This is a genomic window from Amycolatopsis sp. NPDC026612 (assembly GCF_040638285.1).
Taxonomy (GTDB): domain Bacteria; phylum Actinomycetota; class Actinomycetes; order Mycobacteriales; family Pseudonocardiaceae; genus Amycolatopsis.
In genome coordinates this window covers 111,887-165,534 of sequence record NZ_JBEZYB010000002.1, presented here as the reverse complement: position 1 = coordinate 165,534, position 53,648 = coordinate 111,887, and the positions used below count along the sequence as shown (strand labels likewise).

Genomic DNA, 53,648 nt, shown 5'->3' with positions numbered 1-53,648 from the left:
CGGTGACGCTGATGGGTGTCGGCGAGCCCAAACGCGTCCGCGACCTGCTGACCAAGGCCATCGACGAGGCCAAGGGCCGCCAGGCGCCACCGGAACCGGACAGTTCGGCCGCCTGAGCCGGTACCGGGGCAACCCGCGCGGCCCTTCGGAGCGTCAGCCCGGCAAGAACGCCGAGAAGAACGCCGAGGAGGTCGCTGTGGCTGAGCCGATCATCGTCTTGGAGCCGGGTGAACGGCTGCTGTGGTCGGGACTGCCGCAGCGGATCGCCCTGACGGGCCTCGAGTGGTTCCGCCTCGTCTTCGGCTCGGTCATGGTGGCGGGGTTCGCCGCCGCCGCCGGGCTGCCGGTCCCGGACGGCGAGTTCCCGGTCGTGACCGTGGTCCTGGCGGTCATCGGGCTCGCCGTCGTCGGCGGGCCGGTGCTCTGGCGGCTCCGGACGACGCGCCGCGCGGTGTACGCCGTGACCGACCAGCGGGTCGTGGTCGCCGACCGCGTTTCGGGGCGCACCCGCAGGTCCGAGTACCTGAGTGACCTGGAGCCCCCGTTCGTCGGGCTCGGCCAGGACGGAGCCGGCACGCTCACCCTCACCAGGCGGGACGCGTCCACGAACCTGCTGGGCGTCTCCGTGCCGGTGCGGGGCGCGCCGGCCCCGATCGAGCTGTTCGTGCCGGAGGCCGACGGGTTGTGTGCCTTGATCGTGCAGGCGCAGACCGCGGACTGAGGTCACCCGGACGTGTCCGATTCCACTGCCACCATAAGTTACCGGTCGGTACACTCTGCTTGTTCGCCGGGGGCCAAGCCCCCCAAGCCCCCCGCCGGGGGCAAGCCCCCGGATCCCCCGGTCCGGGAACATCCACCGCCGGAGGTGTCCAGTGCCGTATCCAACGGACCGCGAGCGAGACCGACCGTGGGTGATGCGGACCTACGCGGGACACTCCTCGGCCGCCGCGTCGAACGACCTCTACCGGCGCAACCTCGCGAAGGGGCAGACCGGCCTCTCGGTGGCGTTCGACCTGCCCACCCAGACCGGCTACGACCCGGACCACCAGCTCGCCCGCGGTGAGGTCGGCAAGGTCGGCGTGCCGGTGTCGCACCTGGGCGACATGCGGCGGCTCTTCGACGGCATCCCGCTCGCCGAGGCGAACACGTCCATGACCATCAACGCGCCGGCCATGTGGCTGCTCGCGCTGTACGTTTCCGTGGCGCGTGAGCAGGCCGAGGCCGAGGGCCGGGACGTCGACGAGGTGCTCGCGAAGCTCGCCGGCACCACGCAGAACGACATCATCAAGGAGTACCTGTCCCGCGGGACCTACATCTTCCCGCCGGGGCCGAGCCTGCGGCTGATCACCGACGTCATCGCGTGGACCGTGCACCACGTGCCGAAGTGGAACCCGATCAACATCTGCAGCTACCACCTGCAGGAAGCCGGCGCGACGCCGACGCAGGAAGTCGCGTACGCGCTGTGTACCGCGATCGCCGTGCTCGACGCGGTCCGCGACTCGGGGCAGGTCGAACCGGCCGACATGGCGAAGGTCGTCGCGCGGATCTCCTTCTTCGTCAACGCCGGCGTCCGGTTCGTCGAGGAGATGTCCAAGATGCGCGCGTTCACCGCGCTCTGGGACGAACTCACGCGGGACCGGTACGGCGTCACGGATCCCAAGGCGCGGCGGCTGCGCTACGGCGTGCAGGTCAACTCGCTCGGGCTGACCGAAGCCCAGCCGGAGAACAACGTCCAGCGGATCGTGCTGGAGATGCTCGCGGTGTCGCTTTCCCGCGGCGCCCGCGCCCGCGCGATCCAGCTGCCCGCGTGGAACGAAGCCCTCGGCCTGCCTCGCCCGTGGGACCAGCAGTGGGCGCTGCGGATGCAGCAGGTGCTCGCGTTCGAGACCGATCTGCTGGAGTACGAGGACATCTTCGACGGCTCGCACGTCATCCAGGCCAAGGTCGACGAGATCATGGCCGGCGCCCGTGAGGAGATCGCCCGCGTGCAGGACCTCGGTGGCGCGGTCGCCGCGGTCGAGAGCGGCTACATGAAGTCGCAGCTGGTCGCGTCACTGGCCGAGTACCGCCGCGAGATGGAAAACGGCGAACGGGTCCTGGTCGGGGTCAACAAGTTCGGGACGACCGAGCCGTCGCCGCTGCAGGCGGAGGGCGCGAAGGCGATCGAAACGATCGACCCCGCCGTGGAGAAGGCCGCCGTCACCGCCATCGAGGAGTGGCGCACCCAGCGCGACAACGCCGCCGTCGAGCGGTCGCTGGCCACGCTGAAGGACCGCGCGCGGACCACGGAAAACCTCTTCGAGGCCACTGTGGACTGTGCGCGGGCCGGCGTGACCACCGGCGAGTGGGCCGGCGCGCTGCGCGACGTGTTCGGCGAATACCGGGCACCCACCGGGGTTTCCGCTTCCGCGGTCGCCGGCACCGGCGATCCCGAGCTGGAGCGCGTGCGCGCCCGGGTCCGGGAAACCGAGGCGGAGCTGGGCGAGCGGCTGCGGATCCTCGTCGGCAAGCCGGGCCTCGACGGGCATTCCAACGGCGCCGAGCAGGTCGCCGTCCGGGCGCGCGACGTCGGCTTCGAGGTCATCTACCAGGGCATCCGGCTGACGCCCGAGCAGATCGTCGCGGCCGCGGTGCAGGAAGGCGTGCACGTCGTCGGGCTTTCGGTGCTGTCCGGCTCGCACCTCGAGGTGGTCCCGCACGTCGTCGACGGCCTGCGTGCCGCGGGTGCGGGCGACGTGCCGGTGATCGTCGGCGGCATCATCCCGCCGGACGATGCCGCGCTGCTCACCGAGCGCGGTATCGCCCGCGTGTTCACACCCAAGGACTACGAGCTCACCGGGATCATGGACGGCATCGTCAGCCTGATCCGGGAGCGGCACGACCTCAGCTGAGCCCGGCGAGAACGTCCTTTGTGGACTGCACGGTGGCGAAGCCGCCGCCGTGCAGGTTCGTCGCCGTCGCGCGGTACAGCTCGTCGGCGGCGAGCACGCTGCCGTCGGGGCCTTCGAGGTCGAACGTGAAGGTCGCGTCGAGGGCGAAGGTCACGTCGTAGCCGAGATTTCCGCCCATCCGCGCGGTGGTCTCGCAGCAGAAGTTCGTCTGGATCCCGGCGAGCACGAAGCTCGTGATGCCGCGCTTGCGCAGCCACGCGTCGAGGTCGACGTCGCCGATGAACGCCGAGTTGACCTTCTTGCCGAAGACGAGGTCCGGCCGCGCGCCGTCGAGTTCGGGCTTGAAGTCGTTGCCCGGCTGTCCCGGCCGCAGCGGCGAGCCGGGCTTCGGTGAGTCGTGGTGCACGAGCACCACCGGGAGCCGCCGTTCCTGCCACGCGTCGAGCAGTGCCTTCATGTTCGCTTCGGCGCCCGGGTTGTTGCGCGGACCCCAGAATTCCGCTTCGTCGAACCCGCGCTGGACGTCGATCAGGATGAGTGCTGTTTCGGTCATGCCGTCGAGTTTCGCCGTTGCTTGCAGCGCACGGGAGTGGCAGAAGACGCGCGATGCGGTACTTTCCTGCCATGCGCACGATCGGCGTCCTCCTGCTGCCCGGCACCCGGCTGTTCGACCTCGCGGTGCTCGGCGAGGTCTGGGGCCAGGACCGGACCGACAGCGGGATCGGCCCGTTCACGCTGCGGCTGTGCAGCCCGGGCCGGGTGCGCACGCCCGTGTCGCCGTTCGGTGACGTCGCGGCCACGCACGGGCTCGCCGGGCTCGACGGCTGCGACCTGGTGCTCGCGCCGGGCCGCGACGACCCGCTGGCGACGGTGCCGCCGGCCGCCCTCACCGCGCTGCGCCGGGCGCACCGGGCCGGGACGACCGTCGCCGGGTTGTGCTCCGGCGCGTTCACCCTGGCCGCCGCGGGCCTGCTCGACGGCCGCCCGGCGACCACGCACTGGCGCGACCTGGACGCGCTCGCCCTCGTCGCGCCGCGGGCGGACCTGCAGCGTGACGTGCTCTACACCGACGACGGCGGTGTGCTGACGTCCGCCGGTGTCGTCGGCGGCCTCGACCTCTGCCTGTACCTGGTCCGGCGCGACCACGGCGCGGACGTCGCCGCCACGCTCGCGCGCCGGCTCGTGATGCCGCCGGCCCGCGAGGGTGGGCAGCGGCAGTACGTCGACACCCCGCTGCCGCCGTCGTCGGCCCAGCCCGGCATGGCGTCCACGATGGACTGGGCGCTGGCGCGCCTCGGCTCCGGGATCGGCGTCGAGGACCTCGTCGGGCACGCGCGGATGAGCGAACGGACGTTCCACCGGGAGTTCGCGGCGGCCACCGGCGTGACGCCGGGCCGCTGGCTGCGCGTGCAGCGCGTCCGGCTCGCGCAACGGCTCCTGGAAACGACGCAGCTGCCGGTCGAGCGGGTCGCCGAGCGGTCCGGGCTGGGCACGGCGGCGAACCTGCGTCGCCGGATGCACGCCGAGGCCGGCGTCGGGCCGGACAGTTACCGGCGCACTTTCCGATCCGGAGGGGCTACGGTCGGGGAATGCACGAGCACCTCCGCCTGAACCGCGACGGCGACACCGTCACGATCACCATGAACCGGCCGGCGCGGCGCAACTCGCTGTCCGCCGACCACCTCGCCGAGCTGCTCGCCGCGTTCCGCGAGGCCGGGAAGTCCGACGCGACCGGCGTCGTGCTGGCCGGCGAGGGACCGGTGTTCTCCGCGGGCCACGACTTCGGCGACGTGGCCGCACGCGACCTGATGGACGTGCGCGAGCTGCTCACGCTGTGCACGGACCTGATGAAGACGATGCAGTCGATCCCGCAGGTGGTCATCGCGCGGGTGCACGGGCTGGCCACCGCGGCGGGCTGTCAGCTCGTGGCCTCGTGCGACCTGGCCGTGGCCGCCGAGTCGGCGGCCTTCGCGCTGCCGGGCGGCAAGGGCGGCTGGTTCTGCCACACCCCGGCGGTCCCGGTGGCGCGCTCCATCGGCCGCAAGCGGCTGATGGAGCTGGCGCTGACGGGCGACGTCGTCGACGCGGCGACGGCGCTCGACTGGGGCCTGGTCAACCGGGTGGTGCCCGACGACCAGCTCGACGACGCCGTCGGGGACCTGCTGTCGCGGGCGACGCGCGGCAGCCGCGCCAGCAAGGCGATGGGCAAGCGGACGCTCTACGCCCAGCTCGACCGGCCCGAGGCCGACGCGTACGCGATCGCACTGGAGGTCATGGCCGCGACGTCCCAGCTGCCCGGCGCCCGCGAAGGCATGGCGGCGTTCCTGGAGAAGCGCAGGCCCTCCTGGCACGACTGACCGCTCGCGTCCCCGGAGATCCGGGGCGGTTCAACCCCGGTACCGCTCGGTCAGCAGGAGCTGCGCCCACGCGGCGATCGACTGCGCGTCGGTCATGTCGCCCGCGAGGATCATCTTCTCGACGTCCGCGCGCGCGAACCACGCACTGCGCATGTCCTGCTCCTCGTGCTCGCGCTCCGGCTCGCCTTCGGTGATGTCCGTGGCGAGGAACACCCAACCGCGCTGGCTGCTCATGCCGGCCGCGACGTCGAGCCGGCCGAGGGGGACCATCGAGCCGGCCCGCAACCCGGTCTCCTCGCGCAGTTCCCGCACGGCGAGCTCCGCGGGTGGCACGTCGGCCAGATCGGGTGCGGTGCCCTGCGGGAACTCCCAGCGTCGCTCGCCGAGCGGGTAGCGGAACTGCTCGACCAGCCGGAACCGGTCGCCGTCCTGGGCGATGACCAGCGCGTACGCCGGTTTGTCGATCACGCCGTAGATGCCGGCCGAGCCGTCGGAACGGCGGATCTCGTCCTCCCGCACCGTCATCCAGTTGTTCCGGTACACCTCGCGGGACGCGACACGCTGAATGGGGTCCACGCACCCAGTATCACCGACCCTGTCCTACCCTCCTCGGGTGCGTCTCGTGATCGCGCGGTGCCAGGTCGACTACGCCGGCCGGCTGACCGCCCACCTGCCGATGGCCACCCGCCTGTTGCTCGTCAAGTCCGACGGCTCGGTGTCGGTGCACTCCGACGACCGTGCGTACAAGCCGTTGAACTGGATGAGCCCGCCGTGCTGGCTCATCGAAGACGGCAAACTCTGGATCGTAGAAAACAAGCAGGGCGAGAAGCTGGTGATCTCGATCGAGGAGATCTTCCACGACTACTCCCAGGCGCTGGGCGCGGAACCGGGCCTGCAGAAGGACGGTGTCGAAGCGCACCTCCAGGAACTGCTGGCCGAGCACATCAAGACCCTCGGCGACGGCTACACGCTGGTCCGCCGCGAATTCCCGACGGCAATCGGCCCGGTCGACATCATGGCCCGCGACGCGGACGGCCGCTCGGTGGCGGTCGAGATCAAGCGCCGCGGCGAAATCGACGGTGTCGAGCAGCTCACCCGCTACCTGGAGCTGCTCAACCGCGATCCGCTCCTGGCCCCGGTGCAGGGCGTGTTCGCGGCCCAGATCATCAAGCCGCAGGCCCGCACGCTGGCCGAAGACCGCGGCATCCGCTGCCTCACCCTCGACTACGACGAACTCCGCGGCATCGAGTCCGACGAGTTCCGGCTGTTCTGACGTGGAACCGGGCCGGTACGTCCACTACAAGGGCGGCGAATACGAGGTGCTCGGCGTGGCCCGGCACAGCGAAACCGAAGAGGAACTCGTGGTGTACCGCGCTCTCTACGGGGAGCGCGGGCTGTGGGTGCGGCCGAAGGCGATGTTCGCCGGGACGGTCGAGACGCCCGCCGGCCGGGTCCCGCTCTTCCGGCGGGCGGCGGACTGACCGCGGGTCGTTGAAAAATTGACCCCCGGCTGCCCGAAGGGGCGGTCTCGGCGCCGAGACCGAATCGATGCCGAAATCGACGTATCTGATTCGTTGATTGTCGCTCCGCCAGGAAATCGTTAACCCGTTAGCCGTCCGCGCAGTGAGCAGTTACTTTTTCATCGCTATTCCTGCGCTGTTCGGGTGAGTTCGGGATCCTATTCGCCGTTGTCGTGCGACACTCGATTCGAGGGGTTCCGCCGGTGCGTCCGGCGTGGCCGGAGGGTGGTGCGCTCGGCCGTCTTTCTTCGTCGTGCCAACGTTTCAGTCCGCCTTCGAGCTCGGCGTGCGCATGTCATCCGGTCGGCGCGCGCGCATTTTCGCCTGCACGGAGGAGGAAGTCATGCGTTATCGCCCACTCGGTTCCGATCCGGTCGACCCGCGCCTGGGCCGGTTCATTCCGGACGACTGGCGGCACGTGGAAAGGTATCCGCTCGGCGCGCTGGCCGACAAGGACCGGCCCACCCGCTCGCCGGTCGTGATCGGCGTCAACTGGTACTCGGCGTTCGACACGCCGGAACAGGACGAGAAGTCCGGCGAGTTCTTCATCGCGAAGGCCGGCGTCAAGAAACTCGGCCACATCCGCGGCGGCCACTGCGTGTGCCTCGAGCCGGGTGGCACCCCGGACACCGACGCCTGGTACGCGTTCTACGACCAGGGCCACGAAGGCGCCTGTGTCGGCTTCGGCTGGTCGCGGTGCATGTCGATCTTCAACGGCAGCGAGTACACGGCCCGCTGGCTCTGGGACTCGGCCAAGAAGCGCGACGAGTGGCCCGAGACCAACCCCGGTGACGAGAACGGCACGTCGGTCCGGGCCGCGGCCGAGGTGCTCAAGGACACCGGGCACGTCCTGTGGGACGAGTCCTACGAGGGCGACGACTGGCACGCCCGCGAGAAGTACACCGCCGAGACCAAGCAGGGCATCAAGGCGTTCCGCTGGGCGAAGACGGTCGACGACGTGCACTCCGTGCTCGCCAATCCGCGCGCCGACGCGCTCGGCGCCGTGCCGTTGCTCAATTCCTGGGGTCCGGGATTCCCGCACCGGACCTACCTGCCCGACGCGGTGCTCGCCAAGCTGATCGAGGAGGACGGCGAGATCGCGGTGCCGACCGACCGGTGATTCCCAGCCGCTCCCGCGGCGCGTGACGAGGGCGCGTTTCCCCAGGTGATGACCGGGGGAGACGCGCCCTCCGGCCATTGTGGACCGGTCAGCGTGCCGACCCTGAATCCATGCAGTACTGTCGCGATCCGACAGGGCGCTGGTGATTCCTGTCGGATATTGTCCCGCTGGAAAAGGTCACTGCCGGAGGTGGGTCGGGTGCTCGTCCTAGCCGATGCGAACCTGCGACTCGACGCGAGTGCGATCGACTACATCGAGTTGGCGTTCTATTTCGTGCTCGTGCTCGGCATCGGGTACCTGGCGCGACGGCAGGTGTCGAGCAGCCTCGACTTCTTCCTGTCCGGCCGTTCGCTGCCGGCCTGGGTCACCGGGCTCGCGTTCATCTCGGCGAACCTCGGCGCGGTCGAGGTCATGGGCATGTCGGCCAACGGCGCCCAGTACGGCCTGCCGACCGTGCACTACTTCTGGATCGGCGCCATCCCGGCGATGCTGTTCCTCGGCATCGTGATGATGCCCTTCTACTACGGCTCCAAGGTCCGCAGCGTCCCCGAGTTCATGCGGCGGCGCTTCGGCAAGCCGGCCCACCTCGTCAACGGCGTCAGCTTCGCCGCCGCTCAGATCCTGATCGCGGGCGCGAACCTGTTCCTGCTGGCCAGCGTGGTGAACCTGCTGCTGGGCTGGCCGCTGTGGGTGTCGATCATCGTCGCCGCCGCGATCGTGCTCTCCTACACCGCGCTCGGCGGCCTCTCCGCCGCCATCTACAACGAGGTCCTGCAGTTCTTCGTCATCGTCATCGCGCTGGTCCCGCTGACGATCATCGGCCTGGTCAAGGTCGGCGGCTGGCAGGGCCTGGTCGACAAGGTGACCAACAGCCCGGGCGGCACCGCGCAGCTGCACTCGTGGCCCGGTGACAACCTGACCGGCTTCGGCAACAGCGTGCTTTCGGTGCTGGGCATCGTCTTCGGCCTCGGGTTCGTGCTCTCCTTCGGCTATTGGACGACGAACTTCGTCGAGGTCCAGCGCGCGATGGCGTCGAAGAGCATGTCGGCCGCGCGGCGTACCCCGATCATCGGCGCGTTCCCGAAGATGTTCGTCCCGTTCATCGTGATCATCCCCGGCATGATCGCCGCGGTCTCCGTGTCCGAGTACGTCAAGGACAAGCAGGTGCTGCTCGACGGCGGCAAGGCCGAAAGCGGCGTCACCTTCAACAACGCGCTCCTGCTGCTGATGCGCGACCTGCTGCCGAACGGCATGCTCGGCATCGCCATCGCCGGTCTGCTCGCGTCCTTCATGGCCGGCATGGCCGCGAACCTGAGCTCGTTCAACACGGTCTTCACGTACGACATCTGGCAGACGTACGTGAAGAAGGACAAGCCGGACCACTACTACCTCAACCTGGGCCGCATCGTGACGTCGGCGGGCACGATCCTCGCGATCGGCACGGCGTTCATCGCGTCGAACTCCGGCAACATCCTGAACTACCTGCAGGACCTGTTCTCCTTCTTCAACGCGCCACTGTTCGCGACCTTCATCCTGGGCATGTTCTGGAAGCGGATGACCCCGCACGCCGGCTGGAGCGGCCTGGTGCTCGGCACGGCGTCCGCCATCACGATCTGGGGGCTGTCGCAGGCCGGGGTGATCGGCCTGAAGGGCCAGGGCACCAGCTTCGTGGCCGCCGGCGTCGCGTTCGTGGTGGACATCGTGGTGAGCGTCGTCGTCTCGCTGGCGACCAAGCCGAAGCCGGACGAGGAACTGGTGGGCCTCGTCTACTCGCTGACGCCGAAGGAAACCCGCCGGCACGACGACACCGGCGAGAACGCGGGCTGGTACCGCAGGCCGGGCCTACTCGCCGGCATCGTGCTCGTCCTCACCATCGCCCTGAACGCCATCTTCTAGGAGGTCGGAATGGCTACCGAGTCGCAGCCGCGCGCGCACAAGGCAGGCGCGTTCGACATCCGGCTGATCATCGCCCTGCTGATCGGCGTCTACGGCGTCATCCTCACCGTCATGGGCATCGGCTTCACCTCCGACGAGGACATCGCGAAGGCCGCCGGGGTGAACATCAACCTGTGGGCCGGGATCGGCATGCTGGTGGTTTCCGCGTTGTTCGTCACCTGGGCCGTGGTCCGCCCCCTCGTCGTGCCGGCCGAGCCCGAGAGCGACGACACCCCGGCCGTCGCGGGCGAATAGCCGGGTTGTCCGGACAGCGGCGCACGGGTGCAGCTACCGTGCTCCGCGTGTTCTCAGACGTTCGGCACCGCCGGCTCCCGAAGCTGTTCCTGCTGGTCACCGCCCTGGCGCTGCCGCTGACGGCGTGCGGGCCGGACCTCGGCAAGTCCAACTTCGCCCGGACGACGGTGCCCGCGGCGGCCGGCGCCGGCCAGGTCGCCGACGGCCCGATCACCGACCCCGCCGTGGCGGCGGCCGTGCTCCGCACGATCCAGCCCTGCCAGTTCCTGACGAAGGACGCACTGGGCGCGCTGGGCCTCGGCACGGTCGAAGACGACCCGTCGCCGTCGTCGATCGCCTTCGACACCTGCAGGAACAAGGTGAAGGACCCCGGCGGCAAGGAGATCCGGCTCGAGCTCGAGATCGGCAGCACTCTGCTGCCTCGGGCCGACAAGACGACCGGGCAGGCCGGCGGGCTGCCCGTGCGCGTGGAGAAGACCGGCGACACCGACTGCACGGTGGCGGCGATGACGGCGCTCAACCCGGACCTGGCGCTCGCGGTCTCGGTCACCTACGCCGGCGACCCCTGCCGTCCCGGGCAGACGCTGGTCGAGGCCGTCGTCCAGAAGGTGCACGATTCGCCGGAGAAGTACTCGACGCCCTCGGGCACCGTGCTGACCGCCGATCCCTGCGCGATGGCGGACACCGCGGTGGTCACTTCCGTCGTGCCGTCGGCGAAGCCCACGCCCTCGGGCCTGCACTCCTGCGAGTGGAAGGACCGGGCCGGGGGCCCCGGGGTGACGGTCGGGTTCCTGCCGGGCCTGCCCCCGCTCGTCGGCGACGGTTACTCCAAGGTGGACCTCGGCAACGGGGTGACCGGGTTCCGGAAGCAGCAGACCGGGGATTCCGCCCGGTGCAAGGTCCAGTGGCAGCACCGGCCGTGGCAGGGCGACGACGTCGAACTGGCCCAGGTGGACTACCAGGGCGACACCGACGGCGGCGGTGACCCGTGCGGCCAGGCGGTGACCGTGGCGAAGAACGTCGTCACCAAGCTCCCGAAAGCCTGACCTGGCGGTGGGCCGCGCGGAGAGGTAGGAAGGGGGCACCCACCCGCCGATGCCGCCGGAGGCTGCCGTGAAGAAGATCATCAACGATCCGGCGAACGTGGTCGCCGAGTCGCTGCGGGGGCTCGCCGCCGCGCACGCCGACATCCTCCGCGTCCAGTACGACCCGGACGTCGTGGTGCGTGGCGACGCGCCGGTCGCGGGCAAGGTCGCCGTCATCTCCGGCGGCGGGTCCGGGCACGAGCCGCTGCACGGCGGCTTCGTCGGCCAAGGCATGCTCGCCGCCGCCGTGCCCGGTGCGGTGTTCACCTCGCCGACGCCGGACGCGGTGCAGGCCGCGGTCACCGCGACCACCGGCGACGCGGGCGCGCTGCTCATCGTCAAGAACTACACCGGTGACGTGCTGAACTTCGAGACGGCCGCCGAGCTGGCCGCCGCCGAGGGCCTCGAGGTGCGCAGCGTGGTGATCGACGACGACGTCGCGGTCAAGGACTCGACGTACACCGCGGGCCGGCGCGGCGTGGGCGGCACGGTGCTGCTGGAGAAGATCACCGGCGCCGCCGCCGAGCGCGGTGATTCGCTCGACGCCGTGACCGCGCTGGCGCAGAAGGTGATCGGCCAGGTCCGGTCGATCGGCGTCGCGCTCACCGCGCCGACCGTGCCGCACGCCGGCACCCCCAGCTTCGACCTCGAGGAGAACGAGATCGAATTCGGTATCGGCATCCACGGCGAGCCCGGCCGCGAACGGATCCCGGCCGAGCCGGCCGACGCGCTGGTGGAGCGGATGGTCGAGGCGGTCGTTTCGGACCTGCCGTTCGCTTCGGGCGACCGGGTGCTGCTGTTCACCAACTCGATGGGCGGCACCCCGCTCGTCGAGCTCTACCTGGCCCACGGCATCGCCGAGCGGCTGCTGGCCGACCGTGGGATCGTGGTCGAGCGCCGGCTGGTCGGCCCGTACACCACCAGCCTCGAGATGCAGGGGATGAGTCTGACGTTGCTCAAACTGGACGACGAGCTGACCGAGCTGTGGGACGCCCCGGTCAACACCGCCGCGCTGCGGTGGGGGCTCTGATGGCCTGCAAGGCCGAGGGGGTCGCGGCGGCCGTGCGCGCTGCCGCGGCGGTGATCGCCGAGCACCGTGCGGAACTGATCGAGCTCGACCGCGCGATCGGTGACGGCGACCACGGCGAGAACATGAACCGCGGCTTCACGGCCGTCGTGGCGGCGCTCGATTCCGCTGTTCCGGACACCCCCGGCGGGGTACTCAAGCTCGTCGCGACGACGTTGATTTCCAAGGTCGGCGGCGCCGCGGGCCCGCTGTACGGCACGGCTTTCCTGCGTGCGTCGGCCAAGCTCGGCACGGCCGCCGACCTCGACGTCCCGGCGCTGCTGGACGCGCTGCGCGCCGGCCTCGAAGGCGTCCAGGCCCGCGGCAAGGCCGTGGGCGGCGACGCGACCATGGTCGACGCCCTGATCCCCGCGGTGTCGGCCGCGGAGAAGGCGGCCGAGGACGGCGGTGACGTCGCCGCGGTGCTGACCGCGGCGGCCGACGCGGCCGACCGCGGCGCGGAGTCCACAGTGGACCTGGTGCCGCGGAAGGGCCGGGCGTCCTACCTCGGCGAGCGCGCCGTCGGGCACCTGGATCCCGGCGCCTGCTCCTCGGCGCTGCTGCTGCGGGCGTTCGCGGAGGCGGCCCGGTGAGCGTGGGAATCGTGCTCGTGTCGCACAGTGCGAAGCTCGCCGAAGGCCTGGCCGAGCTGGCCGCCCAGATGGCACCGGACGTCACCATCCTGCCTGCCGGCGGCCTCTCCGACGGCTCGATCGGCACGGACTACGACGAGGTCGTCGCGGCCACCCAGCGCGCCGACTCCGGCGACGGCGTCGTGCTGCTCTACGACCTGGGCAGTGCGCAGATGACGGCCGAGCTCGCCGTCGAATCGCTGGCCGACCCCTCGGCCGCGGTCGTCGCGGACGGCCCGCTGGTGGAGGGCGCGATCGCGGCGGCGGTCGCGGCGCAGGCCGGCCGGGACCGCCGGGCGGTGGCGGAGGCCGCCGCGGCGGCCGGGCTCCCCGAGGACCTGGCGCCCGCCGAGGCCACGGCCGACGGCGCCGAAATCGAGCTGGAGCTGCACAACGAGGTCGGGTTGCACGCCCGGCCGGCCGGGTTGCTGGTGCGCACGCTGAGCGGCGTCGATGCCGAGGTCACCGTGCGGCTCGGCGAGCAGGAGGCCGACGGTCACAGCGTGCTGGCCCTGATGTCGCTCGGCGCGCGCCAGGGCGACCGCCTCCGCGTGCGGGCGAGCGGGCCGCAGGCCGAAGCCGCGCTGGCCAAGGTCAAGGAGCTGGTGGACGGCAATTTCGGCGAGTGAAGCCGGGAGCTCGGCCGGGTGACTTGAGCGGTACTGACTCGATTCCGTCTGGGCTTCCGGCGGTCCCGTGTGGGAGAGTCGGGGCAATTACCAGCGAGTAACATCTCTGGAGGCCTCGATGGCGCGGGACATCTCGACGGTCGGTGTGGTCGGCCTGGGCACCATGGGGGCCGGTATCGCCGAAGTGCTCGCGCGCAGCGGGCTCGACGTCGTCACGGTCGAGCTCGACGAGGCGGGGATCGCCCGTGGTCGCGGGCACCTCGAGCACTCCACCGAACGGGCGCTCTCCGGCGGCAAGCTGGACGGGCCCGGGCGCGAGGCACTGCTGGGCCGGATCCGGTACGGCACGTCGCTGTCGGATCTGTCCGAAGTGGACTTGGTGATCGAGGCGATCCCGGAGAGCCTCGAGCTGAAGGCCGAAGTCTTCGCCGAGCTCGACAAGATCACCCGGCCCGAGGTGGTCTTCGCGTCGAACACGTCGTCGCTCTCGATCACCGAGATCAGCGTGCACACGGCGCGTCCCGGCAAGGTCGTCGGCCTGCACTTCTTCAACCCGGCGCCGGTGCAGAAGCTCGTCGAGATCGTCAAGACCGTGGTGACCGAGCCGGACGTGGTCGCCGAAGCGGTCGAGTTCGCCGAGCGGCTCGGCAAGGTGCCGGTGGTGATCGGCGACCGGGCCGGGTTCATCGCCAACGCGCTGCTGTTCGGCTACCTCAACCACGCGGTGCGGATGTACGAGCAGCGGTACGCCACGCGCGAGGACCTCGACGCCGCGATGCGCTTCGGCTGCGGCTACCCGATGGGCCCGCTCGCGCTGCTCGACCTGATCGGGCTGGACACCGCGAACGAAATCCTCGACACGATGTACCACCAGTCCCGCAACCGCCTGCACGCACCGGCGCCGCTGCTCAAGCAGATGATCACGGCGGGCCTGCTGGGCCGCAAGACCGGCCGGGGCTTCTACACCTACGACGCCCCGGACTCGCCCACCGTGGTCTCCGCCGATGTGGTGTCCACGGTGGACGGTGTCCCGCCGCGCCCGGTGGCGCGGGTCGGCGTGGTCGGCACCGGGACGATGGCGACCGGTATCGCGGAGGTGTTCGCCAAACGCGGCCTCGACGTCGTGCTGCGGGCCCGGAGCCTGGAAAAGGCGCAGGCGTCGGTGGCTCGCGTCAAGAAATCACTCGACAAGGCCGTGGTCAAGGGCAAACTGTCCGAAGAGGACGCTGCTTCGGCACTGGCCCGGATCACTCCGGTGACCGACTTCGAGGCACTGGCCGACGTCGACCTGGTCGTCGAGGCGGTGGCCGAGGAGCTCTCGGTGAAGCAGGCGGTGTTCGCGGCGCTGGACGAGGTGGTCCGCCCAGGCGCGGTCCTGGCGACGACGACGTCTTCGTTGCCGGTGATCGAGTGCGCGGCAGCGACGTCCCGGCCGTCCGACGTGATCGGCCTCCACTTCTTCAACCCGGCGCCGGTGATGAAGCTGGTCGAAGTGGTGTCGACGATCTCGACCGCACCGGACGTGGTCGCGACGGCGAGCGCGGTCTGCGCGGCGGTGGGCAAGCACGCGGTGCACTGCGGTGACCGCGCGGGTTTCATCGTCAACGCGTTGCTGTTCCCGTACCTGAACGACGCGGTGAAGATGCTGGAAGCCCACTACGCGGCCGCGGACGACATCGACACGGCCATGAAGGTCGGCTGCGGCCTGCCGATGGGCCCGTTCGAGCTGCTGGACGTCGTCGGCCTCGACGTTTCCCTGGCCATCCAGCGGACGCTGTACAACGAGTTCCGCGAAGAAGGCTTCGCGCCGGCGCCGCTGCTGGAGCACCTCGTGACCGCGGGCCGGCTGGGCCGGAAGACCGGGAAGGGCTTCAAGGACTACTGATCAGCTGCCCAGGCTCAACGCGACTTTCCCGGTTCGCGCGTCCTCGGGCTGCACCATGATCCGGCCCCGGTGGGACACCTCGACGAGGGAGAACTTTTCGCCCGCGGGGACGCCTGCGCCGTCCGCGCTCGGCGAGCCGGAGTGGGCCAGGTCCAGGCCGACCCACAGGGCACCCACCAAAGCCGCACCTGCCACACCCGCGAAGAGCAGATGCCACGGGCTGGTCCTGGTGCGCACCGGTGGTGGGGTCTGCGGTGGCGGCCACGGACCCCGGCTGGATGGGCTCGAACGCGTTGGTCATCGCGGCTCCTCCGTTCGGCGCTCGGCATTGCTCCGATCGCCCGGATGAGGTCGGCTGGGCGACGGCGGCTGTTACCCCGGTGCCCCGATCGTGATCAGCCGGCTCAACGCCCAGCCACCTCGCCGAGGACCGGTTTCACGTCGAGCACCGGGGTGCCGTCGATCGCTTCCAAGCCGGTCACCGTGATCGAGCCGCTCTCCGCGGCCGTCACCGTGACCGTGTGGAGGCCGATCGGGTTCGGGCGGTCCGGGGAGCGGGTCGAGAACACCCCGGTGGCCGGCCGGTCCGGGTCGCCGCGCGGGTGCACGGTTTGGACAGCGCGGTCGGCTGCGTGCAGCCAGGTCAGCAGCACCAGGCGATCTCCCGGCCGGAGATCGGCGGCCGCGGCGTGGAACTCCGGGGCGAACACCACGCGAGCCGGCGGCGCGCCCTCGTCGCCCTGCTTCGGGGCGGTGGCCAGGTCGGTCAGGGCCGACTCCACCCGGGCCACCGGCCGCACGGGGAAGCTCGTCACCGGTAATAGCCCTCGACCGGGACGCGGGCCTCGTCGAACAGGGCCGGGCCGTCCAGCTGGTACCCGCCCCACGTGACCGGCGGGCGGAGGGTGAGGAACTGCTCGGTCGACAGTGCGTACACGACCCGTCCCAAGCCGGACCGCTCGATCGCGCCGGTGCACATCCCGCACGGCTGCGTGCTGGTGAACATCGTCGTGGCCGCCGCGGTTTCCGGGGCCAGGTGCTGGGCTGCCCAGCGGGCCAGCTTCAGCTCCGGGTGCGCCGTGATGTCGTTGTCGGTCAGCGAGGTGTTGCGGTCTTCGGCCAGGATCTTCCCGTCGGCGTCGGCCAGCAGGGAGCCGAACGGCGGGTTGCCGTGGTCCTCGCGCGCCTCGCGGGCGAGCTCGATCGCCCGCCGCAGCAGGGTTTCTTCGGTTTCCTTCACCGGTTCTCCTTCTCCTTCCACAGTGCGGCCACGGCCGCGAGGTCCCGCCACGCCACTTCCGGGCGCAGCGTTTCGGCCGGGTCCGCGTCGAACGGGTCGAGCACGACGGTGTCCGCACCCAGCGCCTGCAACTGCGCCAGATCGTCCAGGACCTGGTCGAGCGTGCCTTCTCCGGCGCGCCGGTCGGGGTCGAACACCGGAGCGGCGGTGACCCGCAGCAGGATCCGCGGCGCGAAGGCGGGCACCGGCCGGTCGTCGGCCAGCGTTTCCAGCCGTGCCAGCCCTTCCCGGAACCCGGCCATCGTCAGCCGCAGCGGGTGCCACGCGTCGCCGAGCTCCAGCGCGCGGCGCAGCCCGGCGTCACTGTGCCCACCGAGCCACAGCGGAATCGGACCCGCGCGGTAGTCGTCGTGCCCGGCCCACGCGGCGCGGATCGTCCGCAGGTACTCGCTGGTGAGCTTGCCGCGCTGCTCGAACGGCACGCCCAGAGCAGCGAACTCCTGCTTCGCCCAGCCGATGCCGGCGCCGAGCACGAGCCGGCCCCCGCTGAGCGCGTCGAGGTTCGCCGCCATCCGCGCGACCAGCAGGGGATGCCGGTACGGCACCACCAGCACGGTGGTGCCCAGCCGCACCCGCTGCGTGACTCCGGCCAGCCACGACAGCGTCGTGAACGGCTCGTAGAACGGTGCCGGGTACTGCCCGGCGACGTCCGGCGTGATGGCGACGTGGTCGGACACCATCAGCAGGTCGTAGCCGAGGCCTTCCACCGTCTGCGCCCAGGCGCGCAGGACTCCCGGGTCCGTGCCGGGCCCGAAGTTGGGGACGTTGACGCCGATCTTCACGCCGAAAAGGCTATCGACGCCCCAGCCCCGATCGGAAGGGAACGATCACGGCGTTCGGCCCCTTCGGCCGTGGATCCCACGGTATCTTCGGCCTATGGCCGAGAGTCTCGACCCGACGGACTGGGCCATCCTGGCCGAGCTCCAGCGCGACGCCCGGCTGCCGCTCACCGAGCTGGGCCGCCGGGTGAACCTCAGCGCGTCCGCGGCGACCGAACGGCTCCGGCGGCTCGAGGCGGCCGGCGTCCTCACCGGCTACCGCGCGGAGATCGACCTCGGCAAGGTCGGCTACCCGGTGCTCGCCGTGGTCCGGCTCAAGTACCCCGGCAGCCGGCACGAGCCGTTGCACAAGCTGCTCGCTGAGCGTTCTGAGATCCTCGAATGCCTGCGCACCACCGGCGACGACTGCTACACGCTCAAGATCGCCGCGGCGTCCATGGCCCACCTGGAGCGCACGGTCGACGAGCTGGCCCAGTTCGGCAGCACGACCACGAACCTCGTCTACAGCCAGACCCTGCCCTACCGCGGACCGCGGGAGCCCGCCCGTGACCTCGATCCCTGACCGCATCGTCGTCTACGGCGTGACCGGCTCGGGCAAGTCGACGCTCGCGGCCCGGATCGCCGAGCGGACCGGCCTGCCCTACCACTCCGGGGACGACCTCTCCTGGGAGCCGGGCTGGGTCCAGGTCCCCGACGAGGAGCAGCGCCGCCGCATCGCCGAGGTGTGCGCGGGGGAGCGCTGGGTCCTCGACGCCGCCTACGGCAAGTGGCGGGACATCGTGCTGGCCCGCACCCAGCTCGTGGTCGGCCTCGACTACCCGCGCTGGCTTTCGTTGAGCCGCCTGGTGCGCCGGACGGTCGTCCGGGCCGTGACCCGCAAGCGGATCTGCAACGGCAACGTCGAGTCCGTCCGCCAGATCTTCTCCGCGGACTCGATCATCCGCTGGCACTTCGCGTCGTTCGCGAAAAAGCGGGCGCGCATCCGCGCCTGGGCCGCCGACCCGGCCGGCCCCGCCGTCGTCCGGCTGACGTCCCCGCGCGAGACGCGCCGCTGGCTCGACACCCTCTGAGGTCAGGCGCCCGGGGGCAGCAGCGGGCCGCCGTTCCAGTGCTGGAACACCAGGTTGGTGTGGACGCGGGCGACCTCGTCACGGGCCGTCAGCTCGTCGAGGACCAGGCGCTGGAGCTCCCCGGCGGAGCTGGTCGCGACGTGCGCGAGGAAGTCGTCCGGCCCGGTCAGGTGGTAGACCGCGCGCACCTCCGGCAGCGAGAGGAGGTGCTCGATGAACGGATCGACCAGCGGCCGCCGGTGCGGGCGGACCTGGACGAACAGGAACGCCTCCAGCGGCCGGCCCAGCTTGGCCGCGTCGACCGACGCGTGCTGACCGGTGATGATGCCGGTGTCCCGCAGCCGGGCGACGCGGTCCAGGCACGTCGACGGCGCGATGCCGACCGCGGCCGCCAGGTCCTTGTTGGTGATCCGGGCGTCGTTCTGCAGTAGCCGCAGAATCTCGAGGTCCACCGGACTCAGTTCGACAGAAGCGGACATTGCCGAATCATATCCGAGACCATTGCTCTTGGTCCGGGGAAAGCTCGACCATGCTGCCATGACCTCCTCGCTGCGCACGCGAGCCGTCCACGCCGGCCGTGACGATCTCACGGACCTCGGCGTGCACGCCGCTCCGCTCGACCTGTCCACGACCTACCCGTCCCGCGACAGTGCCGCCGAAGCCGCCCGGATCGACGCCTTCACCGCGGGCGCCGAGCTCGACGGCCCGCCGATCTACGGCCGGGTCGGCAACCCGACCGTCGAGCGGTTCGAGCGTGCGCTCGCCGAGCTCGAAGGCTTCGACCACGGCGTCGCGTTCGCCAGCGGCATGGCCGCCGTCTCGGCTTGCCTGCTTTCCGCGGTGGCGCAAGGGAAACGGCACGTCGTCGCGGTGCGCCCGCTGTACGGCTGCAGCGACCACCTGCTCGAGTCCGGACTGCTCGGCACCGAAGTCACCTGGGCCGCGCCCGATGCCGTCGCCGCCGCGCTCCGGCCGGACACCGGGCTGGTGTTCGTGGAGACCCCGGCGAACCCGACCCTGGCCGAGACCGACATCGCCGAGCTGTCGGCCGCCTGCGGGGACGTGCCGCTGGCGGTGGACAACACGTTCGCCACTCCGGTCCTGCAACGACCCGGCCGCCACGGTGCCCGGATGGTGCTGCACAGCGCGACGAAGTTCCTCGGCGGCCACGGCGACGTGATGGGCGGGATCGTCGCCTGCGACGCTTCGGAAGCTGCGAGGCTGCGGCAGATCCGGTTCGCCACCGGCGGCGTGCTGCACCCGCTCGCCGGATATCTGCTGCTGCGCGGGCTTTCCACGCTGCCGTTGCGGGTCAACGCCGCGTCCGCGACCGCGGCGACGCTGGCCGCACGCCTCGGTGAGCACCCGGCCGTGACCGCCGTCCACTACCCGCGGATCGGTGGGCCGCTGGTCGCGTTCGAGGTCGACGGCGACCCGCACGCGCTGATCGGCGCCGTCCGGCTGATCACGCCGGCCGTCAGCCTGGGCAGCGTCGACACGCTGATCCAGCACCCCGGTTCGATCAGCCACCGGATCGTCGATGCCGGCGACCGGCACCACGCCGGCGTCTCCGACCAGCTGATCCGGCTCTCCGCCGGGCTCGAGGACGTCGAGGACCTGTGGGCCGATCTGGACCAGGCGCTGAAGGCGCTCTGAGCCCGGTCAGCCGCAGCAGCCGCCACCGCAGCAGCCGCCACCACCACCGGCCGGGGCCGCGGGACCACCCGCGGCCCCGGTGAGGGCAACGGTGGTGAGCAGCTTGACGGTGTCGGCGTGGCCCTCCGGGCAGGCCGCCGGCGCACCGGATTCGCTCATCGGGCGCAGGAGCTCGAACGTCTCGGTGCACTCGCGGCAGCGGTAGGCGTAGGTCGGCATGCCGAGATTATCGCCGGACACCGCCGTGGATGGGAAGCTGGGCGCGTGCAGCCGCCTTCGCTCGCCGACGTCCCGCACCTCGGCCAGGTCGTCCCGTCCCTGCTCGCTGCGCTCGGGGTACCCGGCTGCGCGAACACGCTGGCGTTGCCGGAGGCGCGCAGTGCCGCCGTGCTGCTCGTCGACGGGCTCGGCGCGGAGCTGCTCGCCGAGCACGCCGCGGACGCCCCGGTGCTGACCGAGCTCGCCCGCGAGCCGCTGCGCGTCGGGTTTCCGTCGACGACGGCGGCCGGCGTCGCCGCCATCGGCACCGGGCTCGCGTCGGGTGAGCACGGCATGGTCGGCTACACCTTCGAAATGCCGGGCACGGGCGTGCTCAACGCGTTGCGCTGGTGCAGCCACGAGGACGGCAGCGACCTCCGCGGTGCGCTCCCGCCCCGCGAGGTGCAGCCGCTGCCGACGACGTTCGAGCGTGCCGCTGCCGCGGGGATCGACGCGGCGGTGGTTTCGGCCGCCAAGTTCGCCGACACGGCACTGACCCGGGCCACCCAGAGCGGGGCGTGCTACGCCGGGGTCCACGCCCTGGGCGACCTGGCCGCGCGGACGTTGTCGGTGCTCGACGGGCGGGCGTTCTGCTACGCCTACCACAGCGAACTCGACCTGCTCGGGCACGTCTACGGCCCCGGTTCGGCCGCCTGGCGGATGCAGCTGCGGCAGATCGACCGGCTCGTCGAGTCCCTTGTGGAGGGTCTGCCGCCCGGCGCGCTGCTCGCGGTGGTGGCCGACCACGGGATGGTGACCGTCGACGACCAGCTCGACCTCGAAGACGTCCCGGAACTGCTGGCGGGTGTCCGGACGTTCGGTGGCGAGGTCCGGGCCCGGCACGTCTACACCGAACCGGGCGCGGCCGCGGACGTCCTCGCGGCCTGGCGGGAGGTGCTGGGCGAGCGGGCGTGGGTGCGCTCGCGCGAGGAGGCCGTCGCCGACGGCTGGTTCGGGCACACGGTCAGCGACCGGGTGCTGCCCCGCATCGGCGACGTCGTCGCCGCGGCCCGGGACCGGTTCGGGATGGTGCGGGGACTCGCGGAAGCCGTCGAGACGTCGCTGATCGGGCAACACGGCTCGCTCACCACCGCCGAGCAGCTGGTGCCGCTGGCGCTCGCCCAGGGCTGACCCGCCCCCGGCCGGCCGGCTCACGCGCACGTGCGCCGGTCGGACCTTTCGCGTCGCCGGTGCCGACCTGTCCACCGGGCTGACGGGGGTGCCGGAGATCGCCGCGCGGACGCTCGACGGGCCGTTCCCGCTGTGGCATGTCGGGTGCTCGGCGGCGAGGACTCCGCCGGACCGGGCGGCCTGAGCCCCGACGGGCCATCACCCGTGATGGGAGACGGATCTCGCGTGATCAGCGACGGAACTCGCGTGATTGGGGGCGGATCTCGCGTAGGTGGTGGGGGAGGGGGTGGTGCGTGGCAGCTACCGTTTTGGGGTGCCACGACGCAACCGTCCCGGCCGCCGCGCGGACGGCGGGCCGCCCGAGCGTGAGCTCGGGGCGGCCACCGGGTGGGCGCGGGCCGAGAGCGGGACCGATGGTGACTGGCTCGTGCGGACCGTGCCCGGGAGCCAGGCCACCAAGGTCTACCGCTGCCCCGGCTGCGACCACGAGATCCGGCCGGGCACGCCGCACCTCGTCGTCTGGCCCGCCGACGAGACCGGCTCGATCGCCGACCGGCGGCACTGGCACCGGGCCTGCTGGGAAGCGCGGGCCCGGCGACGGCCGCACCGCCGCGGGTGATTCGCTCTGGAGTTGTCAAACACCGCCCGGCTCAGCGCCGGTAGTGCCGCGACATCGCGCCGTCGTACATCTCCTCCGTGTACTCGGTGAAGCCGAGCCGCTCGGCCACCCGCAACGACGGCTTGTTCGCGATGCTCACGCTCGCCAGCACCGGCACCGACGGCAGCTCGCGGGCACACCACTCAAGGACCGCCAGCCCCGCCTCGACCGCGTAGCCCTTGCCCCACGCGGACGGCCGGAACCGGTAACCGAGGTTCAGCACCTTCTCGCCGTGGAACTCCCGCAGCCGCACGCCGCACATGCCGATCACCTCGGTACCGCCGCGTTCGAGCACCGCGGGGTAGCCGAAGCCGTGCTCGGCCCAGTGCGCCAGCCACTCCGAGAACATCGCCGACGCGCGCGGAACGCCGGGCGGGTCGGGGTGGAAGCGGTTGGTCCGGGGATCGGTGTGGATGTCGACCATCGCCTGCCGGTCGGCCTCCTGGGGCCGACGCAGCAGCAGCCGGTCGGTTTCGATGTCGGTGAACACATCGGCGAAGCTAGCGAGGGGGTCCGACAAAATGATGCGCATGACCGAACTGCCACTGGTCCTCCTGCACGCCTTTCCCCTGGATTCCCGCATGTGGAACGCGGTGCGCGAGCCCCTCGCTTCACACCTTCGGGTGATCACACCGGATCAGCGTGGACTCGGCCGCTCGCCGCTGCCGGAGTCCTCGCGCGAACCGAGCCTCGAAGACGCCGCGCGCGACGTCGTCGCCCTGCTCGACCGGCTGGACCTCGACCGGGTCGTGCTCGGTGGCTGTTCGATGGGCGGCTACCTCGCGATGGCCGTGCTGCGGCTCGCGCCGGAGCGGATCGGCGGCCTGGTGCTGATCGACACCAAGGCGACGCCCGACACGCCCGAGGCCGCGCAGACGCGGCTCGACGTCGCGGCCCGCGTCGAGGAGGAAGGCACCAAGACCTGGCTGGCCGAGGCCACCCTGCCCACCCTGCTGGCCGCGTCGACGCGTGAGCGGCGTCCCGAGCTCGTCAAAACGGTCCGGGAGATCATCGAGTCCCAGCCGCCCGCCGGGATCTCCTGGACGGCGCTGGCGCTGCGCACCCGGCCCGATTCCCTCGACCTGCTGCGGGATTGCGGCGTCCCGGCGCTGGTCGTCGTCGGGGAAGAAGACCCGATCACCCCGGTGGCGGCGGCGAGCGCGATGGCCGGGGCCATGGCAGGCGCGACGCTCGTGGTGCTGCCGGACGCCGGTCACCTGACCCCGCTCGAAGACCCCGCCGGCGTGGTCGAGGCGATCCTGTCCTGGTACCCGGCGACTCACGAGAGCGAGAAGTAGGCGGCGAGCGCGGAGCGGGCTTCGGGAAGCCGGTGCGGGAACCGCTGAGCGAGGACCAAGCGCCATGCGACGGCGAAGAGTTCTCGCAGCTGCGTATACGCGCGGAGGGCGTCGTCGGGCACTGAACCGGGGTAGGCGGCCAGGTACTCCGGGCCGCCCTGCCGCGCCAGGACGCCGAGGTCCCAGGCGAGCGGCCCGCGCCAGGTGTCCTCGAAGTCCAGCCAGCAGGGCCCGGCCGCCGTCGCGATCAGGTTGCCGGGGTGCGCGTCGCCGTGCAGCGGCTGGACGGCGACGTCCGGCAGGGCGGCTTCGATCCGGGCGGCTTCCGGACGCAGGCGGGGATCGAGGTCGTGCCGGTCGAACAGCCGCCCGAGCTCGTCCAGCGGCCCGCGGCGCGGCAGTTCGCCCGGGTACTCGCGCAGGGCCGCGTGCACCTCGGCGAGGGAGCGCGCGACGACGTCCGGTGCGTACCGGTGGTCCGGATCGTGCGGGGTGTGGTGCCACAGCGTGACCGGCAGCCCGTCCGCGAAATGCGGTCCCGCCGGGGGATCGGTCGTCGGTGAGACGACGAGCACACCACGGTCCGTGAGGAACCGGGAGAGCTCGACGTCCCGCGTCAGCCAGGGCGCCGGTTCCGGGCGGAGCAGCCGGGTCGTCGCGGGCACCCTGGCGACCAGCGGACCCAGCCTCACCAGCACGTTCGACCGCTCGTGGAGCACATCGGGATCGTGGGCGGGCAGGCCGAGCCGGGCAGTGACGGCGAGGGCCGCGCGCACCGCCGCCAGGGTGTAGTCGTCGGCCACGGCCCGATCTTGCCAGCCGGTGCGCGCGACTGTCGGTAGCGAGGGCTACGATCCCCCTAAGCCGCCGGGTCGGGCTTTCCCGAGCCCCGGTGGCGCGACGATGACCACCACAAGGTTTCAGTGTTGGAGGCAGGAGTGACGGCCGTAGCCCCCAAGCCGATCGCCACGCGCCCGTACCCCGCGCGCGAGTCGGTTAAGGGTTCGTACCTGCTGCGGTTGTTCCGCACGACGGACCACAAGCAGATCGGGATCATGTACCTGGTCACGTCGTTCGCCTTCTTCATGGCGGGCGGCGCGATGGCCATGCTGATCCGCACCGAGCTGGCGCGGCCCGGGCAGCAGTTCCTGTCCCAGGAGCAGTACAACCAGCTGTTCACCATGCACGGCACGGTGATGCTGCTGCTGTACGCGACCCCGATCCTGTTCGGCTTCGCGAACTTCATCCTGCCGCTGCAGATCGGCTCGCCGGACGTCGCCTTCCCGCGGCTGAACGCGTTCTCGTACTGGCTGTACCTCTTCGGCGGCCTGATCGTGATGTCCGGCTTCCTGACCCCGGGTGGCGCCGCCGACTTCGGCTGGTTCGCCTACACCCCGCTGTCGGACGCCATCCACTCGCCGGGCGTCGGCGCGGACCTCTGGATCTCCGGCCTGGTGATCGGTGGTCTCGGCACCATCCTCGGCGCGGTCAACATGATCACCACCGTGGTCTGCCTGCGCGCGCCGGGCATGACGATGTACCGGATGCCGATCTTCACCTGGAACATCCTGGTGACGTCGATCCTGGTCCTGCTCGCCTTCCCGATCCTGACCGCGGCCCTGATGGGCCTGCTGGCGGACCGGCACCTCGGGGCGCACGTGTTCGACCCCGAAAACGGCGGCGTGATCCTCTGGCAGCACCTCTTCTGGTTCTTCGGCCATCCCGAGGTCTACATCGTCGCGCTCCCGTTCTTCGGGATCGTGTCGGAGATCTTCCCGGTGTTCAGCCGCAAGCCGCTGTTCGGCTACAAGAGCCTGGTCTGGGCGACGCTGGCCATCGCGGCGCTGTCGGTCGCGGTGTGGGCGCACCACATGTACGCCACCGGCGCCGTGCTGCTGCCCTTCTTCTCCTTCATGACGTTCCTGATCGCCGTCCCGACCGGCATCAAGTTCTTCAACTGGATCGGCACGATGTGGAAGGGCCAGCTGTCCTTCGAGACGCCGATGATCTTCTCGATGGGCTTCATCGTCACGTTCCTCTTCGGCGGCCTGACCGGCATCCTGCTGGCCGCGCCGGCGATCGACTTCCACGTGTCGGACAGCTACTTCGTCGTCGCGCACTTCCACTACGTGCTCTACGGCACGATCGTGTTCGCCACCTTCGCCGGCATCTACTTCTGGTTCCCGAAGATCACCGGCCGGATGATGGACGAGAAGCTCGGCAAGTGGCACTTCTGGACCACGTTCATCGGCTTCCACGGCACGTTCCTCGTCCAGCACTGGCTGGGTGCCGAGGGCATGCCGCGGCGGTACGCGGACTACCTGTCCAGTGACGGTTTCACCACGCTGAACACGATCTCCACGATCGGCGCGTACATCCTCGGTGCCTCGACGCTGCCGTTCATCTGGAACGTCTTCAAGAGCTACCGGTACGGCGAGATCGTCACGGTGGACGACCCGTGGGGCTACGGCAACTCGCTCGAGTGGGCGACGTCGTGCCCGCCGCCGCGGCACAACTTCACCGAGCTGCCCCGGATCCGCTCCGAGCGGCCCGCGTTCGAGCTGCACTACCCGCACATGATCGAGCGCATCCACAGCGAGGGTGAGATCGGCTTCTTCGGGAAGCAGAGGGTCAACAGCCACGCGGCGCCGTCGCAGCTGCTCACCGAAGCGGTGATCCCGGGTGACCACTCCAGGGACAACGCGAGCGAGCAGGACGGCGAGTAACACCCTGATCGAGTGAGCGCGTGCCCGGCTTTTGTGAAGCCGGGCACGCGTTCTACTTATGTTCGACCGCGGACCGGCAGACTGGCCGTGCAGCGTTGCCGAACGAGGGATGACCAGTGAGCCAGACTCCCGTCCTGATCACGACGACCGGTCCCGACAAGCCGGGCGTCTCGTCCGTGCTGTTCGCCGTGCTGACCCGGCACGACGTCGACGTGCTCGACGTCGAGCAGGTGGTCATCCGCGGGCAGCTCGTGCTCGGGGTGCTCGCCGGGGTCTACCGCGACCCGGAGGGCCTGCAGGAGACGGTCGAGCAGGCGATGGCGTCCGTCGGCATGGAGGTCGACGTCAAGATCGGGTCGGCCATCGGGGAGGACCCGTTCGCGCTCGGCCGCCGGGACTCCTCCCACGTGCTGGTGGTGCTGGGCCGCCCGGTGACCGCGCGGGGTTTCTCCGAGGTCGCCCGCCGGCTGGCCTCGCTGGGCGCCAACATCGACGCGATCCGCAGTGTCGCCGACTACCCGGTGACCGGGCTCGAGCTGTACGTCTCGGTCGACGAGGACACCCCCGAGGCCGACGCCGCGCTGCGCTCGGAACTCGCCGACGCCGCCGTCGAGGCGGGGATCGACATCGCGGTGGAGCGGGCGGGCATCATGCGCCGGGCGAAGCGGCTCGTCGTGTTCGACGTGGACTCGACCCTGATCCAGGGCGAAGTCATCGAGATGCTGGGTGCGCACGCCGGGGTGGAGCCGGAGATCCGCAAGATCACCGACGCGGCCATGCGCGGCGAACTGAACTTCACCGAATCGCTGGAACGGCGGGTCGCGCTGCTGGCCGGCCTGCCGGCGACGGCGATCGACGAGGTCGCCGCGTCGATCGAGCTGACTCCCGGCGCCCGGACGACGATCCGCACGCTCAAGCGGATGGGCTTCCGCACCGGCGTGGTGTCCGGCGGCTTCATGCAGGTCATCGGGGGCCTGGTGGAGGAGCTGGGGCTCGACTTCGCGGTGGCGAACGAGCTCGAGATCGTGGACGGCAAGCTCACCGGGAAGGTCATCGGTGACGTCGTCGACCGTGCGGGCAAGGCGAAGGTGCTTCGCCGCTTCGCCGCCGAGTACGACATCCCGCTCGAGCAGTGCGTCGCCGTCGGGGACGGTGCCAACGACATCGACATGCTTTCGGCCGCCGGCATGGGCGTCGCGTTCAACGCGAAGCCTGCGCTGCGCGAGGTGGCCGACACCGCGTTGTCGCACCCGTACCTCGACGCCGTGCTGTTCGTGCTCGGCCTCACCCGCGGGGAGGTCGAAGCGGCCGACGCCGCCGACGGGTTCGAGCTGATGCGTCCGTGAGCAGCGTTCTCGACCCCCTGGGTGCCCGCTACGCCTTTTGGCTGGGGCTTCCGGCCGAAGACACTTCGGACACCTCCGACGAGCTCCCGGAGGAAGTCCGGGCGATGCCGGTCATCCTCCGCATCGAACGCGCCGAGCCGCCGCGCCGCACCCCGCTCCTGGAGGCGGCGGCCGCGGCGGCGCTGGCGGTGTGCCTCGACGAGCGCGCGCGGCCCGGCGGCGAGTGGGCCGAGCCGATGCACGCGTGGCTCGACAACCGGATCCGGAAGGTCGCGCGGCGGGCGCGCGGCGCGCACTGGGCCGCCGTGCAGGACTTGCCGGGCATCACGGTCGAGGTCGACGGCGCCGAGGCGCGGGCCCTGGTGCCGGGACTGGTCACCGAGACGCCGAAGGAGGTCGCGCGGCTGCAGATCTCGGGCAGTGAACTGCCGCCCGACGAGCCCGGCCCGATCCCGGACGGCGTGCCGCTGCTGCTGCTCAACCCGCACGTCCCGATGACCGTCGGCAAGGCCGCCGCGCAGGTCGGCCACGCGACGATGATCCTCGCCGCGCTGCTGGGCGCCACCGAGCTGGCCGGCTGGGCCGCCCAGGGCTACCGGGTCGCCGTGCGCGCGGCGAGCGTCGCGCACTGGAAGGAACTGCACCCCGGTGACGACCCCGAGGGCGCGTGGCTGCGCGACCGGGTGATCGCCGTCCGGGACGCCGGGTTCACCGAGGTCGATCCGGGCACGATCACGGTTCTTGCCCAGTGGGCGCCGGAACAAGTGCCCGGCTGAGCCGGTTGGAGCGGGCATGGGACTCGAAGTACAGCGCACCGGGCGGCACGCGTTCGTGGGGCGCAACGACCGGGGCGCGGAGGTCCGGCTGGGCCGGGCGGGCGCCGAAGGGGCCTTCTCGCCCGCCGAGTTGCTGCAGATCGCGGCCGCGGGCTGCAGCGCGGTGACCGCGGAAGAGCTGATCACGCGGCGGATCGGCGAAGACGCGGAGTTCCGGGTCGGTGTCTCGGCCGATCGGCGCGAGGGCGCTTCGGAGCTGGACGCCGTCCACGTCACTTTCGATGTCGACGTGTCGACTTTGACGGCGGATCAGCGGGCGGCACTGGCCGGCGCCGTGGACCGCGCGATCGACCGGCTCTGCACGGTGAGCCGCACCCTCAAGAAGGGGATTCCGGTGACGGAGGAGTTCCCGGCGTAGGGTCCGGTGCGACCGGGATCAGCAGACGGTGCAACGCATCTCAGTTCTGGCTGGATTCCCAGACGACGTAGGCCTGGTCGGCGTCGGTCGTCATGGCTTCGATGAACTTCTCGTTGTCGAATCCCGGCAGGGACTGCAGCCGCTCGATGAGCGCGTCGGCCGCCGGGTCGCCGCTGGGTACCGCGGTGCCCTTGCCGTCGGTGCCCACGAGCATGAAGAACACGTCTTCGTTCCAAGGGCCGTCCGGGATGACCCGCACCATCACCGAGGACAGGTCGGACCACGTGACAGCCTCTTCGCTGCCGTCCGCGAGCCGCCGCCGCACTCCGGTGTCGTCGACGCTGACGGTCCGGGACTGGGCGCTGGACGAATCCTGGGTCAACCGGTGCTCCCTTGTTGCTTCGGTGGCTTCACCGTACCGGGCGCGGCTGCGGCCCGCGTCACGCGGGCGCGGCTGCGTCCAGCCGGCGCAGCGCCTCCCGCACCACCTTCGGGTCCATCGTCGGCCAGAACGGCGGCAGCGACGCACGCAGGAAACCGCCGTAACGGGCGTTCGCCAGCCGCGAATCCAGCACCGCCACCACCCCGCGGTCGGTGACCGACCGGTGCAGCCGTCCGGTGCCCTGCGCCAGCAGCAGCGCCGCGTGCGTGGCTGCCACGGTGAGGAACCCGTTGCCGCCGCGGGCTTCCACCGCGCGCTGGCGCGCCGAGGAGACGGGGTCGTCCGGGCGCGGGAACGGGATCCGGTCGACCACCACGAGCTGCAGCGACGGCCCGGGGACGTCGACGCCCTGCCACAGGCTGAGCGTGCCGAACAGGCACGTGCGGACGTCGCCGGCGAACTTCTGGACCAGCAACGATGTCGCGTCGTCCCCCTGGCAGAGGATCGGGAAGTCCAGCCGTCCGCGCATCTCCTCGGCGGCCTGCTTGGCTGCCCGCATCGAGGAGAACAAGCCCAGCGTGCGCCCGCCCGCGGCTTCGATCAGCTCGGCCAGTTCGTCCATTGTGGACGAAACAAGACCGTCGCGGCCCGGTGGCGGCAGGTGCTTGGCCAGGTACAGGATGCCGTTGCGCCGGTGGTCGAACGGCGAGCCGACGTCCAGGCCGGTCCACTTCGGGCCCGAGGCGTCCGACGGGGCTTCCTTGTCCGTCGCCGCGCCGGGCGCCTTCTCGACCTGCGGCGCGCCCGGCGGGAGACCCCACTGCCGCGCCATGGTGTCGAACGTGCCGCCCAGGGTCAGCGTCGCGGACGTCAGGATCGTCGTGTGCTGGTTGAACACGCGCTCCCGCAGCAGGCCGGCGACACCCAGGGGCGCCACCTTCAGCGCCGGCGGCCGCGGGTTCGACGCGTACTTGTCGCCGGAAAGCCAGACGACGTCACGCTGGTGCGCCTGGTCCTCGTCGAACGCCTCCAGCAGCCGGACCGCGGTGTCGTGCACCTCGTCGAGCAGTGAGCGCGCCAGCTTGCGCGCGGTGGCCCCCTCGACGTCCTCCTTGCGGTCGGAGCCCAGTGCGGTGATGCACCGGTGCGCGGCGTCGCGGACCGCCGGGATGATGCCCTGCAGCGGCCGCGGCAGCTCGTCCATCCGGCCCGCGGGCAGGTCGTCGACGATCAGTGCCAGCCCGTCACCCGCCTCCAGCAGGCCGTCGGCGACGTCGGCGTCGATGAGCTTGCCGCAGCGGCGCGCGGCCGCCGCGCACATCGCGCTGGTCAGCTCGCCGGTGGCGACCGAGGTGACCCGGTCGACCAGGTCGTGGGCCTCGTCGATGATCACCACGTCGTGGTCCGGCAGCACCTGGTAGCCCTGCAACGCGTCGATCGCCAGCAGCGCGTGGTTGGTCACGATGACGTCGGCGCGGCCGGCCTCGGCGCGGGCCTTCTCGGCGAAGCAGTCCGTGCCGATCGGACAGCGTGAAGCGCCGAGACATTCCTTCGCCGTCACGGAAACCTGGCGCCACGCCTGATCGGTGACCCCGGGGACGAGCTCGTCGCGGTCGCCGGTTTCGGTGTCCGACGCCCACTCCCGCAGCCGCGTGACCTCCTTGCCCAGCCGGGACACCGCGAACGGGTCGAAGAGCTGGGCGTCCTCCGGCTCGTCCGGTGCGCCGGAATCCAGCCGGTGCAGGCACATGTAGTTCCGGCGGCCCTTGAGGATCGCGAAGGTCGGTTCGCGACCCAGCGGCTTCTTCAGCGCCTTCGCCAGGCGCGGGAGGTCGCGGTCGACGAGCTGGCGCTGCAGCGCGATCGTCGCCGTGGAGACCACCACCGTGGCCTCTTTCTCGACGGCGTGGCGGATCGCGGGCACGAGGTAGGCCAGTGACTTGCCGGTGCCGGTGCCGGCCTGCACGGCCAGGTGCTCACCGGTGCGGATGGCGCGGCCGACGGCGTCGGCCATCTGGACCTGCCCCGGGCGCTCGGCACCGCCGACGGACTCCACCGCGTGGGTCAGGAGTTCGAGGACGCCGGGGAAATCGGTTCGGGCGGGCACAGCGACACATTAGCCGCCACCGCCGACAAGATCGGCGATCCGTCGCGAACGGGCCACTCGCGCCGGGGGACCTCCGCGCGGAAGGTCCCCCCGCGAGCGGTCAGTCCCCGGTGCGGCCGGAGACCAGCTTCCAGGTCAGCGGCAGCAGCCCGGCGGCCACGACGATCTTGAGCGCGTCCCCGATCAGGAACGGGACCACGCCCTTCGCGAAGGCGGTGGACAGGTCGAACCCGGTCGAGGCCATCAGCCACGGCACGCCGAACGCGTAGATCACCACGTTGCCGAGCACCATCGTGCCCGCGGTGCGCACCGGCGTCCGGTCGCCGCCGCGGCCGGCGAGCGCGCCGACCAGTGCGCCGGCGAAGACGAACCCGACGATGTAGCCGGCGCTCGCGCCGGACAGGCCCGCGGTGCCGTGCTGGAACCACGGCACGCCCACGGCGCCGACCAGCAGGTACACCAGCATCGACGCGGCACCGCGCGACATGCCGAGCGACGCGCCGACGAGCAGGGCGGCGAACGTCTGGCCGGTCATCGGCACCGGGCTGCCCGGCACCGGGATCGTCAGCTGCGCGGCGGCGCCGGTGAGCACGGCACCACCGGCGACCAGCGCGATGTCCCGCACGAGCGAACCGGGCACGAGGTCGGCCAGCACGGGCCGCTTGCCGGCGAAGGACAGCGAAGACACGAAACCTCCCGAGGTGAACAGGCGACGACCGAGGTTAACGCTCGTTACCGTCCCGTGGACCCGTCGAGTTGCGTTCCTCACCGGCCACTCGTCCGGGTGGACCCGATCAGGGCGGGCGCCGGACCGGCCGATGACGAAGTGGGTGGCTGCGAACCGCCACGGAACCGAGGAGGCCGGTGCATGCGAAACGCCAGGACGAGGACATTCCGGTTGCTGGCCGTGACGACGCTGGCCGCGCCGCTCCTGGGTGCGGCGGCCCCCGTGACGTCCACCGGATGGGCGTCGTCCGGCTCGGTGAACGTGACGATCGACAACGAGCAGGTCGTCACCGGGGAACTGGCGAGGTGCAGCGTCGACGGCCCGTACAAGGGCTGGACGCAGGGCGGTGCCACGGGCGACATCGCCGTGTTCGGGGCCGGTTACACGGGCTGCGGGCGGTCGGGCGAGGCGTCGGTCGCCCAGGCGTCCGGGCGCCGCTTCCGGGCGACCGTGCTGCAGCGCTACGGCGGTCCGGAACTCACCGTGCGCACCTACTCCGCGAAGTGCGCGACGACCGCCACCGGCAGCCTCGGTGAGGTGGCGATCGGCGCCGTCGAAGGGGTCACGGTGCCGGCGGAGATCCCGCCGAACTACCGGATCGTCATCCCCGGCGGAGCCGCGGGTACGGCGCTGGCGACGGTGATCCTCAACGAGACCGTGACGCCCCAGCCGCCGGACGGCAGCCTGGTGACGCACGCCGTGCACATCAAGCTGTTCCCGCAGGGCGGCCCGGCCGGCGGGGACATCTACCTGGGCACGGCCGCCTGCGACCCGTTCGGCAAGAAGTAGCGCGGCACTTTCACGTGAAAGTGCCGCTTTGCAGCGCAAAGCGTAGCTTTCACGTGAAAGTGCCGCTCAGGTGGTGGTGAAGCGGGCGGCGGCCGCGACGAACTCGCCCGCCCGCGTGGCCAGGTCCGGCAGGCTGCCCCCGGACGACAGCGCGTCGCCCAGCAACGGGGTCGCCGCGGCGACCGCGATCGCGCCCGAGCGCAGGTAGTTCTCGACGTCGGCCAGGTGGACGCCGCCGGTCGGCACCAGCGGGACGTCCGGCAGCGGCGCCCGCACCGCGCGCAGGTACGCGACTCCGCCCACGGCCGCGACCGGGAACACCTTCACCGCGGCCGCGCCGAGCCGCCAGGCCTGGTCGATCTCCGTCGGCGTCAGCGCGCCGCAGATCACCGGGGTGTCGAGGGCCGCGGCGCGCTCCAGGACCGCCGGGTTGACCGTCGGCGTGATCAGGTACGCCGCGCCCGCGTCCACCGCGGTGTCCACATCGGACGGTTCGCGGACGCTGCCCGCGCCGATCAGCGCGTCTTCGCCCAGCGCCAGGCGCAGCGCGGTGATGGCCGCGGGCGCGCCCGGCGTCGTCAGCGTCGCTTCGAGCAGGCGGATGCCCGCCGCGTGCAGCACCATCGCGGCGTCGGCGAAGCGCGACGCGTCGGACGCCCGCAGGATCGCGACGAGCCGGTGTCGCGCCAGCGCGGCCCGCAGGTCCTTCACGCAGCGGGCCCGACGACGGCGGTGCCGGTGTAGGTGACACCCGCCTCGTCGAAGTCCTGGAGCGTCGCGTCGACCGTCGGCTGCGAGCCGCCGACGGTCAGGTCCAGCAGCACCCGCACGCCGAAGCCGGCGTTCGCCGCGTCGAGCGCTGTCGCGCGGACGCAGAAGTCCGTCGCGATGCCGACGACGTCGACATCGGTCACGTCGTGCTCACGCAGCCACGTTTCCAGGGACTTCCCGTCCCGGGCCGCGCCTTCGAAGCCGGAGTACGCGGCGCTGTATTCGCCCTTGGAGAACACCTCGCCGATCGGGACGACGTCGAGTGCCGGGTGGAACGACGCGCCGGGCGTGCCGGCGACGCAGTGCACCGGCCAGCTGTCCTTGAAGTCCGGCGTCTCGCTGAAGTGGTCGCCGGGGTCGACGTGGTTGTCGCGGGTGGCCACGACGTGGCTGTACCCGCCTTCGGCGGCTCGCTTCGAGATGGCGGCGGCCGCGGCGGCCCCGCCCGGCAGGCCGAGCGAACCCCCTTCGCAGAAGTCGTTCTGCACGTCCACCACGATCAGCGCGGTTCCCATGGCCGGACTCCGTTTCAGAGACAGCGTCGTTTACCAGAACGTCGGTTACAAGAACAGGGTCGGGATGGCGGGCTCGCCGTGCGAGAGCTTGAGGCCCTCCCACGGCAGGCTGACCAGGCCGCGGCGTAGCCGCTGCCTCGCGTCGTCGAGCGTAGGCAGGTCCGGCACCGGCTGGCCAGCGCGGATCAGCGGGATCTGCAGCGGCCGGTCGTTGGCGTGCGGCTCCGGCGCGTCCGGACCGGCGGCCCAGACGACCTCCTCGACCGCCGTGCCGGTGCCGCGGTGGCGCCGCAGCGCGGACTTGCGGCCGCCGCGGGACTCCTTGTGGGCACTGCGCTTGGCGACCGGCCTGCCGTCCACCTCGACCAGCTTGTAGACCATCCCGGCGGTCGGTGCGCCGGACCCGGTGACCACGGAAGTGCCGACGCCGTACGCGTCCACCGGCTCGGCGCGCAGGGCCGCGATGGCGTGCTCGTCCAGGTCGCCCGACACCACGATGCGGGTGTCCTTCGCGCCGAGGGAGTCCAGCTGCTCGCGGGCGCGGCGGGCGAGCGGGCCGACGTCGCCCGAGTCGATCCGGATCGCGCCGAGCTCGGGCCCGGCGACGCGGACCGCGGTCTCGATGCCGGCGGTGATGTCGTACGTGTCGACCAGCAGCGTCGTGTCCGCGCCCATCTTGTCGACCTGCGCGCGGAAAGCGGCTTCTTCGCTGTCGTGCAGCAGCATGAAGGCGTGCGCGACGGTGCCGCGGGTCGGGATGCCGTAGCGGCGCCCGGCTTCGAGGTTGGACGTCGTCGCGAAGCCGGCCAGGTAGGCGGCGCGCGCGGCCGCGACCGCGGCGTACTCGTGCGTGCGGCGGCCGCCCATCTCGATGATCGGCCGGCCGTGCGCGGCGCCGGACATCCGGGCCGCCGCCGACGAGATGGCGCTGTCGTGGTTGAGGATCGACAGCACCAGCGTCTCCAGCAGCACGCATTCGGCGAACGAGCCGGTGACGGTGAGGATCGGCGAGCCGGGGAAGTACAGCTCGCCTTCGGGATAACCGTCGATGTCGCCCGAGAACTCGTAGTCCGCGAGCCAGCCGAGCGTCGTGTCGTCGACGACCGCGGTGGCTTCCAGCTGCGCCAGTTCGGCGTCGGTGAAGCGGAAGTCCGCGATCGCGTCGAGGACCCGGCCGGTGCCCGCGACGACGCCGTAGCGGCGCCCGTCCGGCAGCCGTCTGGCGAAAACTTCGAATACGCAGGGCCGCGCGTGCGTCCCGTCGGCCAGTGCGCTGCCCAGCATGGTCAGCTCGTAGTGGTCGGTGAGCAGCGCAGTGCTGGCCGTGACCGGCTCCGGTGAACCCATGGGGTAAGCCTATTCACCCACATGGCCGGACCTGGCGCGGCGTACCCCGTGACCCCCGTGACACCATGGGGTGCATGTCCACGCCTGTCGCATCCGAACAGACGCAGGTCGACCCGGTCGGCGCCGAAGTCGCCGAGTCGGACACACCGTGGCGGACCGTGGTGTGGAACGACCCCGTCAACCTGATGTCGTACGTGACGTACGTCTTCCAGAAGCTGTTCGGTTACAGCCGTGACCACGCCACCAAGCTGATGCTGGACGTGCACCAGAAGGGCAAGGCGATCGTGTCGTCCGGCAGCAAGGAGAAGGTGGAGACGGACGTGGCGAAACTCCACGCCGCGGGCCTCTGGGCCACCATGGAGCAGCCCTCGTGAACGGGTGGCGGCGCAAGGGCGCGGTGATCCACGCGGGGTTCGAGCAGCAGGAAGCGGCCGTGCTGCGCGGGCTGGTCAGCCAGCTCGAGGACATGCTGACCGCGCGCGCCGAAGAGGCGCCGCAGGACGAGCTCGCCGAGCTCACCGGCATCCGGACCGGACCCACCGAGTCCCCGGACGACCCGGTGCTGTCGCGGCTGCTCCCGGACTTCCACAAGCTCGACCCGGACAACCCTTCGCGGGAAGACATCGACTCGGTCGCGGCCATGCGTTCGCTGCACGAGCCGGAACTGCTCGACATCAAGGTCGGCGTGGCCAAGATCGTGCTCGACACCCTGCCCCGCGACGGCGGCCACGTCCGGCTGACCGAGGAGCAGGCCGACGCCTGGCTGGGCGCGCTCAACGACGTCCGGCTGGCGCTCGGCACCGCGCTCGACGTCACCGAGGACATGCCCGACGAGCTGCCCGAGGACGACCCGCGGGCCCCGCACCTCGGCGTGTACCACTGGCTGACGTGGGTGCAGGAGACGCTGATCCAGGCGCTGGCGGGATGATCACCGACGTGCCCGGTGTCCTGGTCGGGCACCACGAGCGGGTCGGCGAGGGCTGGGCCACCGGGACGACGGTGGTGCTGGTGCCCGAGGGCGCGGTCGGCGCGGTCGACCAGCGCGGCGGCGCGCCCGGCACGCGCGAGACGAACCTGCTGGAGCCGGAGAACCTCGTGCAGCGGGTCAACGCCGTCTGCCTCTCGGGCGGGTCGGCGTACGGCCTCGCCGCGGCCGACGGCGTGATGCGGTGGCTGGCGGAGCGGAACCTGGGCTTCCCGGTGGGCGCGCAGCCGCACGAGGTCGTGCCGATTGTGCCCGCGGCCGTGCTGTTCGACCTGCCGCGCGGCGAGTGGGGCAACCGGCCCGACGCGTCCTTCGGCTACGCGGCCTGTGAGGCGGCTTCGGACTCGTTCACCCAGGGGTCGGTCGGTGCGGGCGCCGGGGCGGCCGTGGGGTCGCTGAAGGGCGGGATCGGCTCGGCCAGCGAGGTCGTCGGCGAGTACACGGTCGGTGCGCTGGCGGCGGTCAACGCGGCCGGCGAGGCCGTCGACCTCTCGACGGGCCGGGCGTACGCCGCCGACCACGGCGACTTCGGCGTGCAGTGGCCTTCGCGGGCCGCTGACCTGCCCTCTCGCCGGACGGACCTCAACACGACCATCGGCGTCGTCGCGGTCGACGCGGCGCTGTCGAAGGCCGAAGCGCGGCGGCTCGCGGTCTCGGCGCAGGACGGGCTGGCGCGTGCGGTGCGGCCGGCGCACTCGATGTTCGACGGCGACACGGTGTTCGCGCTGGCCACCGGGGCGCACGAGCTGCCGGACGCGAGCGGCCCGTTCGGCGCGGCGGCCCGGCCGGCGGCACTGGACGCGTTGTGCGCGGCGGCGGCGCGGGTGTTCGCGCGGGCGATGGTGCACGGTCTGCTGGCGGCGACCACCGCCGGTGGGGTCCCGGCCTACCGGGACGTCTGGCCGGAGGCGTTCGGCAGAAAGTCCTAGAAGGGGTCCTCGGGCAGGGCGTCGCCGGCGGCCTCGAGGTTCGCCGCGCGCACGGCGCTCACGTATTCCTCGTCGATCTCCATGTCGATCCCGCCGACGGACAGGATCGGGCCCAGCGAGGGGTGGATTTCCAGCGGGCCCAGTTCGGTGGAGCGCGGCAGGCGTTCCCAGATCTGCTTCGGCCGGTTCAGGCTCCAGCGGCTGCAGGCCAGCAGCGTCACGTGCCGGTCGGTGACCATGACCAGGAACCCGACACGCATGCGTGAGCGGTTGACGTAGAGCGACATCCCCGGGATCACGTACTGGATCCGCTCGTCCGTGCCCAGGTACACCCGGCACCGATCGCGTATTTTCGACGACAGTGGCACCCGGCCAGTATCCCGGGAACGGCTGGTGAGCGGTAGATCTCATCATCTGGACGAGCTTTGTCCACCCCCTAAGATGTCGGTGTGCTCCGGATCCGCCGTGAACTCGTCGACGAGATCGTCGCCCACGCCCGTCGTGACCACCCCGACGAGGCGTGCGGGGTGATCGCCGGGCCCGAGGGCTCGGATTCCCCCGAACGGTTCATCCCCATGCTCAACGCGGCCCGGTCGCCGACGTTCTACGAATTCGACTCCGGCGACCTGCTGAAGCTCTACCGCGAAATGGCCGCGAACGACGAGGTGCCGGTGGTCATCTACCACTCGCACACCGCCACCGAGGCCTATCCGTCGCGGACCGACGCGAACATCGCGGCCGAGCCGGACGCGCACTACGTGCTCGTCTCCACCCGCGACCCCGAAGTGCACGAGTTCCGGTCGTACCGGATCGTGGACGCCGAGATCACCGAGGAGCCGGTCGAGATCCTCGACTGACGACCCGGAATAAAGCGCCGCGCCGAACGCGTCTGCGTCTAGGAAACCACCGGAGGTAAGAACCCATGGCCGTGACCGTCTCCATCCCGACGATCCTGCGCACCCACACCGGCGGCGAGAAGTCCGTCGAGGCGAAGGGTACGACCGTCCTCGAGGTCATCGACGACGTCGAATCCCGCCACGCCGGCATCAAGGGCCGCCTGGTGAAGGAGGAGAAGCTGCACCGCTTCATCAACGTCTACGTCAACGACGAGGACGTGCGCTTCGCCGGCGGGCTCGAGGCCGAGGTCAAGGACGGCGACACGCTGACCATCCTTCCCGCCGTGGCCGGTGGCTGATCGATGGCTCGCTTCGAGTCCCTGCTCGACGCGCTCGGCGGCACCCCGCTGGTCGGGCTGCCCCGGCTCTCCCCGACGCACGACGTGCGCCTGTGGGCCAAGCTGGAGGACCGCAACCCGACCGGCTCGATCAAGGACCGGCCCGCGCTGGCCATGATCGAAGCCGCCGAGCGTGAAGGCAAGCTGCGGCGCGGCTCCACGATCCTGGAGCCGACGTCGGGCAACACCGGCATCTCGCTGGCCATGGCCGCCAAGCTCAAGGGCTACGGGCTGGTCTGCGTGATGCCGGAGAACACCTCGACCGAGCGCAAGCAGCTCCTGCAGGCCTACGGCGCGCGGATCGTGTTCTCGCCGGCCGCGGGCGGCTCGAACGAGGCCGTCCGGCGCGCGAAGGAGCTGGCCGAGGCGAACCCGGAATGGGTGATGCTCTACCAGTACGGCAACCCGGCCAACGCCGACGCGCACTACCGCGGCACCGGGCCGGAGCTGCTCAAGGACCTGCCGACGCTGACGCACTTCGTCGGCGGCCTCGGCACGACGGGCACGCTCGTCGGCGTCGGGCGTTACCTGCACGAGGCGAAGCCGGGCGTCCAGATCATCGCGGCCGAGCCGCGCTACGGCGAGCTGGTGTACGGCCTGCGCAACCTCGACGAAGGGTTCGTGCCGGAGCTGTACGACCCCAGCGTGCTCAACGGCCGGTTCTCCGTCGGCGCGTACGACGCGCTGCGCCGCACGCGCGAGCTGCTGGAGCACGAAGGCATCTTCGCAGGCATCTCGACGGGCGCGGTGCTGCACGCGGCGCTGGCGGTGGCCGAGAAGGCCGCGGCTCGCGGCGAGCAGGCGGACGTCGCGTTCGTCGTCGCGGACGCCGGGTGGAAGTACCTGTCCACGGGCGCTTACGCGGGTTCCCTCGACGAGGCCGCGGAGCGGCTCGACGGGCAGCTCTGGGCGTGAGTCACTCGGCCTGCCACAGCGCGGGCAGGGCGAGGTCGACACCGTCGGCCCGCGCCAGCCGCTCGAAGGTGGCCATGGTCGTCCTCAGGTCGTCGAACGGCTTCGGCAGCAGCTTGAGCGGCTTGGACAGCGGGCGCCAGAAGGCGTCCCAGTGGATCGGGCGGACCACGCGCGGGCCGAGCGCGCCGACGGTCTCCCGCCAGTACCGCTCACGCCACTCCTCGGTTTGCTTGCCTGCCGCGCCGATGCCGAGGTAGACGACGTCCGCCGAGTAGCCGGTGAGCGCTCCGGGCACGAAGTTCGCCGACGCGTGGACCACCACGCTGCCCGCCGCGTGCGCGATGTGGAACGAGTAGCACCGCCCGGTCTTGAACGCCTTCGCCCTGGCCGGCAGCCGGACCGGCTCGGTGATCTCACCGGGCACCCGGTCGCCGGCACTGTGTTCGGCGCCGACCGGGGTCACCGTGAAGGCGCCGAACTCGACGGGCCGGCCCGGGACCAGTTCCTCGAACGGCCCGGCGGCCAGGCCGTAGCCCTCCTGGACCTTGCGGGTCGACGGCGAGCCGGCCAGCGTGGCGCCGGTCAGCTCGGCGACGACCGGCGCGTCGAGGGCGTGGTCGACGTGGGAGTGCGCCACCAGCACGGCGTCGAGTTCCGTGATCCCGAGGCGGCGCAGGGCCTCCTCGATCCGGCCGCGGTCCGGCGCCACGCGCGTCGCCAGCTTGAGCAGGGACGGCCGGGAGAAGAAGCCGTCGACCAGGACCGCCGAACTCCCGTCGGTGACCAGGACGTTCGAAACCCCGGCGAACGCCGTGCGCAGTTCGGGCATGCTGGGGAGTATGAAGGTCATCGGGTTGCTCGGCGGGATGAGCTGGGAGTCGTCCGCGCAGTACTACCGGCTGGTGAACGAGCGGGTGAAGGCCGTCCTGGGCGGGTTCCACTCGGCGCACGCCGTGCTCTACTCCGTCGACTTCGCCGCGATCGAAGCCATGCAGGCCGATGGCCGCTGGGACGACGCCGGCGCGGAGCTGAACCGCGCCGCCAAGGCCCTCGAGGCGGCCGGTGCCGACTTCGTCGTGCTCTGCACCAACACCATGCACAAGGTCGCCGGCCTGCTGGAAGCCGGCCTGGGCATCCCGCTGCTGCACCTCGGTGACGCCACCGCCGCGGCCGTCAAGGCGGCCGGCGTCCGCCGGGTCGGCCTCCTCGGTACCGGCTTCACCATGGGACAGCCGTTCTACCGCGACCGCCTCGCCGCCCACGGCCTCGACGTGCTCGTGCCCGGCGCCGAAGACCGCGACCTCGTGCACCGGGTCATCTACGACGAGCTGGTGCTCGGCGTCGTGAAGCCCGAGTCCCGCGAGGCCTACCGCGGTGTGATCGCGCGGCTGGCCGGCGCGGGCGCCGAGGGCATCATCTACGGCTGCACCGAGATCGAGCTGCTCGTCGGCCCGGAGGACAGCCCGGTGCCGACGTTCCCCACCACCCGCCTGCACGCCGAGGCCGCCGTCGACCACGCGCTCGGCAAGATCCCCCTGCCGGTGCCGCCCGCCTGAGTCACACGGCGACCACCGGTCCGCCGCCCGCGTGGGCCTCGTGCTGCGAGACGACCTTCCGCCACAACCGCGCCCGCTCCTCGGCCGTGAACTCCGACGGCGGGATGCCGAAGACGTCACCCGCCGCCGTCCACCAGTCCTCCGGTGTCTCGATGAGCTCCTTGGCCCCGTGCCGGTTCAGGGTCAGCGCTCGCAGGCTGTCGACGCCGGCCGCGTCCCGCCGCTGCACGACGCAGACCCGGACGAACCCGGACTCCGGCGCGGTCGACAGCCATGCGTGTTTCCCGGCGAAGTCGGCCATCTCCGCGGGGCCGGGCGCGAAGTCGAAGCCGGTGAAGCTGCCCGACGGGTCGTGGTCGAACCGCCAGCCGCCCGGCGCCACCTCCGACGGCCGGAGCCGGTAGGTGTGCGGGCCCTGGACGTAGGTGCCTTCCCGGAGGGGCAGCGGTTCGTGGATGCCGTCACCCAGCCCGGTGTCCACCAGCCAGCTCGCCGACGGGTCGTCGGGCAGGCCGGTGACGGTGAGGGCCAGGTGGTTGCGGTCGACGTTCGGCGCGTCCGCCGGGCTGCCCTGCACCCCGCCGAGGTGGCGCGTGACCTGGTAGCCGAGCGCGTGCAGCAGTGCCGAGAAAGCCCCGTTGAGGTGGTAGCAGTAGCCGCCGCGGCCCCGCAGGATCCGCGCCAGCGACGCCGGCGGCTCGAGCGGGGTCGTGCGCCCCAACTGGATCTCCAGTGCCTCGTACGGCACCCGCTCCAGGTGGGCCGCGTGCAGTCGCCGCAGGGCGGCCAGGCCCGGCGGGTCCGCGGCCAGGCCGAGCCGCCGCAGGTACCCGGTGACGTCGAAGTTCCCCATGCCCGCCACGCTAGCGGCAGGCACCGACAAAACCGCGGGTTCAGGGTTTCGCCCGAGCCGACGCGCCGGGCGCCACCTCGCCTAGGTGAGTTCCAGCAGTCCCCGCCGGACCGCCTCGGAGACCGCCGCCGCCCGGTTGTCGGCGCCCAGTTTCCGGTAGATCCGCACGAGGTGCGTCTTGACGGTCGCCTCGCTGAGGTACAGGGAGCTCGCGATGGCCCGGTTGCTGTGGCCGTCGGCCAGCAACCGGACGACCTCCCGCTCCCGCTCGCTCAGTTCCGGCGGCGGGCTGACCACCTGGCCGACGAGCCCTTCGACGACCTCCGACGCGAGGCCGAGGCGGCCGGCGGCGGCCTCGCGCACAGCCAGGAAGAGCTCCTCGGGTGGCCCCGCCTTGAGCACGTAACCGCGGGCGCCGGCCTCCAGCGCGCGGACGACGTCGGCTCGGCCGGAATAGCTGGTCAGCATCACCACCGCCGCGCCGGGCGCCTCGGCGGTCAGCCGCCGGACGGCCTCGACCCCGTCGATGCCGCGGTCCGTGCCCGCGAAACGCAGGTCCATCAGCACGACGTCCGGTGCCAGCTCGGCGGCGAGGCGCACCGCCTCCTCGCCGCTGCCCGCTTCCGCGATCACCTCGAGATCCGGCTCACCCTCGAGCAGGGCCCGGAGCCCGGCCCGCACGACCGGGTGGTCGTCGGCGATCAGCAGGCGCCGCGGCGCGGTCGTCACCGGACCGCCACGGACGTCATCGGCACGACCGGGCCGGACCGCAGGCGACCGGGGACGGTGACCCGGATCCGCGTGCCCCGGCCCGGTGCGGTGCCGATCTCGAGGTCACCGCCGCACTCGCGAAGCCGTGCCCGGGCCGACGGCAGGCCGACGCCCCGGCCGGGACCCGGCGGGGCGGCGGGGTCGAAGCCGACACCGTCGTCGCGCACGTCCAGTTCGACGCGGTCCGGGTGGTGGTGCAGGGTCACCAGGAGAGTGGTGGCGTGCGCGTGCTCGCGGACGTTGGCCAGCGCGCCCTGCGCCACCCGGAAGAGCGCGGTGGCGGCCTGGTCGCCGAGGTCGGGACCGGGGCCGCCGACCGAGCGGAACCGCACGCGGGCCGCGGTGCCGTCCTGCCGGGCGCGGTCGCACAGCAGCCGCAGGGCATTCCCGAGCCCGGCCTTCTCGACGGGAGCAGGGGTGAGGTCCTCGATGATCCGCCGTGTCTCGGTGAGACTCGCGCTCAGCCGGTCGGTGACCCCCCGGACACGGGCCCGCGCGACCTCCGGCTCGGCCCAGCTCCGCTCCGCCGCCTGCAGCAGCAGCACGCTGCCGGACAGTTCCTGGGCCAGCGTGTCGTGCAGGTCACGCGCCAGGCGCATGCGTTCCTCCAGCACGCCGGCCCGGTGCTGTTCCCGCTCCAACGCCCGGTGCAGGGCCACGGTGCCCCAGACGGCCGCGACGGGGATCAGCACGATCTCCGGGTCGAACCGGCCGGTGACCCGGGTCAGCTGGCCGGCCAGCACGACGGTGATCGCCACGACCGCGACCGTCGCGCCACGGCGTCCGAGCGCCCGCAGCGCCGCCCAGGCCAGCGGCACGGCGCACCAGACGTAGGCGGTGGTCAGGAACGGCGGGGTCAGCACGACCAGGACCGTCCACAGCAGAAGCAGAGCCGCGACCCACGCGTACCGGACGCGGGTGCCCAAGGCGGACCACAGCGCGAGACCGGCCGCGTACACCACCGCCAGCACGGAACTGATCGTGAAGATCTTCCAGCACAGGGCCGTGTTCAGGGCGGCCAGCCGGACCAGCGCCGCACCGGCGACGACGAAGAACAGCAGATGGGGCACGTGCCGCAGGAGCCGGCTTCCGCGTGCCGACGACGGCGAGTGGTCGGACACGGCGAACCTCCTGGACGGATCATCCAATCAGGACAGTGCCGTCCAGGAGTCTAGCCGATGCCGGTGTGGTTCACGTCAGGTCAGGCGCCCGGGTGCAGTCCGGGCCAGCCGGGGGTGGGGTCGCCCTTGACCTCGCCGAAGTACAGGGCGAAGGTCTGCTTCCAGCGCTCGATTTGGGCGCGGTCGGCCATGAAGCGGGGGAAGCCGTCGAGGTGGGCGTTCGGGTATTCCCAGAGCGGCTTCAGGCCGGTCGGCGGCGTGACGTCCGTGCGGACCGACCAGCCGTTGAAGGACGCCTGCTGCTGGGCCAGCGACAGCTGCCAGTTCAGGTAGAGCTTGGCGGCGGTCGGGTTCTTGGCCTGCGCCAGGATCGCGGCCCGCTGGCCCCAGGCCATGAACGGGTGCCCGTCGGCGACCACGAACCGCATGGGCGACGACGCCGGTGCGGTCAGCGAGCCCGCGCCGCCGATGCCGATCGCCTTCTGCCCGGCGCTCACCGCGTCGCCAGGTGAGTTGCTGCCGCGGGCGAACCGGACGTCTTGGGTGGCCAGCTTGGCCACCCAGTCCCAGCCGTAGGCCTGGGCGTAGAGCGAGTAGAGGTAGAGGACCGCGTCGTCGTCGTGCGGGTAGGACGAGGCGATCTTGCCCCGCCATTTCGGGTCGACCAGGTCGAGCGGGGTGCGCGGTGCGGCCGAGCCGACCGCGGCGGGACCGTACATGAAGCTGAAGGCGAGCGCCGACACCGCGACCCACGCGCCCTGGCGATCCTTGAACGCGTCGTAGACCTTGGAGAAACCGGCGGGCTTGTAAGGCAGCAGGCGGCCCTGTTCCTTCCAGCGCACGAAGTCCTGCACGGTCTGCAGCTGGACCAGATCGGGGACGAGGGTGCCGGTGGCGAGCTGGTTGTCGACGCGGACGTCGTGGTACTTGCTGTAGTCGACGATCAGCGTCAGCGCGAGGTCCGGGAACCGGGCCTTGAAGGCCGCCTTGGTCGCGTCCTGCTGGGTCGGGGTGTCGCCGCCGGCGTAGATGACGAGCTTGCCGCCCTCCGCGAGTGCGGCCCGGTACAGCTCGTCGAGCGTCCGGGTCTCTTCCGGGCCGCCACCTCGCGGTGCCGCCGGAGAGGCCGACGCCGCGGTGGCACCCATGCCGATGCCGATGGCGGCGCCCGCCCCGGCGGCGAGGACACTTCGTCTGTTCAGGAAGGTGGCCACGTCGAGGAAACCTTTCTGCTGGGGGAACCGTGCTGCCCAGGTGCCGTGGGCCACCCCCATCGTCGTGCGCCCGGCGTGCCACGGCATCATGCGGACGGCTCGATCGGGCGCGCCGGCGGTGGAAGCCGCGTTCAACCGAACGATGGACGCCCGGATCAGGGATTTCACCCGAGGTGGACCGGCCTTGTCCCGACGTAGCCTCGAAGACGTGAGCACTTTGAACCCCGCCCCGGAAACCGCCGCCGCCAAGCGCGTGCTGCCGCCGAAACCGGTGGCGGCCGCGATCGTCGCGCTGTCGTTCACCCTGCTGCTCTACCTGGTCGAACTGGCCGACGTGATCCTGCCCGGCGACCTGGACCAGGGCGGCATCCACTCGCGGGCGCTGTCCGGGCTGGACGGTGTGCTGTTCGCGCCGGTGCTGCACGAAGGCTGGTCGCACCTGTTCGCGAACACCGTCCCCGTGCTGCTGTTCTCCTTCCTCGCGATGGCCGCCGGGATCGGCCGGTTCGCGCTGGTCACAGCCATCATCTGGGTGGTCTCCGGGCTCGGCGTGTGGCTGATCGGGCCGTCGGACGGCGTCACCGTCGGCGCGTCCGGGCTGGCCTTCGGCTGGCTCGCCTACCTGCTGGTCCGTGGCCTCTTCAACCGCGCGGCCGGGCAGATCCTGGTCGCCGTCGTGCTGCTCGGGGTGTGGAGCGGCATGCTGGCCGGCCTGCTGCCGGGCAACCCCGGCGTCTCCTGGCAGGGACACGTCTTCGGCGCGCTGGCCGGCGTCCTCGCGGCCTGGCTGACCACCCGTGGGGCCGGCAAAGCCGCCCCGGGTAACCTCGAAGTGTGACGTCTCCACCCGCTGATGCCCCGATCGGCGTGTTCGATTCCGGCGTCGGCGGGCTGACGGTCGCGAGGGCGATCCTCGAGCAGCTCCCCGCCGAGCAGCTCCGCTACGTCGGCGACACGGCGCACAACCCGTACGGCCCGCTCCCGATCGCCACCGCCCGCCGCTACGCGCTCGCGGCGCTCGACGAGCTCGTGGAAAGCGGCGTGAAGGCTCTCGTGATCGCCTGCAACACGGCGTCCGCGGCCTGCCTGCGCGACGCGCGCGAGCGCTACGACGTCCCGGTGATCGAGGTCGTCCTGCCTGCCGCGCGCCGCGCCGTCGTGGCGACGCACACGGGCCGCGTCGGCGTGATCGGCACCGAGGGCACTGTGCGGTCGCGGGCCTACGAAGACGCCTTCGCCGCGGCGCCCGGCATCACGCTCACCAGCGTCGCCTGCCCGCGGTTCGTGGACTTCGTCGAGCGCGGCATCACGACCGGGCGCCAGGTGCTCGGGCTCGCGCAGGGCTATCTCCAGCCGCTGCTCGACGCCGAGGTCGACACGCTCGTGCTCGGCTGCACGCACTACCCGCTGCTGCAGGGCGTGCTGCAGATCGTGATGGGGCAGGAGGTCACGCTCGTTTCGAGTGCCGAGGAGACCGCCAAGGACCTCGTCCGCATCCTCACCGAGCAGGACCTGCTGACCGCGCGGGACACCCCGCCGCGGCACGAGTTCCTCGCCACCGGCTCCGCGGAGCCGTTCACCCGGCTCGCCCAGCGGTTCATGGGCTTCGCCCCGGGTGTCCTCGCTCCCACCACCGCGTGATCGCGGCGGCAACGACTTAGGGTGTCGTCGTGCGACTGACCATCCTCGGGTGCTCCGGCAGCATCCCCGGGCCGAACGCCGCCGCGTCCGGTTACCTGGTCGAGGCCGAGGGCTTCCTGCTCGGCCTCGAACTCGGCAACGGCACGCTCGCGCAGCTGCAGGCCGTGGCCGATCCGTTCGACCTGGACGCGCTCGTGCTCACGCACCTGCACCCCGACCACTGCGCCGACGTCAGCGCACTCACCGTCCTGCGGCGCTACCACCCGGCGCCGCCGTACCCGGCGCGCCCGCGGCTGCTGCCGCTGTACGCCCCGCCGGACGCCCCGACGCGGTTGGCGAACGCGTACGCGCCCAACGAGACCGAGCGCGCCACCACGGATCTTTCCGACGTCTACGCCTTCCGGCCGCTGCGGCCCGAGCCGTTCCGCATCGGACCGTTCGAGGTCGTCGCGGTCGCGGTCGACCACCCCACCCCGGCGTACGGCCTGCGGATCTCCTACGGCGGCCGGATCCTGGCGTTCACCGGCGACACCGGGCCGTGCGCGGCGCTCAACGAGCTCGCCGACGGCGTCGACCTGCTGCTCGCCGAAGCGTCCTGGACGGACTCGGCGGAGCGGCCGGTCGGGGTGCACCTGTCCGGCAAGCAGGCCGGCGACCTGGCCCGCGACGCCGGTGTCGGGCGGCTGCTGCTCACGCACATCGCGCCGTGGACCGATCCCGGCGCGGTACTGGCCGAGGCCTCGGTGGGGTTCCCCGGCGCCGAGGTGGTCAAGCAGGGTGCCGTCTACGACGTCTGACCGGCGGTCATAGAGTGCACCTGTGGCTCGTAAAGATGGCAGGAACGACGACCAGCTCCGCGACATCAAGATCACCCGGGGGTTCCAGCAGTGGCCGGCGGGGTCGGTGCTGATCGAATTCGGCAACACGCGGGTGCTGTGCGCGGCGAGCGTCACCGAAGGGGTGCCGCGCTGGCGGGCGGGCTCCGGCCTCGGCTGGGTGACGGCCGAGTACGCGATGCTGCCGTCCGCGACCAACACCCGCGGTGACCGCGAATCGGTCAAGGGCCGGATCGGCGGCCGCACGCACGAGATCTCGCGGCTGATCGGCCGTTCACTGCGGGCCTGCATCGACCTGGCCGCGCTGGGCGAGAACACGATCGTCATCGACTGCGACGTCATCCAGGCCGACGGCGGCACCCGCACGGCGGCGGTGACCGGCGGGTACGTGGCGCTGGTGGACGCGATCACGTGGCTGGCCGCGGCGAACCGGCTCAACGACCCGCAGCCCCTGTCGTCGTCGGTGGCCGCGGTGAGCGTCGGCGTCGTCGACGGCCGGGTCCGGCTCGACCTGCCGTACGAAGAGGACTCGCGCGCCGAGGTCGACATGAACGTGGTCGCCACCGACGCGGGCACGCTGATCGAGGTCCAGGGCACCGGCGAGGGCGCGACCTTCGCTCGGTCCACTTTGGACACCATGCTCGACATGGCGCTGGCGGGCTGCGAGGAACTGACCCGGCTGCAGAACGAGGCGCTGGCGCTGCCGTACCCCGGCGAGCTGCCGGAGCCGCGTCCGGACAAGAAGAAGGGCTCGAAGTGACGAAGCTGCTTCTGGCCACCCGCAACGCGAAGAAGCTGGGCGAGCTCCGGCGGATCGTTGCGGCGGAAGGGCTTTCGGGCCTCGAGGTCGTCGGCCTCGCCGACGTGCCGGACTTTCCCGAGGCGCCCGAGACCGCGCCCGACTTCGAGGGCAACGCGGTGGCGAAGGCCCGCGACGCGGTGGCGGCGACAGGATTGCCGTCGATCGCGGACGACTCGGGCCTCGCGGTCGACGCGCTGAACGGCATGCCCGGTGTGCTGTCGGCCAGGTGGTCGGGGCGTCATGGTGACGACGAAGCGAACCTCGACCTGGTGCTGGGGCAGTTGCGGGACGTCCCGGACGAGCGCCGTGGGGCGCAGTTCGTGTGCGCGGCGGCGTTGGTGCTGCCCGCCGGCGAGGAGACGGTGGTCCGGGGGGAATGGCGCGGGACGCTCGTGCGTGAGCGGCGCGGGACGAACGGGTTCGGGTACGACCCGATCTTCCGGCCCGACGGCAAGACCCGGACGTCGGCGGAGATGGCGCCGGCGGAGAAGGACGCCGTTTCGCACCGGGGGCTGGCTTTGCGGGCGCTCCTGCCGGCGTTGCGGGACCTGGCTTAGCCCGGCCGCCGGCGCGAGCTTTTCCCGGCCGGGTGCCGGGAAAGCCGCTTCGCCGGTCCCGTCAGGACGCCACGCCGAGGTCCCGGATCAGCTTCGCCACGTGGCCGGTCGCCCGGACGTTGTACCAGGCGTTGGCGATCTTGCCGTCCGGGTCGACGACGAACGTCGAGCGGATCACGCCGAGGTAGGTCTTGCCGTAGTTCTTCTTCTCGCCGTACGCACCCCACGCTTCGATGACGGTCTTGTCCGGGTCGCCGAGCACGGGGAACGTGAGGCCTTCGTGCTCGACGAACTTCGCGAGCTTCGCCTGCGTGTCCGGCGAGATGCCGACGACCTGGTAGCCGGCGTCGTTCAGCTCGGCGAGGTTGTCGCGGAAGTCGCAGGCCTGCTTGGTGCAGCCCGGGGTGCTCGCCGCCGGGTAGAAGTACACGACGACGGACCGGCCGCGGAAGTCGCGCAGCGACACCTCCTTGCCCTCGCTGTCGGGCAGGGTGAAGTCCGGGGCTGCGTCACCGGGGGAAAGGCGCTCGCTCATGCCCCTGAGCGTAATGGCCGGGGCTCAGGCGGGGCCGCAGTAGGTGACCGCGACGGCTTCAGTCGCGCTGGGCCGGATCTGCAGCCGCAGTTGCGTCTGCTCGCGCGGAACCGCGAACGCCAGCGTGAGGTGCACCGAGCGGCCCGGGAGCACGTCCTTGCCCGCGTCGGTGATGCCGGTGAAGCCCTGGGTGGTGTCCATGACCTGCTTGACCGGGGCGCCTTCCACGGTGGCGCTGACGGCGAGGCCCGAAAGCTTGTACGTCGTCGAGCCGTCGTTGGTCAGCTGGACGTCGAAGGCCGCGCCGCGCGGGCTCTGCGGGTACGCCGACGGGCTGGGCTGGAACGACTGCGGGGAGCCGACCGAGATGGTGAGGCCACTGGCGAACCGGTGGTCGACGCCGAACTTCAGGTCGTTGCCCGCCGGTGAAGCCGAGGCCCCGGCACCGGCGGGGGAGCCGGCCACGCCGAGCGCCGCAGTGCCCTCGTGTGCCGCAGGGGCCCCGCACGCCACCGCCAGGCCCAGCAGTCCTGAGGTGAACATGATCTTGCAGGTGCGCGCGAGCGCCATTGCGGGTACTCCAGTCGGCGGGTCGGGTGCCGTGCGGCAACGGGGGATTGCCGGGCGAACCCACTCCACTCTGGCCGTGATCGCGCGTGGTTACGAGGCGCAACCGGGGGTTGTCGCGGACCTGGTGCCGCCCCGTGGCCAATCCGTGACCGGAACGGCACGGGTGGTGACAATCTCTGGCCACATGCCACTTAAACCGCGAGGGCGAACAACAGGATGAAGATCGCGACGCCGGCCACCCAAGCGATCATCAGCCAGCCGAAATCCCGGACGGGGTCGACCGCGCGGCTTTCTTCGCCGGGCACGTACACGCCGCGTTCCTCGAACCAGTCCGCCCAGCGGGCGAGCCAGTGCAGCGGATTGCGCGACGACATGCTGCACCTCCGGCCACCGGTTCCCCGGTCACAGTACGCGTTCGGCCGGACCGCCCGGAAGGTGCGTGCGGCCGTCCACTCCCGACACGCCACGTTCGGGTGAACCTCGGTGGTGCCGGTGTAGAAGCTCAAGCGAGGCCGTGCCGCTGCAAGATCGACACCGCGCGGACGGTCGCGTACCCGCGCCACTCGAGGGCCGCGGCGGGCGAGTAGCTCGCGAAATCCACCCGCCAGCCGCCGTCGTCCTGCTGCCCGCTCGCGAGCCGCCGCAGTTCGGCGTCGATCACGCCGGCGGCGAACAACGCGCGCGCCGGGCGGTCCGGCAGTGGCGCGAAGTCCAGGGCGCGGAGGGTTTCGCCGTCCGCGCCGCCGTCCACCGGCGCCAGGCCGTCGGCCGGGACGAACGCGGCGAGGTGGTCCAGCAGCGCGGCCGCTTCCCCGTGGAACTCGTGCGCGGCGTCGGCGAACTGCACCGCGAAGGACAGGGCGATCGCGTGCGGCGGCGCGGAAAGCGCGCGGATGGCGCGGAAGCAGTACTGCGTCGCCGCGGCCACCCAGGGGTGTTCGCGCACCGCGCGGTCGTGGCGGGCGACGCGCAGGGCCGCGCCCGCGGTGAACGCGGTGCTCTGCAGCGTGGCCTCCGCCGGATCGGCCTGGACCCAGAAGGGTGCGCAGCCCGCCGGATCGGCCACGGGCAGCGCGAACGGCAGGCCACCGTCCGGGGTGGAGACCGATGTCAGCCAGTCGCACAGGCGAGTCGCGTGCGCCCCCGGGACCGGGGCGATCTCCTCGAACACTTCGAAGGCGTGGAGCGCGCCACCGGGCTGGCTTTCCGGCGCCCTCAGGTCCGGCTCGAGGCCCCAGCCGTAGCCGCCGTCGGGGTTGCGGTAGCCGTCGAGGGCGGCCACGACCGCGGCGGTGTCCGTTTCGCCGCGGAGCAGTGCGAAGCGGCGTCGGTCGAGGAGGCGGGCGTGCGTCGCCATGAAGGACGCCGCCGCGGGGAGGTTGACTGGCATGCGGCCAGCGTCGCACCCGGCGCGGCCGCGGTCTTGAACGGATCGGACGCCGGGGGGCAGCTGCGGGCGAGCGGGCGGTGTCCGGCGTTCGCGACGACCGTCCACTGTGTCCCCGCCGCTACCGGCTGCGGAACGTCCGGCGGTAGGTGTCCGGCGGCACGCCGACCGTGCGGTTGAAGTGCCGCCGCAACGTCGTCGCCGTGCCCATGCCGACCGCCTCCGCGATGGCGTCGATGCCCGCGTCCGTGGTCTCCAGCAGTTCCTGGGCGCGGCGGATGCGCTGGTTCAGCAGCCATTGCAACGGCGTCGTGCCCGTCGCCGAGCGGAAGTGGCGGCCCAGGTGGCGGGAGCTCAGGTTCGCCCGGCGGGCCAGGTCCGCCACCGTCAGCGGCCGGTCGAGGCGGGCCGTGATCCACGGGAGCAGCGCAGCCAGCGGGTGGTCGTCCCGCGTGGGCACCGGCGTGGTGACGAACTGGGCCTGGCCACCGGCCCGGTGCGGCGGCACGACCAGGCGGCGCGCGATCGTGTTGGCGGCCGCCGGGCCGTGGTCGGCGCGGACCAGGTGCAGGCAGAGGTCCATCGCGGCGGCCTTGCCGGCGGAGGTCAGCACGCTGCCGTTGTCGACGTAGAGCACGTCCGGGTCCACCGTCACCCGGGGGTAGCGGGCGGCGAGGACGTCGGTGTGGGCCCAGTGCGTGGTCGCGCGCAGGCCGTCCAGCAGGCCGGCGGCGGCCAGCACGAACGCGCCCGTGCAGAGCGACGCCACCCGTGCGCCGCGCGAGTGGGCCGCGCGCACGGCGTCGACCAGGGCGGCGGGCGGGGCCGCGTCGATGTCGGCCCACCCCGGCACGAGCACGGTGCCGGCCCGCGCGAGCCGGTCGAGCCCGTGGTCCGGCTCCAGCAGGAACCGGCCGACCCGCACCGGCCGGTCGCCGCAGACGGCGAAGTCGTACTGCGGGTTCTCGCCGAACACCTCGGTCGCGATGGTCAGCTCGAACGAGAGCATCCCGTCGGTGGCGGCGAGCGCGACAGCGTGCATGTCCGAAAGTGTACGCATGACGTCGTTCCGGACACTGGTGGCGGCGCGCGGCCGCCGCCAGGATTACCCCATGACTTCGGTACTGGTTTACGGCGCTTACGGACACACCGGCCGCTTCGTGGTCGCCGAACTGCGGAGGCGCGGGTTCGACCCGGTCCTTTCCGGCCGGGACGCGGCGAAGCTGCCGGGCGGGCGGCCGGCGTCGGTCGACGACCCGGCGTCCCTCGACCGCGCGATGGAGGGCGTGGCGGCCGTGATCAACACCGCCGGCCCGTTCGCCGTGACGGCACTGCCGGTGGCCGAGGCGGCCATCCGCGCCGGCATCCCGTACGTGGACGTCGCCGCGGAGATCGAGGCGAACCTCGACACCTTCGAGTTGTCCGCCGACACCGCGGTGGTGCCCGCGATGGCGTTCTTCGGGGGCCTGGGCGATCTGCTGGCCACGGCGGCCATGGGCGACTGGACGACGGCCGACGAGGTGCACGTCGCCTACGGGCTCAGTGGCTGGCGGCCGACGCCGGGGACCCTCGCCGCCGGCCAGGTGTCCCGGGAACGCCGGGGCAGCAAGCGCATCCGGTACGCGGGCGGCCGGCTGGAGTACCGCGACGACCCGCTGCCGACGCGGGAGTGGGCGTTCCCCGAGCCGCTCGGCACCCGGCCCGTCTTCGGCGAGTTCTCGATGGCCGACATCGTCACGATCCCGCGGCACCTGGCGGTCTCCGACGTCACCAGCTACATGACGGTCGACGCGGCGAAGGGCCTGGCGGCGGCCGGCGAGCGCGACGCGGCCGAGACGTTCGTGGTCGACGTCGTGGTGCGGGCCGGGGACGAAGAACGCCGGATCGTGGCCCGCGGCGAGGACATCTACGCGGTCAGCGCGCCGCTGGCGGTGGAGGCGGTGGACCGGATCCTGACCGGGCGGACGAAGGTGAAGGGCGTCGCGGCGGCCGGGGAGATGTTCGACGCGGCGGACTTCCTGCGGGCCCTGGCCCCGCACGTCACGGTCGAGTTCGGCTGAGTGTGCCGCGTACGCCGAGGAAAGTGGCGGCGGCGGGCGAGCCCGGCAAAGGCGCCAAGCGCCGAGCAGGACTCACCCAGCTCGCTCGTGGGCCCGGAGAGACTCGAACTCTCACTGGCATGGACCTAAACCATGTGCCTCTGCCAATTGGGCTACGGGCCCGCAGCATCCGGAAGCGTAGCGTGCGGCGTGGCCGGTGCGGAGGTCGCGGGGCGGTCGACTAAGTTGGGGCCCGGAAGTCCCATGCGGCGAG

Annotated in this window: 66 protein-coding genes and 1 tRNA gene (1 of these 67 cut by a window edge); 39 read left to right on the top strand and 28 right to left on the bottom strand. The window is 71.8% G+C overall.

What is annotated here, in order from left to right; translation table 11 throughout:
* From AB0F15_RS03135 to AB0F15_RS03125, 3 genes are all read left to right on the top strand, one after another.
* Positions 1–116: the end of a PH domain-containing protein gene (locus AB0F15_RS03135; RefSeq protein ID WP_360264298.1), read on the top strand. Its footprint begins 406 nt before the window's first position; the window shows 116 of its 522 coding nt (coding positions 407–522); its start codon lies beyond the left edge, outside the window; the stop codon is at positions 114–116.
* An 80-nt stretch (positions 117–196) separates the two neighbouring features.
* Positions 197–721: a hypothetical protein gene (locus tag AB0F15_RS03130; protein ID WP_360264295.1), complete on the top strand. Its 525-nt coding sequence runs from the start codon at positions 197–199 to the stop codon at positions 719–721.
* Positions 722–872: 151 nt separating this feature from the next.
* Positions 873–2,891 (top strand): protein meaA, encoded by a 2,019-nt coding sequence (locus tag AB0F15_RS03125; protein ID WP_360264292.1) that lies wholly within the window; start codon positions 873–875, stop codon positions 2,889–2,891.
* Here AB0F15_RS03125 and AB0F15_RS03120 read toward each other — a convergent pair.
* Positions 2,884–3,444 (bottom strand): cysteine hydrolase family protein, encoded by a 561-nt coding sequence (locus AB0F15_RS03120; protein WP_360264289.1) that lies wholly within the window; start codon positions 3,442–3,444, stop codon positions 2,884–2,886. The two genes, AB0F15_RS03125 and AB0F15_RS03120, sit on opposite strands and share 8 nt — an antisense overlap.
* A 71-nt stretch (positions 3,445–3,515) precedes the next feature.
* Here AB0F15_RS03120 and AB0F15_RS03115 point away from each other — a divergent pair, with 71 nt between their 5' ends.
* Both AB0F15_RS03115 and AB0F15_RS03110 read left to right on the top strand, forming a co-directional pair.
* Positions 3,516–4,502, top strand: a complete 987-nt coding sequence (locus tag AB0F15_RS03115; protein WP_360264286.1) for a helix-turn-helix domain-containing protein — start codon at positions 3,516–3,518, stop codon at positions 4,500–4,502.
* Positions 4,481–5,248: an enoyl-CoA hydratase-related protein gene (locus AB0F15_RS03110; RefSeq protein WP_360264283.1), complete on the top strand. Its 768-nt coding sequence runs from the start codon at positions 4,481–4,483 to the stop codon at positions 5,246–5,248. Before AB0F15_RS03115 ends, AB0F15_RS03110 begins: the two co-directional genes overlap by 22 nt.
* 30 nt (positions 5,249–5,278) lie before the next feature.
* Here AB0F15_RS03110 and AB0F15_RS03105 read toward each other — a convergent pair whose 3' ends face one another.
* Complete coding sequence (locus AB0F15_RS03105) at positions 5,279–5,824, bottom strand: NUDIX hydrolase (protein ID WP_360264280.1); 546 nt, start codon at positions 5,822–5,824, stop codon at positions 5,279–5,281.
* Positions 5,825–5,861: 37 nt separating this feature from the next.
* On the opposite strand from AB0F15_RS03105, the gene nucS reads away from it, so the two are divergent.
* The 10 genes from nucS to AB0F15_RS03055 all read left to right on the top strand — a co-directional run bounded on the left by nucS (position 5,862) and on the right by AB0F15_RS03055 (position 15,375).
* Positions 5,862–6,521: an endonuclease NucS gene (gene nucS, locus AB0F15_RS03100; RefSeq protein ID WP_360264277.1), complete on the top strand. Its 660-nt coding sequence runs from the start codon at positions 5,862–5,864 to the stop codon at positions 6,519–6,521.
* Between the two features lies 1 nt (position 6,522).
* Positions 6,523–6,729 carry a DUF1653 domain-containing protein gene (locus tag AB0F15_RS03095; protein ID WP_360264275.1) on the top strand — a complete coding sequence of 69 codons (207 nt, stop codon included), beginning with the start codon at positions 6,523–6,525 and terminating at the stop codon, positions 6,727–6,729.
* 382 nt (positions 6,730–7,111) lie between these two features.
* Positions 7,112–7,888, top strand: coding sequence for a hypothetical protein (locus tag AB0F15_RS03090; protein WP_360264272.1), 777 nt, complete (start codon positions 7,112–7,114; stop codon positions 7,886–7,888).
* A 198-nt stretch (positions 7,889–8,086) separates the two neighbouring features.
* Positions 8,087–9,784 carry a sodium:solute symporter family protein gene (locus AB0F15_RS03085; protein ID WP_360264269.1) on the top strand — a complete coding sequence of 566 codons (1,698 nt, stop codon included), beginning with the start codon at positions 8,087–8,089 and terminating at the stop codon, positions 9,782–9,784.
* Positions 9,785–9,793: 9 nt separating this feature from the next.
* On the top strand, positions 9,794–10,078 hold the full coding sequence (locus tag AB0F15_RS03080; protein ID WP_360264266.1) for a hypothetical protein: 285 nt from the start codon (positions 9,794–9,796) through the stop codon (positions 10,076–10,078).
* A 47-nt stretch (positions 10,079–10,125) separates the two neighbouring features.
* Entirely contained in the window at positions 10,126–11,124 is a 999-nt protein-coding gene (locus AB0F15_RS03075) for a DUF3558 domain-containing protein (protein WP_360264264.1), read from the top strand.
* 67 nt (positions 11,125–11,191) lie between these two features.
* The gene (gene dhaK / locus AB0F15_RS03070) at positions 11,192–12,193 is read left to right on the top strand and encodes a dihydroxyacetone kinase subunit DhaK (RefSeq protein WP_360264261.1); all 1,002 of its coding nucleotides are present in this window, start codon (positions 11,192–11,194) and stop codon (positions 12,191–12,193) included.
* Positions 12,193–12,822: a dihydroxyacetone kinase subunit DhaL gene (gene dhaL / locus AB0F15_RS03065; RefSeq protein WP_360264258.1), complete on the top strand. Its 630-nt coding sequence runs from the start codon at positions 12,193–12,195 to the stop codon at positions 12,820–12,822. Before dhaK ends, dhaL begins: the two co-directional genes overlap by 1 nt.
* Positions 12,819–13,490 carry a dihydroxyacetone kinase phosphoryl donor subunit DhaM gene (gene dhaM / locus AB0F15_RS03060; RefSeq protein WP_360264255.1) on the top strand — a complete coding sequence of 224 codons (672 nt, stop codon included), beginning with the start codon at positions 12,819–12,821 and terminating at the stop codon, positions 13,488–13,490. Before dhaL ends, dhaM begins: the two co-directional genes overlap by 4 nt.
* Before the next feature lie 118 nt (positions 13,491–13,608).
* Positions 13,609–15,375: a 3-hydroxybutyryl-CoA dehydrogenase gene (locus tag AB0F15_RS03055; protein ID WP_360264252.1), complete on the top strand. Its 1,767-nt coding sequence runs from the start codon at positions 13,609–13,611 to the stop codon at positions 15,373–15,375.
* Here the strand turns inward: AB0F15_RS03055 and AB0F15_RS03050 are convergent, their stop codons facing one another.
* The 4 genes from AB0F15_RS03050 to AB0F15_RS03035 form a co-directional block, all read right to left on the bottom strand.
* Positions 15,376–15,552 carry a hypothetical protein gene (locus AB0F15_RS03050; RefSeq protein ID WP_360264249.1) on the bottom strand — a complete coding sequence of 59 codons (177 nt, stop codon included), beginning with the start codon at positions 15,550–15,552 and terminating at the stop codon, positions 15,376–15,378.
* 227 nt (positions 15,553–15,779) lie between these two features.
* Complete coding sequence (tsaA, locus tag AB0F15_RS03045) at positions 15,780–16,190, bottom strand: tRNA (N6-threonylcarbamoyladenosine(37)-N6)-methyltransferase TrmO (protein WP_360264246.1); 411 nt, start codon at positions 16,188–16,190, stop codon at positions 15,780–15,782.
* Positions 16,187–16,615 (bottom strand): nucleoside deaminase, encoded by a 429-nt coding sequence (locus AB0F15_RS03040; protein WP_360264243.1) that lies wholly within the window; start codon positions 16,613–16,615, stop codon positions 16,187–16,189. Before AB0F15_RS03040 ends, tsaA begins: the two co-directional genes overlap by 4 nt.
* Positions 16,612–17,457, bottom strand: coding sequence for an LLM class flavin-dependent oxidoreductase (locus AB0F15_RS03035; protein ID WP_360264240.1), 846 nt, complete (start codon positions 17,455–17,457; stop codon positions 16,612–16,614). The genes AB0F15_RS03040 and AB0F15_RS03035 overlap by 4 nt, the downstream gene beginning before the upstream one ends.
* A 94-nt stretch (positions 17,458–17,551) precedes the next feature.
* Here AB0F15_RS03035 and AB0F15_RS03030 point away from each other — a divergent pair, with 94 nt between their 5' ends.
* Together AB0F15_RS03030 and AB0F15_RS03025 are read left to right on the top strand one after the other, a co-directional pair.
* On the top strand, positions 17,552–18,016 hold the full coding sequence (locus AB0F15_RS03030) for an Lrp/AsnC family transcriptional regulator (protein WP_360264238.1): 465 nt from the start codon (positions 17,552–17,554) through the stop codon (positions 18,014–18,016).
* Complete coding sequence (locus tag AB0F15_RS03025) at positions 18,000–18,524, top strand: adenylate kinase (protein WP_360264236.1); 525 nt, start codon at positions 18,000–18,002, stop codon at positions 18,522–18,524. Before AB0F15_RS03030 ends, AB0F15_RS03025 begins: the two co-directional genes overlap by 17 nt.
* Positions 18,525–18,526: 2 nt before the next feature.
* On the opposite strand, the gene AB0F15_RS03020 is transcribed toward AB0F15_RS03025, so the two are convergent.
* A complete protein-coding gene (locus tag AB0F15_RS03020; RefSeq protein ID WP_360264234.1) occupies positions 18,527–19,003 on the bottom strand; it encodes an Lrp/AsnC family transcriptional regulator in 477 nt (158 codons plus the stop codon).
* A 58-nt stretch (positions 19,004–19,061) separates the two neighbouring features.
* Between AB0F15_RS03020 and AB0F15_RS03015 the strand changes: the two genes are divergently transcribed.
* Positions 19,062–20,180: a PLP-dependent transferase gene (locus tag AB0F15_RS03015; RefSeq protein WP_360264231.1), complete on the top strand. Its 1,119-nt coding sequence runs from the start codon at positions 19,062–19,064 to the stop codon at positions 20,178–20,180.
* Positions 20,181–20,186: 6 nt separating this feature from the next.
* Here AB0F15_RS03015 and AB0F15_RS03010 read toward each other — a convergent pair whose 3' ends face one another.
* A complete protein-coding gene (locus AB0F15_RS03010; RefSeq protein ID WP_360264228.1) occupies positions 20,187–20,399 on the bottom strand; it encodes a zinc ribbon domain-containing protein in 213 nt (70 codons plus the stop codon).
* A gap of 45 nt (positions 20,400–20,444) precedes the next feature.
* Between AB0F15_RS03010 and AB0F15_RS03005 the strand changes: the two genes are divergently transcribed.
* On the top strand, positions 20,445–21,569 hold the full coding sequence (locus AB0F15_RS03005; RefSeq protein WP_360264226.1) for a nucleotide pyrophosphatase/phosphodiesterase family protein: 1,125 nt from the start codon (positions 20,445–20,447) through the stop codon (positions 21,567–21,569).
* A gap of 313 nt (positions 21,570–21,882) precedes the next feature.
* Positions 21,883–22,188, top strand: coding sequence for a hypothetical protein (locus tag AB0F15_RS03000; protein ID WP_360264224.1), 306 nt, complete (start codon positions 21,883–21,885; stop codon positions 22,186–22,188).
* Positions 22,189–22,219: 31 nt separating this feature from the next.
* Here AB0F15_RS03000 and AB0F15_RS02995 read toward each other — a convergent pair whose 3' ends face one another.
* Complete coding sequence (locus tag AB0F15_RS02995; RefSeq protein WP_360264222.1) at positions 22,220–22,759, bottom strand: GNAT family N-acetyltransferase; 540 nt, start codon at positions 22,757–22,759, stop codon at positions 22,220–22,222.
* Between AB0F15_RS02995 and AB0F15_RS02990 the strand changes: the two genes are divergently transcribed.
* On the top strand, positions 22,758–23,525 hold the full coding sequence (locus AB0F15_RS02990; protein WP_360264219.1) for an alpha/beta hydrolase: 768 nt from the start codon (positions 22,758–22,760) through the stop codon (positions 23,523–23,525). The genes AB0F15_RS02995 and AB0F15_RS02990 overlap by 2 nt on opposite strands.
* Here the strand turns inward: AB0F15_RS02990 and AB0F15_RS02985 are convergent.
* The gene (locus AB0F15_RS02985) at positions 23,507–24,328 is read right to left on the bottom strand and encodes a phosphotransferase (protein WP_360264217.1); all 822 of its coding nucleotides are present in this window, start codon (positions 24,326–24,328) and stop codon (positions 23,507–23,509) included. The genes AB0F15_RS02990 and AB0F15_RS02985 overlap by 19 nt on opposite strands.
* Positions 24,329–24,463: 135 nt before the next feature.
* Here AB0F15_RS02985 and ctaD point away from each other — a divergent pair, with 135 nt between their 5' ends.
* The 4 genes from ctaD to AB0F15_RS02965 all read left to right on the top strand — a co-directional run bounded on the left by ctaD (position 24,464) and on the right by AB0F15_RS02965 (position 28,791).
* Entirely contained in the window at positions 24,464–26,251 is a 1,788-nt protein-coding gene (gene ctaD, locus AB0F15_RS02980) for a cytochrome c oxidase subunit I (protein WP_360264214.1), read from the top strand.
* A 116-nt stretch (positions 26,252–26,367) separates the two neighbouring features.
* On the top strand, positions 26,368–27,597 hold the full coding sequence (gene serB / locus AB0F15_RS02975; RefSeq protein ID WP_360264211.1) for a phosphoserine phosphatase SerB: 1,230 nt from the start codon (positions 26,368–26,370) through the stop codon (positions 27,595–27,597).
* Positions 27,594–28,373, top strand: coding sequence for a peptidyl-tRNA hydrolase (locus AB0F15_RS02970; RefSeq protein WP_360264209.1), 780 nt, complete (start codon positions 27,594–27,596; stop codon positions 28,371–28,373). Before serB ends, AB0F15_RS02970 begins: the two co-directional genes overlap by 4 nt.
* A 16-nt stretch (positions 28,374–28,389) precedes the next feature.
* Positions 28,390–28,791: an OsmC family protein gene (locus tag AB0F15_RS02965; protein WP_360264206.1), complete on the top strand. Its 402-nt coding sequence runs from the start codon at positions 28,390–28,392 to the stop codon at positions 28,789–28,791.
* A gap of 40 nt (positions 28,792–28,831) precedes the next feature.
* Here the strand turns inward: AB0F15_RS02965 and AB0F15_RS02960 are convergent, their stop codons facing one another.
* The 3 genes from AB0F15_RS02960 to AB0F15_RS02950 all read right to left on the bottom strand — a co-directional run bounded on the left by AB0F15_RS02960 (position 28,832) and on the right by AB0F15_RS02950 (position 31,968).
* Positions 28,832–29,173: a hypothetical protein gene (locus AB0F15_RS02960; RefSeq protein WP_360264204.1), complete on the bottom strand. Its 342-nt coding sequence runs from the start codon at positions 29,171–29,173 to the stop codon at positions 28,832–28,834.
* A 58-nt stretch (positions 29,174–29,231) separates the two neighbouring features.
* On the bottom strand, positions 29,232–31,280 hold the full coding sequence (locus AB0F15_RS02955; protein ID WP_360264201.1) for an ATP-dependent DNA helicase: 2,049 nt from the start codon (positions 31,278–31,280) through the stop codon (positions 29,232–29,234).
* 100 nt (positions 31,281–31,380) lie between these two features.
* Positions 31,381–31,968 carry a biotin transporter BioY gene (locus tag AB0F15_RS02950; protein ID WP_360264198.1) on the bottom strand — a complete coding sequence of 196 codons (588 nt, stop codon included), beginning with the start codon at positions 31,966–31,968 and terminating at the stop codon, positions 31,381–31,383.
* 210 nt (positions 31,969–32,178) lie between these two features.
* Here AB0F15_RS02950 and AB0F15_RS02945 point away from each other — a divergent pair, with 210 nt between their 5' ends.
* Positions 32,179–32,796, top strand: a complete 618-nt coding sequence (locus AB0F15_RS02945) for a choice-of-anchor P family protein (RefSeq protein WP_360264755.1) — start codon at positions 32,179–32,181, stop codon at positions 32,794–32,796.
* Between the two features lie 66 nt (positions 32,797–32,862).
* Here the strand turns inward: AB0F15_RS02945 and AB0F15_RS02940 are convergent, their stop codons facing one another.
* From AB0F15_RS02940 to AB0F15_RS02930, 3 genes are read right to left on the bottom strand one after another with little or no spacing between them, the layout of a single operon-like run.
* On the bottom strand, positions 32,863–33,507 hold the full coding sequence (locus AB0F15_RS02940) for a bifunctional 4-hydroxy-2-oxoglutarate aldolase/2-dehydro-3-deoxy-phosphogluconate aldolase (protein WP_360264196.1): 645 nt from the start codon (positions 33,505–33,507) through the stop codon (positions 32,863–32,865).
* Entirely contained in the window at positions 33,504–34,082 is a 579-nt protein-coding gene (locus AB0F15_RS02935) for an isochorismatase family protein (RefSeq protein WP_360264193.1), read from the bottom strand. Before AB0F15_RS02935 ends, AB0F15_RS02940 begins: the two co-directional genes overlap by 4 nt.
* Positions 34,083–34,127: 45 nt before the next feature.
* Entirely contained in the window at positions 34,128–35,429 is a 1,302-nt protein-coding gene (locus tag AB0F15_RS02930) for a nicotinate phosphoribosyltransferase (protein ID WP_360264191.1), read from the bottom strand.
* A gap of 74 nt (positions 35,430–35,503) precedes the next feature.
* Between AB0F15_RS02930 and clpS the strand changes: the two genes are divergently transcribed.
* From clpS to AB0F15_RS02915, 3 genes are read left to right on the top strand one after another with little or no spacing between them, the layout of a single operon-like run.
* Positions 35,504–35,803: an ATP-dependent Clp protease adapter ClpS gene (gene clpS / locus AB0F15_RS02925; protein WP_308672756.1), complete on the top strand. Its 300-nt coding sequence runs from the start codon at positions 35,504–35,506 to the stop codon at positions 35,801–35,803.
* A complete protein-coding gene (locus AB0F15_RS02920; protein ID WP_360264188.1) occupies positions 35,800–36,357 on the top strand; it encodes a DUF2017 domain-containing protein in 558 nt (185 codons plus the stop codon). Before clpS ends, AB0F15_RS02920 begins: the two co-directional genes overlap by 4 nt.
* Complete coding sequence (locus AB0F15_RS02915; protein ID WP_360264185.1) at positions 36,354–37,343, top strand: P1 family peptidase; 990 nt, start codon at positions 36,354–36,356, stop codon at positions 37,341–37,343. Before AB0F15_RS02920 ends, AB0F15_RS02915 begins: the two co-directional genes overlap by 4 nt.
* On the opposite strand, the gene AB0F15_RS02910 is transcribed toward AB0F15_RS02915, so the two are convergent.
* A complete protein-coding gene (locus AB0F15_RS02910) occupies positions 37,340–37,711 on the bottom strand; it encodes a hypothetical protein (RefSeq protein WP_360264183.1) in 372 nt (123 codons plus the stop codon). The two genes, AB0F15_RS02915 and AB0F15_RS02910, sit on opposite strands and share 4 nt — an antisense overlap.
* A gap of 81 nt (positions 37,712–37,792) precedes the next feature.
* On the opposite strand from AB0F15_RS02910, the gene AB0F15_RS02905 reads away from it, so the two are divergent.
* From AB0F15_RS02905 to AB0F15_RS02895, 3 genes are all read left to right on the top strand, one after another.
* Positions 37,793–38,200 (top strand): M67 family metallopeptidase, encoded by a 408-nt coding sequence (locus AB0F15_RS02905; protein WP_360264180.1) that lies wholly within the window; start codon positions 37,793–37,795, stop codon positions 38,198–38,200.
* A gap of 65 nt (positions 38,201–38,265) precedes the next feature.
* Positions 38,266–38,538 (top strand): MoaD/ThiS family protein, encoded by a 273-nt coding sequence (locus AB0F15_RS02900; protein WP_360264178.1) that lies wholly within the window; start codon positions 38,266–38,268, stop codon positions 38,536–38,538.
* Between the two features lie 3 nt (positions 38,539–38,541).
* Entirely contained in the window at positions 38,542–39,492 is a 951-nt protein-coding gene (locus AB0F15_RS02895) for a cysteine synthase (protein ID WP_360264175.1), read from the top strand.
* 1 nt (position 39,493) lies between these two features.
* Here the strand turns inward: AB0F15_RS02895 and AB0F15_RS02890 are convergent, their stop codons facing one another.
* Positions 39,494–40,321 carry an MBL fold metallo-hydrolase gene (locus tag AB0F15_RS02890; protein WP_360264172.1) on the bottom strand — a complete coding sequence of 276 codons (828 nt, stop codon included), beginning with the start codon at positions 40,319–40,321 and terminating at the stop codon, positions 39,494–39,496.
* 10 nt (positions 40,322–40,331) lie between these two features.
* Between AB0F15_RS02890 and AB0F15_RS02885 the strand changes: the two genes are divergently transcribed.
* Positions 40,332–41,048 (top strand): aspartate/glutamate racemase family protein, encoded by a 717-nt coding sequence (locus AB0F15_RS02885; protein WP_360264169.1) that lies wholly within the window; start codon positions 40,332–40,334, stop codon positions 41,046–41,048.
* 1 nt (position 41,049) lies between these two features.
* On the opposite strand, the gene AB0F15_RS02880 is transcribed toward AB0F15_RS02885, so the two are convergent.
* The 4 genes from AB0F15_RS02880 to AB0F15_RS02865 all read right to left on the bottom strand — a co-directional run bounded on the left by AB0F15_RS02880 (position 41,050) and on the right by AB0F15_RS02865 (position 45,142).
* Positions 41,050–41,901: an arylamine N-acetyltransferase gene (locus AB0F15_RS02880; protein ID WP_360264167.1), complete on the bottom strand. Its 852-nt coding sequence runs from the start codon at positions 41,899–41,901 to the stop codon at positions 41,050–41,052.
* Positions 41,902–41,982: 81 nt separating this feature from the next.
* Positions 41,983–42,630 carry a response regulator transcription factor gene (locus AB0F15_RS02875; protein ID WP_360264165.1) on the bottom strand — a complete coding sequence of 216 codons (648 nt, stop codon included), beginning with the start codon at positions 42,628–42,630 and terminating at the stop codon, positions 41,983–41,985.
* A complete protein-coding gene (locus AB0F15_RS02870; RefSeq protein WP_360264162.1) occupies positions 42,627–43,793 on the bottom strand; it encodes a sensor histidine kinase in 1,167 nt (388 codons plus the stop codon). Before AB0F15_RS02870 ends, AB0F15_RS02875 begins: the two co-directional genes overlap by 4 nt.
* An 80-nt stretch (positions 43,794–43,873) precedes the next feature.
* Complete coding sequence (locus AB0F15_RS02865) at positions 43,874–45,142, bottom strand: extracellular solute-binding protein (protein WP_360264159.1); 1,269 nt, start codon at positions 45,140–45,142, stop codon at positions 43,874–43,876.
* 73 nt (positions 45,143–45,215) lie between these two features.
* On the opposite strand from AB0F15_RS02865, the gene AB0F15_RS02860 reads away from it, so the two are divergent.
* Genes AB0F15_RS02860 through rdgB form a run of 5 tightly spaced genes read left to right on the top strand, consistent with a single transcriptional unit; the run spans position 45,216 to position 48,843 of the window.
* Complete coding sequence (locus tag AB0F15_RS02860; RefSeq protein ID WP_360264156.1) at positions 45,216–45,845, top strand: rhomboid family intramembrane serine protease; 630 nt, start codon at positions 45,216–45,218, stop codon at positions 45,843–45,845.
* A complete protein-coding gene (murI, locus tag AB0F15_RS02855; protein ID WP_360264153.1) occupies positions 45,842–46,648 on the top strand; it encodes a glutamate racemase in 807 nt (268 codons plus the stop codon). The genes AB0F15_RS02860 and murI overlap by 4 nt, the downstream gene beginning before the upstream one ends.
* 29 nt (positions 46,649–46,677) lie before the next feature.
* Entirely contained in the window at positions 46,678–47,445 is a 768-nt protein-coding gene (locus AB0F15_RS02850) for an MBL fold metallo-hydrolase (RefSeq protein ID WP_360264150.1), read from the top strand.
* Positions 47,446–47,467: 22 nt separating this feature from the next.
* Entirely contained in the window at positions 47,468–48,244 is a 777-nt protein-coding gene (rph, locus tag AB0F15_RS02845) for a ribonuclease PH (protein ID WP_360264147.1), read from the top strand.
* The gene (gene rdgB / locus AB0F15_RS02840) at positions 48,241–48,843 is read left to right on the top strand and encodes an RdgB/HAM1 family non-canonical purine NTP pyrophosphatase (protein ID WP_360264144.1); all 603 of its coding nucleotides are present in this window, start codon (positions 48,241–48,243) and stop codon (positions 48,841–48,843) included. Before rph ends, rdgB begins: the two co-directional genes overlap by 4 nt.
* Positions 48,844–48,904: 61 nt before the next feature.
* Here the strand turns inward: rdgB and bcp are convergent, their stop codons facing one another.
* The 5 genes from bcp to AB0F15_RS02815 all read right to left on the bottom strand — a co-directional run bounded on the left by bcp (position 48,905) and on the right by AB0F15_RS02815 (position 52,377).
* Positions 48,905–49,378 carry a thioredoxin-dependent thiol peroxidase gene (gene bcp / locus AB0F15_RS02835; protein WP_360264141.1) on the bottom strand — a complete coding sequence of 158 codons (474 nt, stop codon included), beginning with the start codon at positions 49,376–49,378 and terminating at the stop codon, positions 48,905–48,907.
* 24 nt (positions 49,379–49,402) lie between these two features.
* Positions 49,403–49,948, bottom strand: a complete 546-nt coding sequence (locus AB0F15_RS02830) for a hypothetical protein (RefSeq protein ID WP_360264138.1) — start codon at positions 49,946–49,948, stop codon at positions 49,403–49,405.
* 191 nt (positions 49,949–50,139) lie between these two features.
* On the bottom strand, positions 50,140–50,322 hold the full coding sequence (locus tag AB0F15_RS02825) for a hypothetical protein (RefSeq protein ID WP_360264135.1): 183 nt from the start codon (positions 50,320–50,322) through the stop codon (positions 50,140–50,142).
* A gap of 128 nt (positions 50,323–50,450) precedes the next feature.
* The gene (locus AB0F15_RS02820; protein ID WP_360264132.1) at positions 50,451–51,338 is read right to left on the bottom strand and encodes a hypothetical protein; all 888 of its coding nucleotides are present in this window, start codon (positions 51,336–51,338) and stop codon (positions 50,451–50,453) included.
* Between the two features lie 118 nt (positions 51,339–51,456).
* Positions 51,457–52,377, bottom strand: coding sequence for a helix-turn-helix domain-containing protein (locus tag AB0F15_RS02815; RefSeq protein ID WP_360264129.1), 921 nt, complete (start codon positions 52,375–52,377; stop codon positions 51,457–51,459).
* 70 nt (positions 52,378–52,447) lie between these two features.
* Here AB0F15_RS02815 and AB0F15_RS02810 point away from each other — a divergent pair, with 70 nt between their 5' ends.
* Entirely contained in the window at positions 52,448–53,395 is a 948-nt protein-coding gene (locus AB0F15_RS02810) for a saccharopine dehydrogenase NADP-binding domain-containing protein (RefSeq protein WP_360264126.1), read from the top strand.
* Positions 53,396–53,483: 88 nt separating this feature from the next.
* Here AB0F15_RS02810 and AB0F15_RS02805 read toward each other — a convergent pair.
* Positions 53,484–53,557 (bottom strand) — tRNA-Leu (locus AB0F15_RS02805).
* Positions 53,558–53,648: the final 91 nt, after the last annotated feature.

Bases quoted from the DNA above. Each gene is read 5' to 3' on its own strand.
- AB0F15_RS03120 (WP_360264289.1), bottom strand. From the start codon at position 3,444: ATGACCGAAACAGCACTCATCCTGATCGACGTCCAGCGCGGGTTCGAC.
- AB0F15_RS03115 (WP_360264286.1), top strand. From the start codon at position 3,516: ATGCGCACGATCGGCGTCCTCCTGCTGCCCGGCACCCGGCTGTTCGAC.
- AB0F15_RS03110 (WP_360264283.1), top strand. From the start codon at position 4,481: ATGCACGAGCACCTCCGCCTGAACCGCGACGGCGACACCGTCACGATC.
- AB0F15_RS03090 (WP_360264272.1), top strand. From the start codon at position 7,112: ATGCGTTATCGCCCACTCGGTTCCGATCCGGTCGACCCGCGCCTGGGC.
- AB0F15_RS03080 (WP_360264266.1), top strand. From the start codon at position 9,794: ATGGCTACCGAGTCGCAGCCGCGCGCGCACAAGGCAGGCGCGTTCGAC.
- dhaL (WP_360264258.1), top strand. From the start codon at position 12,193: ATGGCCTGCAAGGCCGAGGGGGTCGCGGCGGCCGTGCGCGCTGCCGCG.
- AB0F15_RS03055 (WP_360264252.1), top strand. From the start codon at position 13,609: ATGGCGCGGGACATCTCGACGGTCGGTGTGGTCGGCCTGGGCACCATG.
- AB0F15_RS03030 (WP_360264238.1), top strand. From the start codon at position 17,552: ATGGCCGAGAGTCTCGACCCGACGGACTGGGCCATCCTGGCCGAGCTC.
- AB0F15_RS03020 (WP_360264234.1), bottom strand. From the start codon at position 19,003: ATGTCCGCTTCTGTCGAACTGAGTCCGGTGGACCTCGAGATTCTGCGG.
- AB0F15_RS03015 (WP_360264231.1), top strand. From the start codon at position 19,062: ATGACCTCCTCGCTGCGCACGCGAGCCGTCCACGCCGGCCGTGACGAT.
- AB0F15_RS03010 (WP_360264228.1), bottom strand. From the start codon at position 20,399: ATGCCGACCTACGCCTACCGCTGCCGCGAGTGCACCGAGACGTTCGAG.
- AB0F15_RS02990 (WP_360264219.1), top strand. From the start codon at position 22,758: ATGACCGAACTGCCACTGGTCCTCCTGCACGCCTTTCCCCTGGATTCC.
- AB0F15_RS02995 (WP_360264222.1), bottom strand. From the start codon at position 22,759: ATGCGCATCATTTTGTCGGACCCCCTCGCTAGCTTCGCCGATGTGTTC.
- AB0F15_RS02965 (WP_360264206.1), top strand. From the start codon at position 28,390: ATGGGACTCGAAGTACAGCGCACCGGGCGGCACGCGTTCGTGGGGCGC.
- AB0F15_RS02935 (WP_360264193.1), bottom strand. From the start codon at position 34,082: ATGGGAACCGCGCTGATCGTGGTGGACGTGCAGAACGACTTCTGCGAA.
- AB0F15_RS02930 (WP_360264191.1), bottom strand. From the start codon at position 35,429: ATGGGTTCACCGGAGCCGGTCACGGCCAGCACTGCGCTGCTCACCGAC.
- clpS (WP_308672756.1), top strand. From the start codon at position 35,504: ATGTCCACGCCTGTCGCATCCGAACAGACGCAGGTCGACCCGGTCGGC.
- AB0F15_RS02915 (WP_360264185.1), top strand. From the start codon at position 36,354: ATGATCACCGACGTGCCCGGTGTCCTGGTCGGGCACCACGAGCGGGTC.
- AB0F15_RS02900 (WP_360264178.1), top strand. From the start codon at position 38,266: ATGGCCGTGACCGTCTCCATCCCGACGATCCTGCGCACCCACACCGGC.
- AB0F15_RS02895 (WP_360264175.1), top strand. From the start codon at position 38,542: ATGGCTCGCTTCGAGTCCCTGCTCGACGCGCTCGGCGGCACCCCGCTG.
- AB0F15_RS02890 (WP_360264172.1), bottom strand. From the start codon at position 40,321: ATGCCCGAACTGCGCACGGCGTTCGCCGGGGTTTCGAACGTCCTGGTC.
- AB0F15_RS02885 (WP_360264169.1), top strand. From the start codon at position 40,332: ATGAAGGTCATCGGGTTGCTCGGCGGGATGAGCTGGGAGTCGTCCGCG.
- AB0F15_RS02880 (WP_360264167.1), bottom strand. From the start codon at position 41,901: ATGGGGAACTTCGACGTCACCGGGTACCTGCGGCGGCTCGGCCTGGCC.
- bcp (WP_360264141.1), bottom strand. From the start codon at position 49,378: ATGAGCGAGCGCCTTTCCCCCGGTGACGCAGCCCCGGACTTCACCCTG.
- AB0F15_RS02830 (WP_360264138.1), bottom strand. From the start codon at position 49,948: ATGGCGCTCGCGCGCACCTGCAAGATCATGTTCACCTCAGGACTGCTG.
- AB0F15_RS02825 (WP_360264135.1), bottom strand. From the start codon at position 50,322: ATGTCGTCGCGCAATCCGCTGCACTGGCTCGCCCGCTGGGCGGACTGG.
- AB0F15_RS02820 (WP_360264132.1), bottom strand. From the start codon at position 51,338: ATGCCAGTCAACCTCCCCGCGGCGGCGTCCTTCATGGCGACGCACGCC.
- AB0F15_RS02815 (WP_360264129.1), bottom strand. From the start codon at position 52,377: ATGCACGCTGTCGCGCTCGCCGCCACCGACGGGATGCTCTCGTTCGAG.
- AB0F15_RS02810 (WP_360264126.1), top strand. From the start codon at position 52,448: ATGACTTCGGTACTGGTTTACGGCGCTTACGGACACACCGGCCGCTTC.